Annotated in this window: 64 protein-coding genes and 1 tRNA gene; 40 read left to right on the top strand and 25 right to left on the bottom strand. The window is 69.2% G+C overall.

The features are described 5' to 3' along the window. The 3 genes from mrdA to ODR01_RS22785 all read left to right on the top strand — a co-directional run. Nucleotides 1–1,125 (top strand): penicillin-binding protein 2 (mrdA, locus tag ODR01_RS22795; protein ID WP_316980017.1); only part of this gene is annotated, 1,125 nt, incomplete at its 5' end. Nucleotides 1,126–1,132: 7 nt separating this feature from the next. Beyond that, nucleotides 1,133–2,281, top strand: a complete 1,149-nt coding sequence (gene rodA / locus ODR01_RS22790; protein WP_316980016.1) for a rod shape-determining protein RodA — start codon at nt 1,133–1,135, stop codon at nt 2,279–2,281. Nucleotides 2,282–2,349: 68 nt separating this feature from the next. Continuing rightward, nucleotides 2,350–2,425 (top strand) — tRNA-Lys (locus ODR01_RS22785). 100 nt (nt 2,426–2,525) lie between these two features. On the opposite strand, the gene ODR01_RS22780 is transcribed toward ODR01_RS22785, so the two are convergent. Genes ODR01_RS22780 through ODR01_RS22740 form a run of 9 tightly spaced genes read right to left on the bottom strand, consistent with a single transcriptional unit; the run spans nt 2,526 to nt 7,585 of the window. After that, on the bottom strand, nt 2,526–3,638 hold the full coding sequence (locus tag ODR01_RS22780) for a tyrosine-type recombinase/integrase (protein WP_316980015.1): 1,113 nt from the start codon (nt 3,636–3,638) through the stop codon (nt 2,526–2,528). Beyond that, nucleotides 3,619–3,915 carry a hypothetical protein gene (locus tag ODR01_RS22775; RefSeq protein WP_316980014.1) on the bottom strand — a complete coding sequence of 99 codons (297 nt, stop codon included), beginning with the start codon at nt 3,913–3,915 and terminating at the stop codon, nt 3,619–3,621. Before ODR01_RS22775 ends, ODR01_RS22780 begins: the two co-directional genes overlap by 20 nt. A 1-nt stretch (nt 3,916) precedes the next feature. Further along, nucleotides 3,917–4,216, bottom strand: coding sequence for a hypothetical protein (locus tag ODR01_RS22770; RefSeq protein WP_316980013.1), 300 nt, complete (start codon nt 4,214–4,216; stop codon nt 3,917–3,919). Between the two features lie 17 nt (nt 4,217–4,233). Continuing rightward, on the bottom strand, nt 4,234–5,331 hold the full coding sequence (locus ODR01_RS22765; RefSeq protein WP_316980012.1) for an RNA-directed DNA polymerase: 1,098 nt from the start codon (nt 5,329–5,331) through the stop codon (nt 4,234–4,236). 26 nt (nt 5,332–5,357) lie between these two features. Continuing rightward, nucleotides 5,358–5,642: a hypothetical protein gene (locus tag ODR01_RS22760; protein WP_316980011.1), complete on the bottom strand. Its 285-nt coding sequence runs from the start codon at nt 5,640–5,642 to the stop codon at nt 5,358–5,360. Further along, nucleotides 5,642–5,992, bottom strand: coding sequence for a four helix bundle protein (locus tag ODR01_RS22755; protein WP_316980010.1), 351 nt, complete (start codon nt 5,990–5,992; stop codon nt 5,642–5,644). Before ODR01_RS22755 ends, ODR01_RS22760 begins: the two co-directional genes overlap by 1 nt. A gap of 58 nt (nt 5,993–6,050) precedes the next feature. Beyond that, nucleotides 6,051–6,587: an Lcl domain-containing protein gene (locus ODR01_RS22750; protein ID WP_316980009.1), complete on the bottom strand. Its 537-nt coding sequence runs from the start codon at nt 6,585–6,587 to the stop codon at nt 6,051–6,053. Between the two features lie 59 nt (nt 6,588–6,646). Continuing rightward, the gene (locus tag ODR01_RS22745; protein WP_316980008.1) at nt 6,647–7,201 is read right to left on the bottom strand and encodes an Lcl domain-containing protein; all 555 of its coding nucleotides are present in this window, start codon (nt 7,199–7,201) and stop codon (nt 6,647–6,649) included. Between the two features lie 30 nt (nt 7,202–7,231). Continuing rightward, complete coding sequence (locus ODR01_RS22740) at nt 7,232–7,585, bottom strand: hypothetical protein (RefSeq protein WP_316980007.1); 354 nt, start codon at nt 7,583–7,585, stop codon at nt 7,232–7,234. A 155-nt stretch (nt 7,586–7,740) separates the two neighbouring features. Between ODR01_RS22740 and ODR01_RS22735 the strand changes: the two genes are divergently transcribed. Continuing rightward, nucleotides 7,741–7,938 carry a hypothetical protein gene (locus ODR01_RS22735; protein WP_316980006.1) on the top strand — a complete coding sequence of 66 codons (198 nt, stop codon included), beginning with the start codon at nt 7,741–7,743 and terminating at the stop codon, nt 7,936–7,938. An 11-nt stretch (nt 7,939–7,949) separates the two neighbouring features. On the opposite strand, the gene ODR01_RS22730 is transcribed toward ODR01_RS22735, so the two are convergent. From ODR01_RS22730 to ODR01_RS22665, 14 genes are all read right to left on the bottom strand, one after another. Further along, on the bottom strand, nt 7,950–8,483 hold the full coding sequence (locus ODR01_RS22730) for a hypothetical protein (protein ID WP_316980005.1): 534 nt from the start codon (nt 8,481–8,483) through the stop codon (nt 7,950–7,952). After that, nucleotides 8,480–8,896, bottom strand: a complete 417-nt coding sequence (locus ODR01_RS22725) for a DUF4031 domain-containing protein (RefSeq protein WP_316980004.1) — start codon at nt 8,894–8,896, stop codon at nt 8,480–8,482. Before ODR01_RS22725 ends, ODR01_RS22730 begins: the two co-directional genes overlap by 4 nt. Next, entirely contained in the window at nt 8,893–10,032 is a 1,140-nt protein-coding gene (locus tag ODR01_RS22720) for a DUF5131 family protein (protein ID WP_316980003.1), read from the bottom strand. The genes ODR01_RS22725 and ODR01_RS22720 overlap by 4 nt, the downstream gene beginning before the upstream one ends. Nucleotides 10,033–10,034: 2 nt before the next feature. After that, nucleotides 10,035–10,367 carry a hypothetical protein gene (locus ODR01_RS22715; RefSeq protein WP_316980002.1) on the bottom strand — a complete coding sequence of 111 codons (333 nt, stop codon included), beginning with the start codon at nt 10,365–10,367 and terminating at the stop codon, nt 10,035–10,037. Continuing rightward, nucleotides 10,354–11,121 (bottom strand): hypothetical protein, encoded by a 768-nt coding sequence (locus tag ODR01_RS22710; protein WP_316980001.1) that lies wholly within the window; start codon nt 11,119–11,121, stop codon nt 10,354–10,356. Before ODR01_RS22710 ends, ODR01_RS22715 begins: the two co-directional genes overlap by 14 nt. Next, nucleotides 11,118–11,492, bottom strand: coding sequence for a hypothetical protein (locus ODR01_RS22705; protein ID WP_316980000.1), 375 nt, complete (start codon nt 11,490–11,492; stop codon nt 11,118–11,120). Before ODR01_RS22705 ends, ODR01_RS22710 begins: the two co-directional genes overlap by 4 nt. Nucleotides 11,493–11,518: 26 nt before the next feature. Further along, nucleotides 11,519–12,151, bottom strand: a complete 633-nt coding sequence (locus tag ODR01_RS22700; RefSeq protein WP_316979999.1) for a hypothetical protein — start codon at nt 12,149–12,151, stop codon at nt 11,519–11,521. A gap of 112 nt (nt 12,152–12,263) precedes the next feature. Further along, on the bottom strand, nt 12,264–12,566 hold the full coding sequence (locus tag ODR01_RS22695; protein ID WP_316979998.1) for a hypothetical protein: 303 nt from the start codon (nt 12,564–12,566) through the stop codon (nt 12,264–12,266). Next, a complete protein-coding gene (locus tag ODR01_RS22690) occupies nt 12,563–13,456 on the bottom strand; it encodes an ATP-binding protein (protein ID WP_316979997.1) in 894 nt (297 codons plus the stop codon). The genes ODR01_RS22695 and ODR01_RS22690 overlap by 4 nt, the downstream gene beginning before the upstream one ends. After that, nucleotides 13,457–14,089 (bottom strand): DUF2312 domain-containing protein, encoded by a 633-nt coding sequence (locus ODR01_RS22685; RefSeq protein WP_316979996.1) that lies wholly within the window; start codon nt 14,087–14,089, stop codon nt 13,457–13,459. Then, nucleotides 14,086–14,334 carry a hypothetical protein gene (locus ODR01_RS22680; protein ID WP_316979995.1) on the bottom strand — a complete coding sequence of 83 codons (249 nt, stop codon included), beginning with the start codon at nt 14,332–14,334 and terminating at the stop codon, nt 14,086–14,088. Before ODR01_RS22680 ends, ODR01_RS22685 begins: the two co-directional genes overlap by 4 nt. Before the next feature lie 2 nt (nt 14,335–14,336). Continuing rightward, nucleotides 14,337–14,978, bottom strand: a complete 642-nt coding sequence (locus tag ODR01_RS22675; protein WP_316979994.1) for a hypothetical protein — start codon at nt 14,976–14,978, stop codon at nt 14,337–14,339. 9 nt (nt 14,979–14,987) lie between these two features. Then, entirely contained in the window at nt 14,988–15,236 is a 249-nt protein-coding gene (locus ODR01_RS22670) for a hypothetical protein (protein ID WP_316979993.1), read from the bottom strand. A 175-nt stretch (nt 15,237–15,411) separates the two neighbouring features. Further along, complete coding sequence (locus ODR01_RS22665; RefSeq protein ID WP_316979992.1) at nt 15,412–16,137, bottom strand: XRE family transcriptional regulator; 726 nt, start codon at nt 16,135–16,137, stop codon at nt 15,412–15,414. Nucleotides 16,138–16,208: 71 nt separating this feature from the next. Here ODR01_RS22665 and ODR01_RS22660 point away from each other — a divergent pair, with 71 nt between their 5' ends. From ODR01_RS22660 to ODR01_RS22530, 27 genes are all read left to right on the top strand, one after another. Further along, nucleotides 16,209–16,421: a helix-turn-helix transcriptional regulator gene (locus ODR01_RS22660; RefSeq protein WP_316979991.1), complete on the top strand. Its 213-nt coding sequence runs from the start codon at nt 16,209–16,211 to the stop codon at nt 16,419–16,421. 1 nt (nt 16,422) lies between these two features. Beyond that, nucleotides 16,423–16,659 carry a hypothetical protein gene (locus ODR01_RS22655; protein WP_316979990.1) on the top strand — a complete coding sequence of 79 codons (237 nt, stop codon included), beginning with the start codon at nt 16,423–16,425 and terminating at the stop codon, nt 16,657–16,659. Further along, nucleotides 16,656–17,144 carry a hypothetical protein gene (locus ODR01_RS22650; RefSeq protein ID WP_316979989.1) on the top strand — a complete coding sequence of 163 codons (489 nt, stop codon included), beginning with the start codon at nt 16,656–16,658 and terminating at the stop codon, nt 17,142–17,144. The genes ODR01_RS22655 and ODR01_RS22650 overlap by 4 nt, the downstream gene beginning before the upstream one ends. Then, entirely contained in the window at nt 17,141–17,422 is a 282-nt protein-coding gene (locus tag ODR01_RS22645; protein ID WP_316979988.1) for a hypothetical protein, read from the top strand. The genes ODR01_RS22650 and ODR01_RS22645 overlap by 4 nt, the downstream gene beginning before the upstream one ends. Next, entirely contained in the window at nt 17,419–17,721 is a 303-nt protein-coding gene (locus tag ODR01_RS22640) for a DUF6378 domain-containing protein (RefSeq protein ID WP_316979987.1), read from the top strand. Before ODR01_RS22645 ends, ODR01_RS22640 begins: the two co-directional genes overlap by 4 nt. Before the next feature lie 2 nt (nt 17,722–17,723). Beyond that, on the top strand, nt 17,724–17,978 hold the full coding sequence (locus ODR01_RS22635) for a hypothetical protein (RefSeq protein ID WP_316979986.1): 255 nt from the start codon (nt 17,724–17,726) through the stop codon (nt 17,976–17,978). Continuing rightward, complete coding sequence (locus ODR01_RS22630) at nt 17,975–18,424, top strand: hypothetical protein (protein ID WP_316979985.1); 450 nt, start codon at nt 17,975–17,977, stop codon at nt 18,422–18,424. Before ODR01_RS22635 ends, ODR01_RS22630 begins: the two co-directional genes overlap by 4 nt. Continuing rightward, the gene (locus tag ODR01_RS22625) at nt 18,421–18,609 is read left to right on the top strand and encodes a hypothetical protein (protein ID WP_316979984.1); all 189 of its coding nucleotides are present in this window, start codon (nt 18,421–18,423) and stop codon (nt 18,607–18,609) included. The genes ODR01_RS22630 and ODR01_RS22625 overlap by 4 nt, the downstream gene beginning before the upstream one ends. Beyond that, nucleotides 18,606–20,441: a DNA cytosine methyltransferase gene (locus tag ODR01_RS22620; protein ID WP_316979983.1), complete on the top strand. Its 1,836-nt coding sequence runs from the start codon at nt 18,606–18,608 to the stop codon at nt 20,439–20,441. The genes ODR01_RS22625 and ODR01_RS22620 overlap by 4 nt, the downstream gene beginning before the upstream one ends. A 112-nt stretch (nt 20,442–20,553) precedes the next feature. Continuing rightward, nucleotides 20,554–21,138, top strand: a complete 585-nt coding sequence (locus tag ODR01_RS22615; RefSeq protein ID WP_316979982.1) for an MT-A70 family methyltransferase — start codon at nt 20,554–20,556, stop codon at nt 21,136–21,138. Further along, complete coding sequence (locus ODR01_RS22610; protein WP_316979981.1) at nt 21,135–23,663, top strand: DNA methyltransferase; 2,529 nt, start codon at nt 21,135–21,137, stop codon at nt 23,661–23,663. The genes ODR01_RS22615 and ODR01_RS22610 overlap by 4 nt, the downstream gene beginning before the upstream one ends. Then, nucleotides 23,660–23,935 (top strand): hypothetical protein, encoded by a 276-nt coding sequence (locus ODR01_RS22605; protein ID WP_316979980.1) that lies wholly within the window; start codon nt 23,660–23,662, stop codon nt 23,933–23,935. The genes ODR01_RS22610 and ODR01_RS22605 overlap by 4 nt, the downstream gene beginning before the upstream one ends. Further along, nucleotides 23,932–25,248, top strand: coding sequence for a DNA primase (gene dnaG / locus ODR01_RS22600; protein WP_316979979.1), 1,317 nt, complete (start codon nt 23,932–23,934; stop codon nt 25,246–25,248). The genes ODR01_RS22605 and dnaG overlap by 4 nt, the downstream gene beginning before the upstream one ends. Next, a complete protein-coding gene (locus ODR01_RS22595; protein WP_316979978.1) occupies nt 25,242–25,958 on the top strand; it encodes a hypothetical protein in 717 nt (238 codons plus the stop codon). Before dnaG ends, ODR01_RS22595 begins: the two co-directional genes overlap by 7 nt. A gap of 73 nt (nt 25,959–26,031) precedes the next feature. Then, nucleotides 26,032–27,438, top strand: coding sequence for a primase-helicase family protein (locus ODR01_RS22590; RefSeq protein ID WP_316979977.1), 1,407 nt, complete (start codon nt 26,032–26,034; stop codon nt 27,436–27,438). A 237-nt stretch (nt 27,439–27,675) separates the two neighbouring features. Continuing rightward, nucleotides 27,676–28,293 carry a hypothetical protein gene (locus ODR01_RS22585; protein ID WP_316979976.1) on the top strand — a complete coding sequence of 206 codons (618 nt, stop codon included), beginning with the start codon at nt 27,676–27,678 and terminating at the stop codon, nt 28,291–28,293. Nucleotides 28,294–28,577: 284 nt separating this feature from the next. Further along, nucleotides 28,578–29,276 (top strand): hypothetical protein, encoded by a 699-nt coding sequence (locus ODR01_RS22580; protein ID WP_316979975.1) that lies wholly within the window; start codon nt 28,578–28,580, stop codon nt 29,274–29,276. After that, on the top strand, nt 29,224–31,149 hold the full coding sequence (locus ODR01_RS22575; RefSeq protein ID WP_316979974.1) for a phage terminase large subunit family protein: 1,926 nt from the start codon (nt 29,224–29,226) through the stop codon (nt 31,147–31,149). The genes ODR01_RS22580 and ODR01_RS22575 overlap by 53 nt, the downstream gene beginning before the upstream one ends. A gap of 9 nt (nt 31,150–31,158) precedes the next feature. Further along, on the top strand, nt 31,159–31,386 hold the full coding sequence (gene gpW, locus ODR01_RS22570) for a gpW family head-tail joining protein (RefSeq protein WP_316979973.1): 228 nt from the start codon (nt 31,159–31,161) through the stop codon (nt 31,384–31,386). Beyond that, complete coding sequence (locus ODR01_RS22565) at nt 31,386–32,987, top strand: phage portal protein (protein ID WP_316979972.1); 1,602 nt, start codon at nt 31,386–31,388, stop codon at nt 32,985–32,987. Before gpW ends, ODR01_RS22565 begins: the two co-directional genes overlap by 1 nt. Before the next feature lie 9 nt (nt 32,988–32,996). After that, nucleotides 32,997–34,382, top strand: coding sequence for a S49 family peptidase (locus tag ODR01_RS22560; RefSeq protein ID WP_316979971.1), 1,386 nt, complete (start codon nt 32,997–32,999; stop codon nt 34,380–34,382). A 65-nt stretch (nt 34,383–34,447) separates the two neighbouring features. Further along, nucleotides 34,448–35,389 carry a head decoration protein gene (locus tag ODR01_RS22555; protein ID WP_316979970.1) on the top strand — a complete coding sequence of 314 codons (942 nt, stop codon included), beginning with the start codon at nt 34,448–34,450 and terminating at the stop codon, nt 35,387–35,389. Nucleotides 35,390–35,481: 92 nt separating this feature from the next. Then, nucleotides 35,482–36,516 (top strand): major capsid protein, encoded by a 1,035-nt coding sequence (locus ODR01_RS22550; protein ID WP_316979969.1) that lies wholly within the window; start codon nt 35,482–35,484, stop codon nt 36,514–36,516. A gap of 71 nt (nt 36,517–36,587) precedes the next feature. Next, a complete protein-coding gene (locus ODR01_RS22545) occupies nt 36,588–36,905 on the top strand; it encodes a head-tail joining protein (RefSeq protein ID WP_316979968.1) in 318 nt (105 codons plus the stop codon). Next, on the top strand, nt 36,902–37,597 hold the full coding sequence (locus ODR01_RS22540) for a DUF6441 family protein (RefSeq protein WP_316979967.1): 696 nt from the start codon (nt 36,902–36,904) through the stop codon (nt 37,595–37,597). Before ODR01_RS22545 ends, ODR01_RS22540 begins: the two co-directional genes overlap by 4 nt. Beyond that, entirely contained in the window at nt 37,587–38,036 is a 450-nt protein-coding gene (locus ODR01_RS22535) for a hypothetical protein (RefSeq protein WP_316979966.1), read from the top strand. Before ODR01_RS22540 ends, ODR01_RS22535 begins: the two co-directional genes overlap by 11 nt. 42 nt (nt 38,037–38,078) lie before the next feature. Next, nucleotides 38,079–39,365 carry a phage tail tube protein gene (locus ODR01_RS22530; RefSeq protein WP_316979965.1) on the top strand — a complete coding sequence of 429 codons (1,287 nt, stop codon included), beginning with the start codon at nt 38,079–38,081 and terminating at the stop codon, nt 39,363–39,365. Between the two features lie 22 nt (nt 39,366–39,387). Here ODR01_RS22530 and ODR01_RS22525 read toward each other — a convergent pair whose 3' ends face one another. Further along, the gene (locus ODR01_RS22525; RefSeq protein ID WP_316979964.1) at nt 39,388–39,627 is read right to left on the bottom strand and encodes a helix-turn-helix domain-containing protein; all 240 of its coding nucleotides are present in this window, start codon (nt 39,625–39,627) and stop codon (nt 39,388–39,390) included. Nucleotides 39,628–39,953: 326 nt separating this feature from the next. On the opposite strand from ODR01_RS22525, the gene ODR01_RS22520 reads away from it, so the two are divergent. The 6 genes from ODR01_RS22520 to ODR01_RS22495 all read left to right on the top strand — a co-directional run bounded on the left by ODR01_RS22520 (nt 39,954) and on the right by ODR01_RS22495 (nt 44,925). Beyond that, entirely contained in the window at nt 39,954–40,541 is a 588-nt protein-coding gene (locus ODR01_RS22520; RefSeq protein WP_316979963.1) for a hypothetical protein, read from the top strand. After that, the gene (locus tag ODR01_RS22515) at nt 40,541–40,729 is read left to right on the top strand and encodes a DUF7697 family protein (RefSeq protein WP_316979962.1); all 189 of its coding nucleotides are present in this window, start codon (nt 40,541–40,543) and stop codon (nt 40,727–40,729) included. Before ODR01_RS22520 ends, ODR01_RS22515 begins: the two co-directional genes overlap by 1 nt. A gap of 63 nt (nt 40,730–40,792) precedes the next feature. After that, nucleotides 40,793–43,108 (top strand): phage tail tape measure protein, encoded by a 2,316-nt coding sequence (locus ODR01_RS22510; protein ID WP_316979961.1) that lies wholly within the window; start codon nt 40,793–40,795, stop codon nt 43,106–43,108. Nucleotides 43,109–43,124: 16 nt separating this feature from the next. Next, the gene (locus tag ODR01_RS22505) at nt 43,125–43,469 is read left to right on the top strand and encodes a phage tail protein (protein ID WP_316979960.1); all 345 of its coding nucleotides are present in this window, start codon (nt 43,125–43,127) and stop codon (nt 43,467–43,469) included. Next, nucleotides 43,466–44,188 carry a phage minor tail protein L gene (locus ODR01_RS22500; RefSeq protein ID WP_316979959.1) on the top strand — a complete coding sequence of 241 codons (723 nt, stop codon included), beginning with the start codon at nt 43,466–43,468 and terminating at the stop codon, nt 44,186–44,188. The genes ODR01_RS22505 and ODR01_RS22500 overlap by 4 nt, the downstream gene beginning before the upstream one ends. After that, entirely contained in the window at nt 44,188–44,925 is a 738-nt protein-coding gene (locus ODR01_RS22495) for a C40 family peptidase (protein ID WP_316979958.1), read from the top strand. The genes ODR01_RS22500 and ODR01_RS22495 overlap by 1 nt, the downstream gene beginning before the upstream one ends. Here the strand turns inward: ODR01_RS22495 and ODR01_RS22490 are convergent. After that, nucleotides 44,922–45,248, bottom strand: coding sequence for a hypothetical protein (locus ODR01_RS22490; RefSeq protein WP_316979957.1), 327 nt, complete (start codon nt 45,246–45,248; stop codon nt 44,922–44,924). The genes ODR01_RS22495 and ODR01_RS22490 overlap by 4 nt on opposite strands. A 75-nt stretch (nt 45,249–45,323) precedes the next feature. Here ODR01_RS22490 and ODR01_RS22485 point away from each other — a divergent pair, with 75 nt between their 5' ends. The 3 genes from ODR01_RS22485 to ODR01_RS22475 all read left to right on the top strand — a co-directional run. Beyond that, nucleotides 45,324–45,974 carry a tail assembly protein gene (locus tag ODR01_RS22485; RefSeq protein WP_316979956.1) on the top strand — a complete coding sequence of 217 codons (651 nt, stop codon included), beginning with the start codon at nt 45,324–45,326 and terminating at the stop codon, nt 45,972–45,974. A gap of 6 nt (nt 45,975–45,980) precedes the next feature. Beyond that, on the top strand, nt 45,981–49,007 hold the full coding sequence (locus ODR01_RS22480; protein WP_316979955.1) for a host specificity protein J: 3,027 nt from the start codon (nt 45,981–45,983) through the stop codon (nt 49,005–49,007). Further along, the coding region (locus ODR01_RS22475) for a hypothetical protein (protein WP_316979954.1) at nt 49,007–50,248 on the top strand (1,242 nt) is incomplete at its 3' end. The genes ODR01_RS22480 and ODR01_RS22475, both read left to right, overlap by 1 nt.

Below are 50,248 nucleotides of genomic sequence, written 5' to 3'. Positions count from 1 at the left end.
GGCCAGGTGAGCGCCTCCGTCGTCGTGCTGGACGTCAGGACCGGCGAGGTGCTGGCCATGGTCTCGGTGCCCGGCTTCGATCCCAACGCGTTCAATCGCGGGCTCACCTCCGAGGAATGGCAGGCGCTGGCGGGCAACCCGAAATCCCCGCTCACCAACAAGGCGATCGCCGGCCAGTACGCGCCGGGTTCCACCTTCAAGATGGTGGTGGCCCTGGCGGCGCTGGAAAAGGGCGTCATCACGCCGGCCACCAAGGTGTACTGCTCGGGCTCGGTCAGCCTGGGGGACGCCAAGTTCCACTGCTGGAAGAAGCACGGGCACGGCCTGCTCGATCTCAAGGCCGGCATCGCGCAATCCTGCGACTCCTACTTCTACGAGGTGGCGCGCCGCACCGGCATCGATGCCATCTCCGCCATGGCCAGGCGCCTGGGGATGGGGGTGCGGCTGGGCATCGACCTGCCCAACGAGAAGCCCGGCCTGATGCCGACCCGCGACTGGAAGCTGGCCACCTTCGGCACTCCCTGGCAGCAGGGCGAGACGCTGATTTCCGGCATCGGCCAGGCGTACATGCTGACCACGCCCCTGCAACTGGCGGTGATGACGGCCAGGATCGCCAACGGCGGCCTGGCGGTGAAGCCGCATCTCGCCCGCGACAGCGTAACGCCGAACGGCGCTACCATCCGCTCCACCGCCCCGGCCGAATCCCTCGGCATCGCGCCGGCCCATCTCGATGTCATCGTCAAGGCGATGGACGCCGTGGTCAACGTGCCGCGCGGCACCGCCTATGGCGCGCGCATTCGCGAACCCAGCCGCGCCATGGCCGGCAAGACGGGTACCGCCCAGGTGCGCCGCATCAGCAAGGCCGAGCGCGATACCGGGGTCCGCAAGAACGAGGACCTGCCGTGGCGAGAGCGCGACCACGCGCTGTTCGTCGGCTTCGCGCCGGTGGAGGCGCCGCGCTTCGCCGTTTCGGTGGTGGTCGAGCATGGCGGCGGCGGCTCCGCCGTGGCGGCGCCGATCGCCCGCGACGTGCTCGACGCGGTCCAGCGGCTCTATGGGGAGCCGGCGGCCGCGGTTTCCGCCGAGGCCGGGCCGCCCCCCCGCCGGTCCGGACCCGAAGGATAAGCCGCCCATGCGCGACAACGGATTCAATCGCCCGCACTTTTCCCTCGGCCAGAAGCTCTGGCAGATCCACTGGCTGTTCGTGCTGTTGCTCGCCGTCACCACCAGCATCGGCATCGCCATGCTGTATTCGGCGGCCGGCGGCAATCTCGATCCGTGGGCTTCCCGCCAGCTCGCCCGCTTCGGAATCGGGCTGGCCATCCTCATCGCCGTCGCCCTGATCGACGTCCGTCTGTGGTTCCGCTACGCCTATGTGGTCTACCTGCTGGCGCTGGCCCTGCTGACCGCGGTCGAGATTGCGGGCGATATCGGCATGGGAGCGCAGCGCTGGCTCGATCTCGGCGTCATCAACCTGCAGCCCTCCGAAGTGATGAAGATGGCGATCATCCTGGCGCTCGCCCGCTTTTTCCACGGCCTGACGGTGGAGGAGGTGGGCAACCCGTTCCGGCTCCTGCTGCCCTTGGCCATGGTGGCGGCGCCGGTGGGTCTTGTGCTGCGCCAGCCCGATCTCGGCACCGCGATGATCCTGCTCATGGCCAGCGGCGCCATGTTTTTCCTGGGCGGCGTCCGGCTGTGGAAGTTCGCGGTGGTGATCGTCGCCGGCCTGTCGGCGATCCCCGTCGCCTGGCAGTTTCTCTACGACTACCAGAAGATGCGGGTGCTTTCCTTCCTCAATCCCGAGAACGACGCGCTCGGCTCCGGCTACCACATCATCCAGTCGAAGATCGCGCTGGGCTCGGGGGGCCTCTTCGGCAAGGGCTTCCTGCAAGGGACCCAGGCCCACCTCAACTTCCTGCCGGAAAAGCAGACCGACTTCATCTTCACCATGCTGGCCGAGGAATTCGGCTTGGTCGGCGGCCTTGTCCTGATCGGGCTCTACGTCCTGCTGCTGGTCTACGGCTTTGCCATTTCGATCCGGGCGCGCAGCCAGTTCGGCCGCCTGGTCGGCATGGGCGTCACCGTCACCTTCTTCCTCTACATCTTCATCAACATCGCCATGGTGATGGGGCTGATCCCGGTGGTGGGGGCGCCGCTGCCGCTGATTTCCTATGGCGGCACGTCGATGCTGACGCTGCTGTTCGGCTTCGGCCTCCTGATGGGGGTCTACGTGCACCGCGACGTCACCATCGGCCGGCGCGGCGGCGGCGACGAGGTCTAGGCGATAAAACCCCAATCAACGTATCGACAAGCCCCGCCGGCTTTGCTATATGACCGGCCAGCCCTGTGGGGCGCATAGCTCAGATGGTAGAGCAGCTGACTCTTAATCAGCGGGTCCAAGGTTCGAGTCCTTGTGCGCCCACCAAATAAGCCCCGGAAATCATTCAGGTTTCCGGGGCTTCGCTTTTTCAGGCCGCTGCGGTTTGGCACTTTTATCAGCGGCGGTTTGGCACTTTCCCCTGATTCTATTCCCCATTCGTTCGCTTTCCGCGATTCTTGCGGGCGCGGTCGAGCCTGGCGATGGCGACCTTCGCCTTGCGTTTCTTCTCGGTGTACTTGCGCACCATCTGGACCGTCTCGTGGCCGGTGATGGCGGCAATGGTGTCCCAGTCGCAATCCAGTTCGTGCAGGATGGTGGCGGCCGTGTAGCGCAGCCCGTGGGTGGTGACGCCTCCCGCCTCCAGGCCCACCTTCAGACCTTTCACCGCCTGATAGGCGGCGATCATGACGTGGCGGAAGTTGTCGACCTTGAAAGCCCGGCCGGTCTCCGTCGTCAACAGCATGCTGCGCATCGCCAGGCGGATCGGCTTGCCGGCCTTCTCCAGCGCCGCCATGCGGCGGGCCTGGGCGGCGTTCCAGGCGTCCAGGGCCTTCTTCAGGTCCTTGGATTGTGGTACCCACACGCGGGCGTCGGTTTTTTCCTGGGCCACCGCGATGGTGCCCTTGGCATCCATGTGGGCGCGCTCCATGGCGGCGATGTCCTCGCCCCGCTGGCCGGTGTTCAACGCGACCTCGAAGGCCGTACGCTCGATGGTTCCCGGCTTCCAATGATCGCGGAACAGGGAGATCTCCATCTCCTCCCACGGCCGGTGGCCGTCGCCCGTCTTCAGGCGCTTGGGCCGGGTGGCGGGGTTCACCTTCAGCCAGCCGCGGTCGAGCCCCCACTCCATCACCAGGCGGATCACCTGCACCATGTAGTTGGCGGTGCGGGGCGTTGCCGAGAACTTGTCGCGATAGGCGATGACGTGGCGTCGCTCCATGCGGCCGACCGGCAGCTTCCCCTTGTCCGTGGCGAAACGCTCGAGGTAGCGCGCGTAGTCCTTGCGCGTTTTCTCCCCCAGCTGCGCGAACTCGGCGCTGGCCTTGTAGGCGGCGACCAGGGCGGCGATGCTGCCCGGCATGGCGCGCGCGGACCCTATCGTGGCCGGCCGCTCGAAGGAATCATGGGTGCGCTCGTAGGCGGCGGTGAACTCCGCGCTGCCGGGATTACCGGGCAGCCGGATCCGTTGGCCGTCGCGGCGGTAATACCAGTAGGCGCGCCCCTTGGCGCGGAAGCCTTCAACATACGGCAGGTTCACCTTGCCCATTCTCCGGCGCGCCGTCCTTGTCCCAAGGGTTGGGGTCGCAGTCGGACGGCGAGTGTCTCTCCAAACCGGCACGGCGATCAAGCCATACGTCGATGGCCGCGCTGTCCCAGCCTCCCAGCAGGGTGTCGAAATGCGGGAAGCCCGCCGCCTCGAGCTTCGGCCGCTTGAGGCGGAACCACTCCTCGCCCCGGCCTAGCAGCGCCGCCACCTGGTGCGGGCTGGTCAGGATGCGGGGCCGGGGAGTGAAGGTGGGCTTGGTGCGGGCCATGTCAGGGCAGCCGGCTCTGGATGCCAAACAGGGAGGCGATGGTGAAGCCGCCCTGCCGGCGCGCCATTCGAAGGTCGACCAGCAGGGAAAGCAGTTCGTGGCCAGGCAAGACCTGCCGGCCGTCAAGGTCGACTTCGGCAATCTGGTCGCCGGTCGACCCGTCCGGGCTGGCCAGTCTTTCGGCCCGCAGACGGACCCGTTCAGAGAGCCCCGCTCCGTCGCCCATCAGCGTCCGCAGTTCGGCCATGGCGTCGCACAGCGGCGTGATGTCCAGGCGGATGAATTCTTCGGTTTTGGCCATGTTGGTTCAACCTTCGGCTATGCGCGTCTTGGCGGCTTTGGCGGACGGTGATCGCGAACCTTGCTCAGGTCCGCCGCTACCGCGAGCCCGCGGCGCAGGGCGAGGCGGCAGATGGCGATGGACTGCGGCCGGCTCCCGGCGTGGCGATAGAGGCCCAGGTACGCGTTGAAGCTGGCGACCCTATCTCCGGCGGGCAGGTCGGCGAGCCGGTCGAGCGCCGCGCGGTGGGTCTTGGCGCGGCCGGACGATCGGTGGGGGCGGATGACGTGGCCGACGAAGTCGACGCCCTTCTCGGCCGGCGCGACGAAGGTCTTGTGCTCGGCCAGCGCGAGGCCAATGCCGGCCAGGTGTTCCCGGATGGCGTCGGCCGCCGCCAACAGCACTTCCGGCTCGGGGTGGACCAGGACCATGTCGTCGACGTAGCGGACATAGTGCCGCATGCCGAGGCGCCTCTTGACCATCTGGTCCAGGCCGTCGAGGTAGACGTTGGCGAAGAACTGGCTGGACAGGTTGCCGATGGGAAGCCCGGTTGCCGGCGGCGCGTTGAACAGGCTCTTGTGGCGCGGCACCCGGGCCAAGTGACGCGCCTCGCCGCGCACGATGGCGTCCCGGCGCACGTCCTGGAACACCAGCTTGCCGATGAGGTCGAGTATCGTCGGGTCCTTGACCCGGCGGCCCAGCATGGCGAACAGATCGCGGTGGCGGATCGAGCCGAAGAAGTTGGCGATGTCCGCCTTGAGCACGAAAGCCGGCTTGCTCCAGTTCTCGGTTGCGCTCAGCAGGTGGCGGCGCAGCCGGCGCGCGCCGTAGAGCGTGCCGCGGCCGGGGATGCAGGCGCAGGAATCGGCGATGAAGGCCGGCTCGAACAGGGGCGCGATGGCCCGGTAGACCAGGTGGTGGACGATGCGGTCGCGGAAGGCGGCGGCCCACACCTCGCGCGGCTTCGGCCGGGTGATGGCGAACACGGTGGCCGGCGCCGGCGTCCATGCGCCCGACCGCAGCTCGTCCAGCAGGGCCATCAGGTTGGCTTCCAGGTCGACCTCGAAGGCGAGGGCGGAGCGCGTGGTGCGCTTGTTCCGCCGGCAGTCGTAGTAGGCCTCGAAAAGCTGGTCCACGGTGATCTCCGACGGCATGGGAATGATCATTTGCGGACGGCCCGGACCCGGCACCGCCAGCCCTTGTTGTTGTTGTTCTGGTTGCCGTTGTTGAAGTTCTGGTACCAGGCGTAGCCGGACAGTCGGGGGTTTACAGGCCGGGCCGGCGATTGCCGAACGGCATCGACGCCGGCCGAGCTGCGCCGGGACGCGCGGGGGAGCAGGCCCGCCGTATCCCACTGGCGCGTGGAGCGGCCCCGCATGCATCGGGAAAGGGCCGCTACCCCGACCAAATGAAGCGCACGGGCGCGAAAGCCGTGACTTTCGGGCATCAGGCGCGATTCCTTGCGTAGTTGAGCCATCCCGACGCCTGCTTGCCGATGGCGTCGGTGAGTTCGACCGTGGACCCGAACTGGCCGGGGGAGATCAGGTGAAGGTCCTTGGAGAGCCGCAGCAGCAGCTTGAGCGTTTCCAGATGCTCGCGCAGCGTTTCCAGGAGCGGCGCCTTGTCGGTAGTGGCGTTGGCCCGGAAGACACCGACCACCACCGCCTGGGCTTCGCCGAAGACCTCGCGCGCCAGGCCCTGCCGATAGCCACGCGGGTACTGCTGCGTCAGCTTCGCCAGAAGCTTGAGCAGGTCGTAGGCCGCCCGGTAGATCGGAAGATCAGTGGCGCGCGCCATGCAAAATCTCCTTAAGGCCAGACCCGGCCGCCGGAGCGGCCGGGAAAGGGGTTAATGGTTAAAGGGGGCATTTGCGGACGGCCCGGACCCGGCACCGCCAGCCCTTGAGGCTGCCGTCCTGGGTGCCGTCGTCGAAGAACTGGGACCAGGCGAAGCCGGCCGACCATTCCGTGCTGGACCAGTAGGCGTCGTCGATCTCGAAGGCCTCCGGCCCGCCTTCCTGGAAGGTCTCGGCGGTGGTCTGGACCGGGACGTGGTCGTTCTCCGGGGTCAGGTTGGCCCGCAGGACCGACATCTGATCGAGCGCCGGCAGGTGCCAGTCGGTGAAGCCGCCGATGGCGAGCGAGCGGCAGAACCGGGCGGCCGGGTGTTTATCGTCGTTGATGGCGTCGCTGTTGGCCAGGCCATCGGTCAGCGATCGGGCGGCCGTCTCGCCGCCGGCTCCCCACTCCATCTCCTCTGCCTCGCCCTCGGCCTTGGGGGCAACGATCAGCGCGTGGAGAGCGCCGTTCTCCAGGTAGGTGCCGGCGAAAAAGCCACCGCCGAAGGCGTCGCCGATGGCGGGAAGAGAGGTCTTGGTGGAAACTTGGTTCATGGTGATCTCCTGGGCAGGATCCGCCCGGCCGCCGAAGCGGCCGGGAAAGGGATCAAGGGTTAAAGGGGACATTTGCGGACGGCCCGGACCCGGCACCGCCAGCCCTTGTAGTTGGTGCTCTGGAGGCCGTCGTAGAAGTCCTGGTACCAGGCGAAGCCGGACTCCAGTTCGGTGCTCGTCCAGTACGCGCGTCGTTCGAAGGCCTCCTGCCCGCCTTCCTTGAATGCCTCGGCCGTGGTCTGTTCGGGAACGAAGCCGTCGCCCGGCATCAGGGTTTCGGCCAGAAGCGCCGCCTCGTGCCGGCTGGGCAGGTACCAGTCGTCGTGGCCGCCGATGGCGAGCGCGCGGCAGAACTGGGCGGCCGGGTGGCTGTCGTCGTTGATGGCGTCCGAGTTGGCGAGGCCGTCGCGCAGGGACCGGGCCGGGGCCTCGTCCTCGCCCTTGGTCCGCCAGGCGGCTTCGGTCTCGCCTTCGGCCTTCGGCGCGAGAATCAGGGCGTGGAGCCGGCCTTCCAGCAGGAAGGCGCCGGCGAAGAAGCCGCCGGCCAGCGGCTCGCCGATAGCCGGCAACGACGGGGGCGCATCAATCCGGTCGACTTGGATATTGGTGGTCATTCACAGTCTCCTTTCGACTGCTGGGGTAAATCACGATTGGGGAGGCGTCACCGCCATCGCGTCGAGGCGCGCGGCGATCCTGTCGACGAGGCGGTCGATGTGGACGGTGGGCTCGCCGAGGCGCTTGAGACGCTCCGCCTCGGCGAGATAGAGGGCGCCGGCCCGGACGAGGTCGCGCTCCGGCGTCTTGGGCTTCCACCACTCGCGGCCCCAGGGCCAGCCGACCGGCACGCCGTCGACGGTGAGTGGCAGACCGAAGTCGGCGTTGCTCTGGTAGCAGAGCGCGGCGCTGAACATCTCGCCGCCGCGGTGTTCGTCGTCGTGCGCGACGTCGAATCCCTCGGCTTCGATCTGGCGCTTGCGCTCGGACAGTATCCTCAACATGCCGCTCATGGCTCGATCTCCTTCGAGGTGGTTGGGCATCAGTACAGGCCTCCCGTGCAGGCCCAGGCGATGGCGTGCGCCAGGCCGAAGGCGGCGAGCGCCGTGACCGGGAGAGAGAGCCTTGCCCAGGCGGCCTCGGCCGGCGATGATGAGGGATGGTCGAGGATCTCCTGCCATTCGCCGTCGAGCAGTGGGACGCTGGGGGCATCCGCATCGAGCGGATACTGGCCCGGGCGGCCAACGTGCTGCTGGCCAGCGCCGCCTTCGACCGGGCATCGGCGCTCTATCCCGACAAGGTGCTTACCCTGCGCCACGGGACGCGCGTGGTGGCGAGCCTCAACCTGCCCGACTGAGCGCGCCGGCGTCATCGCGCGCCTCCGCGTGCCTGGCCCGGCAAGGCGATCTCCACGACATGGGTGAGGTGCCAGCGGCCATCGGCCTTCGGCACGCACTCGTTGAGGATCCAGGGCACGATGATGTGCACCCAGTCGGACGCGTCACACCAGCCGGTGCCGTTGGCCATGGCGTTGACGTCGAAGACGCCGAACTCGTTGCGGCCCACGGACCATGCGGCGCCGATCCAGTGGGTGTGGCGGTAACGGGCGCGCATGGGGACGCCGGGTTTCGTCCACGGTCCTTCCCACTGCACCCTGGCCAAGCCATAGGTCGGAAGGCCGGCCGGCGGATTGACGCGACGCCAGTCCGCGCCCAGGCGGTCGAGGATCTCCCACATCAAGGTCGGATTGGTGTAGCGCTTGCGCTCGAAGTCGCCGAGGTGGGGGCGCAGTTCGTCGAGCGTCAGGCCCATGATGGCGGCGATCGCCGTCGGGCCGCAGTTGCAGCCCCATTCCTCATAGGCGCTATCGGCCTCGGCGACGGTGAAGCGGGGCGGGATCACGGCAGGTCTCCCTCCGGCATCGATGAGCAGTCAGGGTCGGGCGCGGCCGGCGGTACGCCGGCGGTGTCGGTGCTGCGGATGACATTCTCGACGACATGTCGCGGCGTCAGGTAGACGGCGCCAAGCCGGCTCTCCACCGCTGCCTGCGCTTCCCCGGGCGTCCCCAGCTTGCCGGTGCGTCGGCGGTGCAGGACCATGCAGCCGCACTGCCGCCAGGTGATCCCGACGGCGCCGGCCTTGACCGCGAGGGCGCGCTTCTCCAGGCACACGTCGTAGTGGTCGCCCTGGTACCACTTGCGGGCGACTCCGATGCGGTCGGCCATGGCGTGCAGCTCGGCCTCGTCATCGGCGATCATGTGGCACATGATCATCCGGCGATACGGGGCGCGCATGTCGTCGACATAGACGGTCATGGCGTCGGCCTCCTCGCCGCTGCCGGGAATTCATCCCAGGTACGGCCATCGAGAAGCCGGCCGGCGACCTTGCTGCCGACCCGGTACATCCATTGAAAACCGAGTGGGTTATCGGCGATCCGATTTGGATCGGCGCAAGCCGCGTGAAAGTCCTCCAGGGCCTGCTCGTCGACATCGATCGCACGCGTGTTGAATGCCTGCCTATTCCGGATACGTCGGGCATGCTCAGTGATGGAAAAATCGCGCAGGCAAACACGCCCGTCGCCCAGCCAAGCGATGCCTTGGACGTTAGGGAATTCCCTCGCGTTGTGGTCAGGGCCATGGCAGTAAACGTCCACACCGCTGGTCGGTTTCCACTCGCCCCATTGTTTGAGGTGGAACCACGGCGGGCCATCCCTTCCGCGGACTTCACAGACGTCGTTGCACACCTGGCGGAACCAGGCCGGATGGGCGGGATCGGCCCGTGGGCCGGTGGCGCCGCCGGCGACGATCCAGGAGAGGCGCGGACAACGCCTTTCCTCGTTCATGTCGTCGGCGATCCAGGCGCCCGTCAGGGCATCGAGGCGACCGTCGGCCTCGCCGATCTTGATCCTGCGGAAGTCGATCGGCCCCGCCGCCGGCTCGTAATAACAGCCGTACCAGCGGGCGGGCGCCTCGAACAGCCGGGGAATGCGCAGGTTCGCCCGCTTCTGATCCTCGCAGGTCACCATCAGCATGACGTTTGGATAGCCGTCGCCCCAGTCGGGCGGCAGCATGCCGGGGATGTTCTCCGGCCGCTTGGTCAGCGGCGTCCACAGCAGGTTGGGGGTGACCTTGACGAGGGCCCACCAGCGGGCGCGCCAAGCCGGGTCGGCCCGATCGTCGAAGATGTCGCAGAGCGTGTTGAGCACCACATGCATGCGGCCCTCGCGCGCGGCCAACCTGTCCCAGGCGAGGGGTTGCCGCCAGTGGGCCTCACTGGAGAGCCTTCGCGGCTGCTGGGCGCCCCACTTGACCAGGCCGGAGCGCTTGGCCCAGCCCTCGGCGAAGCACACCGCGCAGCCGGGGCTGACCTCGCCGTCGTCGACCACCGGATGACAGCCGTACCAGGGCTGGAAGGTGTGGTCGGCGGATTCGATCTTGGTCACCACGCCCATGGTCATTTCCCCCTGTCGTCCAGCACGGCGTCGATGAGGTTGTCGTCGATCGCCGTCTCGACCAGGCGGCGGGCCAGCTCGTTGGGCGAGATCCCGCGGGCGGCGGCATGCGGGCCGAGGGCGTCGAGAACGTCGATGGGAAACACCACGGTGCGGCCATTGGCCTCTGCCGGCCGCCGCCGCCGTCCGGCGGCCGAACAGGCCAGCGCCTCCACGGTTCCGCAGCGGATGCCGATGCGCCGGGCGATCTCGGCGTCGTTGATCCCCTGGCCGCGCAACGCGAGCACGGCGGCGGTGCGGCTGGGATAGCCCAGCGCCGGCTTAGGCGCGCCCATGGCCGGACCCCTTTTGCCTTGGCGTCGTGTCGATGCCCGTCACAGCCGCCTTGGCCCTCTGGTAGGCCGCCCACAGCGCCGGATCGTCCTCGCGGCACTCGTCCAGGTTCGACGGCGCGATGGCCAGCAACGCGAGGCAGGCCTGCCGCAGGGATGGGGCGGCCTTGATGAGGGCCATCAGCGGGCCGTGGGTATCGGTGCGAAACGCCTCGTGCGGGTCGCCGACCACACAGACCGTGGGCGTCGATCCACCAGCGGCTGGCGCGACCAGGACGCCTTCTTCGTCGACGCCGGTGGCAGGAACCCACGGGCCGTCGAGCAACGGCACCGAGGGTTGACCGACGAAGCCCGGCGGCAGGGCATACTTTCCCATCGGCGCCCATTCGACGATCCAACCCTGGAACGGCAGGCCATGCTCGACGTCGAAGAAGGCGAGCAAGCCGAAGCCGGTTTCGAGGCCGGTGAAGCCGTCGGCCATGGCCAGGGCTTCGGCCTCGGCGTTGTCAAGCGGCCTGTCGTCGATCCGGATCTGGGCGAGGGGGGCCTTGCCGATCTCGATCCGCCGCACGGCGGTGCAGGGTCCGGCGTTGATCTTGCGGCACGCTCGCGTGCGCAGGCCCTCCCAGCACGTGACCCACTGGCCGAACCGGCAGGGTGGGGCGCCGTCGACGCGCTCGGCGCGGATGGTCTGGCGCTTGGTGCCGGCCTCGACCAGGCGGGCGAAGCGGGACTTGAAGCCGAAGGCGGGCATCATTGGCCTCCCTTTATCTGGCGCTGGTGGGCCTCGCGGATTTTCGCGTGCCGCGCGCGGCGGTCGCGCTCGTCGCGCAGCCATTCGTCGACGATCCGGCAGAACTCGGTGAAGCCGCCCTTGCGGCGCTTGCCGCGCCAATCCATGGCGAAGTCGTACAGCTCGGCGCCGCGCTGATAGCGTCGCTTGTGGAAATTCTGCCGGCAGGCGGTGCCGCAGAAGTCCTGGTCCTGGCGGGTCGGCCAGTAGGGGTTCCCGCACTCGCCGCAGTAGCGCATCGGCAGCGGCGGCGCGCCGCGCACGACGATCGGCTTGGCGGCCTGGGCGGCGTGGCGCCGCCGGCTTTCGGTGGCGAGGCTTTCCATGGCGTCCATCGGGGTTCCTCCTAGCGCGGTCTCCATCACAGACGCCCCTCCCGGCGGGCGGCGCTGGCCAGGCTGATCGGCAGCCAGCGGTAGAGGCGCGCCAGCCACTCGTCGGCCGCCTTGTGCCAGGGCCAGGGAACGATGACGGTGGGCAGGGGCGCGCTGCGCGATCCGAGAAAGACGCCATCCATCGGCCCCTCGGCGGTCAGGTCGCGCTCGACGGTGGCGTCAAGCCGGCGCACGGCGGCGGCCACCTGGGCGGCGGCGTTCTCGGCCAGCGGCCAGGGTAGGCCGGCGGCGGCGTGGATGGCTTGGTCGTGGGCTGCCGCCAGGCGGTCGACGGCCCGCCCGGCGCCGGAACGGAGCTGGTCGAGGGCATGCTTCTGCGTGTCGGAAATGGTGACGAACGCCTTGCGGGCGTTGTGAAGAAGGCCGGCCAGGCGGACCAGGCGGTTGTCATCCGGCAGGATATCGGCGACGCGGCAGGCGTGCTCGGCCTCGGAATAGGGCGGCGCGTCCTCGGCCAGGTTGCCGGCGCGCAGGCAGCAGCGGGCGAGCGCGTTGCCGAGGTCGCGCCAGTTGACGTCGCCGGGGCGCGGTTCGTGGAGCGGCCAGTAGGCACCAGAAACCGTCTTGACGAACACGTGGAGATCGGCGGAAGCGGTCACGGCAGCATTCCCATGGTGATGGTGAGGCCGATGGCGGCGACGGCGAGAAGAACGGTGCGCCAGCCGAATGGGGTCAGCAGGCGGAATGGGCGGCGGATGGCGCGATGACGGGTCATGGGTGCGATGCCTCCTTGCCTGGGGTGAAAAGGTCGGCCTGGCCGGCGGCGCGGATCTCGCGGAGCGCCTTGAGCCCGATGCCGCGATGCAACAGCCACAGGCCGTGCAGGTCGGCCTCGGCCGACGGATGGAACGGGTTGGCCGTCTCGGGCAGTCCCTCGCGGCCCGCCGCGCCGCCGGCCGCGCGCGCCACCAGGGACGCCAGGGCGCGGTCGCCCCGGCCCAGGGCGTCCCTGGCTTCGGCCGCATAGCGGCCGGCGTCGCCGGGGAGGAAGACGGCGGGCGCGCGGGCGGTCATTTTTCCCCCTTGCCGTTCAGGGTGGGCGGCCAGGGCAGGGCGCGCAGGCGGTCGCGCACCTTGGCTTCGGCCCACAGGGGGGGGCAGGTCAGGTCCTTGTGCGGCCTGACGCTGGCCATGACCCGCGCGAAGACGGCGGTGACCTCGGCCGGCTGGTCGAGACGCGGGGCCAACACGAGGTCGCGCTTGATGCCCTCCATCAACTGCCGGAGGATGGCGGGCGTCGCGCCCGCCGTGGCGTCGGCCAGGAAGTCCATGGCATCCTGGGGCAGGCCGAAGGGCACGAGGTAGCGGGTGAGGATGGCGAAGCGCTCTTCGTCGCCCGGCAGCGGGATCTCCAGTTGCAGACCGAAGCGGCGCCACATGGCGGGATCGATGGCGTCGGCCCGGTTGGTGGCGGCGATGAGGGTTCCGGTGAAGTTCTCGACGCGGGCCAGCAGGGCGTCGACGATGGCATTGGCCTCGCGGGTCGCGGCGTGGCCGTCGGTGCCGCGCGTCATGGCGACGGCGTCGAATTCATCCATCAGGATGACGCAGCGGTCGGCCTGGGATTCCAGATCCTCGAAAACGTCGGCAATCTGTTCGCCGGTCTGGCCGATGTACTTGCTGCGCAGGCGGTCCATCTTGACGCAGGCCAGCGGCAGCCCGAGGCGGGCCGACAGGTGGTGGGCCAGCGTCGTCTTGCCACAGCCCGGCGGGCCCGACAGCATGGCGGTGCGGCGCGGCTTGACGTCGACGGCCTTGAGGTCGTCCTCGGCGAACAGCTCGGTCATCCAGGAGCGGACGGCGGCGCGCACCTCGGCCGGCAGGATCGGCTGCTCGGCATCCTTGGGCCGCAGCACCTCCACCATGCCCCGGATCCTGGGCGCCAACTGGAATCCCTGCGCCATCTATCGGGCCTCCCCGCCGGGTTCGCCATCGCCGCCGGGCTTGCCGTCGCCCCTCTTCGGCTTCTTGCGCCGCCACGCCTCGGGGATGTCCATGCCGTCGCTGCCGTCGGCCTCGCACCAGCCCTCGTCCCAGGCGGCGCGGCGCGGATCGGCGGGCGGGAAGGGGTTCTCGGTAACCGGCTTGCCGTTGAGCGCGGCCTCGCGGCCAAGTTCGCGCGCCTCCTCGACGGTGGCGGCCGGGGCCTCGGGCGTCCCGGCATCCTCGTCCGGCCCGTCCGGCGGTACGCCGGGTGCGTCGTCATGTTCGTCCGGGACATCGTCGCCGGGCGGACGGCGCGGCGGCCTGCCCGACAGGCGCTTGCGGGCCGCCTCGCCCAGCGGCGTGCCTTCCAGCATGCCGAGCGCGCCCTCGTAGATTTCCAGCAGCGCGTCCTCTTCGTCGCGCGCCTCGGCGGTCATGCGCCGGCGGGCGATCACCTTGTTGATGGTCTTGACGTCGAATCCGGCCTGTCTGGCCTCCGCCTTGACGTCCTTGACATCCTCGGCCAGGGCCTTCCTCTCCGCCTCCAGGCGCTCGATGCGCTCGACGAAGGATTTCAGGCGATCGGCCGCGAGGCCGCCGGGCTTGTTCATGGCTTCGGCTCCAGGGCTTGGGTTCGGTCGGGGTCGGAAACGGCGCGCCCGAGGTTGGCGGCGATGCCGGCCGCCGACGCGCGCAGGGATGGGGTGCCGGCCGCCGCCTCGATGGCGCGGATGGTGGCGAGGCAGCCATGCGCCGTCCGCCAGTCGCGGCGGCGGATGGCGGCGCGGCCGGCGTGGGCGTTGCGCCAAAGGGAGTGGGCGGCGAGCCCGAGGCCGAGGCGGCAGACGCGGCCCATGGTCAGGCGGCCTTGGCGCCGGCGTCGGCGGCCGGGGCGAGACGGATGGTGAACTCAGCCTCGGCGCCGCCGCCGATGCGGTATTCTCCGGTGGTTTCGAGGGCGGTCACCATGAAGCCCACCTCGTCGGCCGTCATGTCGGGATTGGCGGCCCGGAAGTCGTCGAGCGTGCTGGACCACTCCGGCTTGCGGCGCAGGTCGGCGGCACGGCTTTCGTGGCCGGCGAAGGCGGCGATGCGGGTGGACCCGTCGATACGGCCGGGCCTCGGCGCGCAGGCCGCGATCAGACGGGCGGCGTCGCCGTAGGTGCGGACCTGCCAGCCGGCGAAGCCGGCGGCGACGAGATCGCCGTTGGAGACGTTGTCGGGGTTCGGCGCCGCCTTGATGAAGCGGGCCATGCGGAAGGCCTCTGGCGTCGTCTCCCCCGCGCCGAAGGCCGGCCGGACCGACATGTAGCCGGCAACGTCATCCAGGGCTTCGCCGATGCTGTCGCGCAGGAGTGAGGCCTCCTCGGGCGACAGTTCGAATGCGAAATCGTCGCCCGCGATCTTAAGCGACAGCGTTCGCTCTTGCATGGAGTCGCGGTCGCGCCACGAAACCGCGACCTTCCCGTCGGTCTGTTTGAAGAAGTAGATGGCGGCCATGGAATTCTCCTATTTTGCATCCTGCACCAGCGACCGGACATGACGCTCGGCCGCCATCTCGATCTTGGTCAGGGTCGTTGTGCTGAGGACGTGGCTCACGTCCTGGTAAAGGAATTTGTTGATGGTCGAGGCGGCGAGGCCGGCCTCGCGGGCCAATCTGCTCGGCGTCCAGCCTGTGCTCCTTATTGCCCGCTTGACCCTTTTCAGGGCTATCCGGCGTGCCAGTATCGTCGGGGGATCGGTGTCGAGGGGTGGCATATGTGGTCGGGCTCCCTACGCATGACGGGCTGTCTGTTATGCATATCATGCAACCGTGCGCCGATGAGTGCAAGCGATAAAATGCACATCATGCAACTTTTTTGGCAACAATAACGGCGCCGCAGTGATTTCGCGGCGGGTCTGAGCGGCTACAGGCGGAGCGGGAGAAGGAGGATCAGCGGCGGTTGTAGCGGCCGACGACAACGTAGACGGCGAAGACATCCTTGCGTGGGATGGCGAACTCCTTGACGGGGTTCCATTGTCTGACGCGCAGGGCGTCGTCGTTGACCGAGACTAGTTGCTTGATGAGAGCGTCGTGCCGGCCATTGCCGTCCGCTTTGACAACCAGCACGTCGTCGCCCTGGTTCGCGGGGCGATGCGGATGGACCAGGATCATGTCGCCTTGGCGGTAGGCCGGCTCCATGCTGTCGCCGACAACGTACATAGCGAAGCCGGCCTTGACGTTGAACAACGGCTCCGGCCGCTTTACCCAGTCGATCGGATTGAAGTCGACGGTCATACCCGTGCTGCCGCCCTCGGCGCTGGCGTAGACCGGGAGATCCGGGCGATCTCCCACGAGAGCGCCCTGGCTCCATAGAGGACCCGCCGGCGCCGCGTCGCTGCGGCCCCCCGGAAGGGTTATCGAGCCGACCTGGCCGGTGCTGTCGGCGCCGACGGGGCCGGTGCCTTCCGGGGGCGGGACATAGAGAGCTCCCGGATGGATGCCAAGGGCGGCGGCGATGCTTCGCAAGACTGGGTCGGTCAACCCGCTCAAGCCCCGTTCGAGCTTGCTGATCACGGATTTGTCGCGGCCGACCGCGTCGGCAAGCTGCTGCTGGGTCAGATCCCGCGCCTCGCGCCAGGCCCGGATGTGCAACTGGATACTGTGGTCCTTCGCCATGGAGCGCATTCTATCCTCCGGCCGTTAAAATAGTGTTGCAATCATGGTGCATGTCGTGCAACGCTAGGTGCATGAGCAAGCTGGGCGCCCATCTCAAGTCGCTGGGGATCACCTTCGCCGAGTTCGGCGAAAGGATAGGCAAGGACAAGAGCACGGTCAGCCGGATCTGCGCCGGCAAGGTGAACGTCGACCGCGAGACGGCGGCGGCCATCTTCCGGGAAACCGGCGGTGCGATCACGCCGAACGATTTGTTCAACATCCCGGCCACCGAGGAGGCGGCCTGACATGGCCCGGTTTCCTTGGTCGTTCCGCTTTGATCCTCCGGCCTTCCGCCACGTCCTCGGCCAGGCCGTCGAGGGCCGCCCGCATCTCCCGCGCACGCGGGTGGTGAGGGTCGCGGGCCAGCTCATCCTGCAGGCGGGCGGCGAGTTCGTGCAGTCGGCGCGCGTGCTTTTCCATGCTCCGATGGTGGCATGGGCGAGCCGGCCGCGCACCGTACAACTTTGGGGAGTTTGTTCATGACCGGGCAACCCACGCGACAGCTTCCGCTGGGCGACTACCTCAAGATCAAGGCGGGAACCCGCGAGCTGACCAAGCTGGCCGGCGGCCAGGAGGCGGCGGCCGGGGTGACCCGGCGCTCGCACGTGTCGATCGGCCGCTACGGCCGGCCCCAGGACCCCGACTTCGCGCCGGTCGACGTGGTGGCCGACCTCGAGGCCGAGGTCGGCGCCGTGCCGGTGACCCGCGTGCTGGCCGACCTTGCCGGCTTCGTACTGGTCGCCAAGCCGAAGGTGGCGGGTGGGCCTGATTGGGCGCGCCAGGTCGGCGGCTTCGCCAAGGAAGCCGGCGAGGCCATCTCGCGCCTGGGCGCGGCGCTGGCCAAGGACGGCACCGTGACGGCCGAGGAAATCCGTGCGCTGAACCTGCGCCGCGAGGTGCGCGAAGCCATGGAGGCCCTGGCGGCGGTCGACGCCAGCCTGCGGGCCATCGAGGAGGCGGGACGATGATCCGTCTCCGCCAGGGCTTCGACGGACGTGTCCACCCCTCCACCGCGCCGCTGCCGTCGCGGGTCGACATGGACATGCTGCGCCGCAAGGCCGACCCCGCCTGCGCCCATTGCCCGAATGGGGGGGGGCGGGCCAGCCGCCCGGCCGTGAACGTCCATCCGCGCGGCCCCGCCAGGCCGGCGGTGCCGGCCGTCAACTGCCCGGTGCTGGAGTTTGCCGGCCGTTGGGGCTGGCCGTGCCACCGCACGCTGGCGGAAGCCGGGGAAGGTGAGGGATGAGCGCGGCGGGCGATATCTGCCGGCGCGGCGCCGCCCACGTTGAGGGCGCGCGGCAGGAAACGCACGGCGATGCGCTCGCCGTCTACGCCGACCTGGCCGCCATCTGGAACGCCTATCTGGGTGACCGGCTGGCCGCTGGTCATCGGCTGTCGGCCAAGGACGCCGCGCTGATGATGGTTCTTCTCAAGGTCTCGCGGACCAAGCACGGCCGCCACAATCCTGACAACTACGAGGACGCCGCCGGGTACGCCGGCCTCGCCGGCTTCATCGCCGGGCTCCAGGCCGGCGAGGGGGCCTAGCCGTGGACCCCGTGCGCGCCCGCCAGCAATTCCACCGCGCCGTCTCGATGCGCGATCCGGGCATGGCCACGCGCCTGGGTGGCGGCCGGCCGACCCGCGACGAGGGCTGGCGGCCGAGGACGTGCCAGTGGATCGAGGGCGAGCCCCGCGATCGCGACTTCTGCTGCGCGCCGGTGCAGCCGGGATCGTCCTACTGCCCGAAACACCACGCCATCTGCTGGCACCCGGTGCCGAAGAACGGAGGAGAAGACGCATGAGATGGCCGTTCCGCTGGCCCGCGCGCAAGGCCCTCAAGGTCGAGATCGTCTGTCCCTTCGACGTGGCGCCGGGCGATACGGTGCTGGCCCGCCTGCCTCCCGAGGCGCGGCCCGAGCATTTCACGTTGCTCCGCGACGGCCTGGCCGAGCGGCTGCCTGGAGTCCAGGTGCTGGTCATCGCGCAGGGCGTCGAACTCGCCGGCCTGCGCCGCGAGGCGATCACCCGCAAGGTGCCCCGCGAGGCGACGGGACTGAACGGCGCGCTGTTCGTCCACGTGACGCGCGACGCCGACTTCCGGGTCACCGGCATCCGCTTTTCCTACAAGTGGAAGGACGACAGCGCGCTCGATCAGGTGCTGTCCGAACTCGGCGAGGCGGCCAGCGCCGTCGTCCGCGAGCTTGTCGACGCCGCCCACGCGGCGCGGGACGGGAGCGGCTCGGCATGAAGTACGAGGTCACCGTCAGGGATATTCACGACGAGTGGTTCCACGGCGGCCTCTGCGGCCTGCCGGACGAGGGGCCGAACCCGGCGGCGGTCTTCGAGAAGGCCATCGAATGGTGCCGGCTCCACAACGTCATGCCGGAGACGATCTCCGTGACGCCAGCCTGGAAAGTGGAGCGCGAGGGATGATCCGCGAGATCCGCCACTTCCACCTGTTCTGCGGCATCGGCGGCGGCGCCGCCGGGTTCAACCTGGCGCACGCCCGGGTGGGGACGATGGAGGGCCGCTTCCGCTGCCTGGGCGGCGTGGATTCCGATCCATCGGCGGTGCGCGACTTCGATCGCCTGGCCGGGGTGCCCGGAACCCGCCTCGACCTGTTCGACCGCGACCAGTACGTCGCCTGGCATGGCCACAAGCCACCGGAGGGCTGGCGCGAGGCGACGCCCGAGGACATCCGGCGCGCCGCCGGCAACGAGCGGCCCCACATCGTCTTCACCTCGCCGCCCTGCAAGGGCTTTTCGGGGCTGCTGTCGGAAAGCCGCTCGGCCTCGGCGAAGTATCAGGCGCTCAACCGCCTGACGGTGCGCGGCCTCTTCCTGATGTTCGAGGCGTGGGCGGACGATCCGCCCGAGTTCGTGCTGATGGAGAACGTGCCGAGGATCGCAACGCGCGGCGCCCCGCTGCTCGATGTCATCGGCCGGATGTTCGACCACTATGGCTATGCCTGGGCCGACGGCACCCACGACTGCGGCGAACTGGGCGGCTTGGCGCAGAGCCGCAAGCGGTTTCTGCGGGTTGCCCGGCACCGGGTCAAGGTGCCGCCCTTCCTCTACCAGCCGGAGAAGAAGCGGCTGCGCTCCGTCGGCGAGGTGCTGGGCGCCCTGCCGCTGCCGGGCGACGCGGCGGCCGGGCCGATGCACAGCGTTCCGCGCCTGACCTGGAAGACATGGGTGCGGCTCGCCTTCGTGGAAGCCGGGTCGGACTGGCGCTCGCTCAACAGGCTGGCCGTCGAGGACGGCGTCCTGCGCGACTACCTGATCGTGCCGGACATCAACCGCGAGGGAAGCGGGAACTATGGGGTGTGCCGCTGGGACGAGAGTTGCGGCACCATCTCCGGCGACGCGCGGCCGTCGAAGGGGCGCTATTCCGTGGCGGACCCGCGACGGCCGGATGATCGGGCGGCCTTCGGCCAGTACGGCGTCCGGCCATGGGACGGCGTCGGGCCGGCGGTAACGGGGAAGGCGGCGCCGGGTTCGGGACCGTTCACGGTGGCCGACCCGCGCCACCACGGGCCGGAGAAGTTCAACAACATCTACCGCATCGTGCCGTGGAATCGGCAAGCCGCGACCGTGACGGGCGCGGGTGGCAAGGCACAGTGCGTCGCCGATCCCCGCTGCGATTGGCACCCGGCCGCGTCGCGCAACAAGTACCGGATCGTCGAGTGGAACAAGGCGACGGGATGCGTCATCGGTTCACGGGCGCCCTGCGAAGGGGCCGCCTGCGTCGCCGACCCCCGGCCCGGCATCGACCATTCCGACGGCCACTACGTGACGGGCGGGCACTACGGCGTGGTGCCCTGGGATGGACAGAGCGGCGCGGTCACCGCGCATGCCAAGCACGACCGGGGGCACTTTTCGGTGGCCGATCCCCGGGGAGCGTTCGGGGGGTATCCCCCCGCAATGGTTTTGCCCGAGGCCAACGAGCAGCTGACCTGCGTCATCCGGGCGCTCGACGGCACGTGGCATCGGCCGTTCACCACGCTGGAGCTGGCGGCGCTGCAGGACCTTGTCGATCCCGGCGACTTCCGGCCGTTGGATGGGGCCAGCCATACCGCGTGGCGCGAGCACGTCGGCAACGCCGTGCCGCGCGCGGCGGCCCAGGCGATCGGCGGCGTCATCGGCACCGCCCTGCTGCTGGCCTGGGCCGGCCAGACCTTCACCTTGGGCATGACACCCATTTGGGTCCGGCAGGTCGCCGTGGCGGCGGCCGTCGACGTGCCCCTGGCGGGAGGCGCCGCCTGATGCTCGCCGTCGCCATCCTCCTTGCCATCTTCGCCGCCACCATCGGGCTGGCCGGGGCGCTGATGGTCGCCGAGGGACATCGCGCCATCGACGGGCGGGAGGCCGACGGGGAATGACCGGCTATTCCATCCTTTACGCCGATTGCCCGTGGCGGTTCGAGGTGTTCGACCGCGAGACGGGGTTGGCGAAGTCGCCCGACCGCCACTACCGGACGATGGCGGTCGAGGAGATCGCCGCGCTGCCGGTGGCCGCGATGGCGGCCAAGGACGCCTTCCTCGTGATGTGGGTTTACGACCCGCTGCTGCCGGCGGCCTTCACGGTGGCGAAGGCCTGGGGATTCCGCAAGTTCATTACCCCGCTGTTCCGGTGGTTCAAGACGACCGACGGCCAGCTCCGGCTGTTCGACCCAACGCCGCGCCCCGGTTTCTCGACCGGATACCACACGCGTGGCGGGGCCTGCGAGGAGTGCTGGCTGTTCAGGCGCGGCCGGGGGCTGCCGGTCCTGCGCCACGACATTCGCAAGGAGTTCTTCGCGCCCATCCGCGAGCACTCGCGCAAGCCCGACGAGGTGGCCGGTTGGATCGTCGACCTCTACGGCGACGCGCCGCGCGTCGAGCTGTTCGCCCGCACGGCCCGGCCGGGATGGGACGCCTGGGGCAATGAGGTCGGGAAGTTCCCGGCCCGGAGGTGCGCGTGACCGACGCCTCCTACCGCGCCTTCCTGGAATCCAAGATCGTCACCGCGCCGTCCGGCGGGTTCGAGGTGGACCCGGCCGAGGTCAACCCGGCGCTTAAGGATTTCGTCCAGGCCATCGTGCTGTGGGCGGCCAAGGGCGGCCGGCGCGGAATATTCTCGGCTTTCGGGCTGCACAAGACGTCGGCGCAGATCGAGCTGGGCCGCCTGGCGATGGCCAAGCGCGGCGTCATGGCCCTGATCGTGGTGCCGCTGGGCGTGCGCCAGGAATTCTTTGACGAGGCGGAGAAGCGTTTCACGGGCGCGTTCGCGGTGCGCCTCAAGTTCATCCGGCGCACCGAAGAGGCCGATCCGGCGGCCATCAACCTGACCAATTACGAGAGCGTGCGCGAGGGCAAGGTCGATCCGCAGGCCTTCGGCTTCGCCTCGCTCGACGAGGCCGCCGTGCTGCGCGGCTACGGCACCAAGACCTTCCAGGAGTTCCTGCCGGCCTTCGCCGGGGTGCCGTTCAAGTTCGTGGCCACGGCCACGCCCAGCCCGAACCGCACCAAGGAACTGATCCACTACGCCGGGTTTCTGGAGATCATGGACACCGGCCAGGCGCTGACCCGCTTCTTCCAGCGCAATTCCGAGAAGGCCGGGGACCTCACCCTCTATCCCCACAAGGAAGAGGAGTTCTGGCTGTGGGTGCACAGCTGGGCCGTCTTCCTGCAACGGCCGTCCGACCTCGGGTTTTCAGACGACGGCTACGTGCTGCCGGCGGTCGATATCCGCTGGCACGAGGTGCCGACCGATCACACGACGGCCGGGGCGGACCGCGACGGGCAAGGCCTGATGTTCCGCAACGCGGCCCTGGGGGTGACCCAGGCGGCGGCGGAGAAGCGCGACAGCCTGCCAGCGCGGATCGCGAAGATGGCCGACCTGATCGCCGAGGACCCGGAGGCGCACCGCATCCTGTGGCACGACCTGGAGGCGGAGCGCCGCGCCATCGAGGCCGCCGTGCCGGGCGTGCGCTCGATCTTCGGCGCGCAGGACCTGGAGACGAACGAGCGGCACGCCATCGACTTCAAGTACGGCCGCTTCCGCGACCTCGCCACCAAGCCGGAGATGTCGGGCGCGGGATGCAACTTTCAGCATCATTGCGCCTGGGCGATCTTCCTCGGCATCGGCTTCAAGTTCCACGACTTCATCCAGGCCATCCACCGGATCGTGCGCTTCGGCCAGGGCCGGCCGTGCCGGATCGACATCATCCATTCCGAGGCCGAGCGCGAGGTGAAGCGCAACCTGGAGCGCAAGTGGGCGGAGCACGAGGCGACGACGGCCCGCATGAGCGAGATCATCCGCCGCTTCGGGCTCAACCACAACGAGGCAATGGATGATCTGAGGCGGACCATCGGTGTTGAGCGCATCGAGGCCAAGGGCGAGCGGTTCATTATCGCGCGCAACGACGCCGTCGCCGAGGCGGCTCTCCAGCCGGCCGACAGCGTCGACCTGATCGTCACCTCGATCCCGTTCGCCAACCACTACGAGTACACGCCCAGCTACAACGATTTCGGGCATACCGAGGACAATGCGCAGTTCTGGGCCCAGATGGACTTCCTGACGCCCGAGTTGCTGCGCATCCTGCGGCCCGGCCGGCTGGCCTGCATCCACACCAAGGACCGCATCCTGTTCGGCAACGTCACCGGATCCGGGGTGCCGACGGTCAGCCCGTTCCACGCCGAGGCCATCTTCCACTACCGCCGCCACGGCTTCGACTACTGCGGCATGATCGCCGTCAACACCGACGTCGTGCGCGAGAACAACCAGACCTACCGCCTCGGCTACACCGAGATGAGCAAGGACGGCACCAAGATGGGCGTCGGCTCGCCCGAATACGTCCTGCTCTTCCACAAGCCGCAATCCGACCGCAGCCGGGGTTACGCCGACCTGCCGGTGGTGAAGGACAAGGCCGTCTACAGCCTGGCCCGCTGGCAGATCGACGCGCATGCCTTCTGGCGCTCCAGCGGCGACCGGCTGATGACGGCAGAGGAGTTCGGCGCGGCGCTTCGCGCGCTGGGCATGAGCGAGATCACCGAGATCGTGCGGCGGTTCAGCCTGGCCGAGATCTATGACCACGAATACCTGGTCCGGCTGGGCGAGGCCCTGGGCGATCGCCTGCCGAAGACCTTCGGCGCGCTGCTGCCGGCGGCCCACGGCCCGTTCACCTGGCACGACGTCAACCGCATGCGCACGCTGAACACGGACAACGCGGCGCGCGGCTGGGAGAAGCACGTCTGCCCCTTGCAGTTCGACATCGTCGACCGGCTGATCGAGCGCTACAGCAACCCCGGAGAGACGGTCTACGACCCGTTCGGCGGCCTGATGACCGTGCCCTACCGCGCCATTCTCAAGGGCCGCCGGGGGCGGGCCTCGGAGCTTTCGGACAAGTATTTCCGCGACGGCCGGCGCTACTGCGAGGCGGCCGAGAAGCAGGTTTCGGTGCCGACGCTGTTCGACCTGATGGCGGCGGACGAGGAGGCGGCATGAGCGCGGGAAGGCCCATCGCCGCCACCCCACTCCGGCTTACCCCGGCGGTGCCGGGCGTCGACCCGTTTGACGCGTCCAGTTTGAACGCTTCGCGGGCGGGCGGCGCGCCGCTGTGGATCGACTGGTACGGGCCGGCGCTCCGCGCGCTGGAAGCCGACGGACGCTTCGACGAACGGACCTGCCGGGAGGCGGCCGGCGCATACGCCGACCGCATGGTGGCGATCTTCGGGGCGTCGGCACAGGGAGGGGACGATGGGGGACCAGCGAAATGACCGCGTTCTCCCCTCACTTTCTAGACGAACTTCGCGCCCGCGTGCCGATCGAGGATGTGATCGGCAAGCGCGTCAAGCTCATCCGCCGGGGCCGCGAGTACGTCGGCCTGAGTCCGTTCCAGAAGGAGAAGTCCCCGTCCTTCACCGTGGTGCCGGACAAGGGCTTCTACCACGACTTCAGTTCCGGCGAGCACGGCGACGTCATCACCTTCGTGATGAAGATCGAGGGCCTGACCTTCCCCGAGGCGGTCGAGCGGCTGGCCGCCATGGCGGGGATGGAGATCCCGACCGACACACCGGAGGAGCGCGAGCGGGAGCTCCGGCGGCGCACGCTTCATGAGGTGCTGGAGGCGGCCTGCGTGCACTTCCAGAAGATGCTGCGCATGCCGGAGGGCAAGCCTGGGCTCGACTATCTGAGAGGACGTGGCCTGACCGATGAGATCATCGAACGCTTCCGGCTGGGCTTTGCACCAGAGGGTGGGGGCGGCCTTGGGTCGGCGCTGGCCAGGGCGGGCATCTCCCCCGACCTGATGCGCGAGGCGGGCCTGATCCTCCGGCCTTCCGACGGTAGGCCCGGCTATCATTACTTCCGTGACCGCGTCATGTTCCCGATCGCCGACGCTAGGGGTCGCGTCATCGCCTTCGGCGGGCGCACGCTCGGGCCGGGGGAGCCGAAGTACCTGAACTCCCCGGAGTCCGCTGTGTTCGAAAAGCGCAGCGTGCTTTACGGCGTCGACCTGGCCCTTGGACCGGCGCGCGCGTCCGGCCGGATCGTGGTGGCCGAGGGCTACATGGACGTGATCACGCTCCACCAGGCGGACTTCGACGTCGCCGTCGCGCCGCTCGGCACCGCGCTGACCGAGGAGCATCTGCGGGCGCTGTGGAAGATCGTTCCCGACCCGGTGCTGTGCCTGGACGGCGACGCGGCCGGCCAGAAGGCGGCGATGCGGGCGGCGGAGCGCGCCCTGCCGATGCTGCGGCCGGGCATCGGCCTGTTGTTTGCAACGATGCCCGCCGGCGAGGACCCCGACAGCCTGATCCGGACGAAAGGGTCGGCGGCGATGGACGATGTGCTGCATGCCGCCCTGCCGATCTCGGAGATCGTCTGGCGGATGGAAACCGATGGGCGGCCTGCGGAGACGCCGGAAGAGCGGGCTGCCCTGGAGGGGCGCCTGCGGCGACAGGCCGGGCGGATCTCCGACCCGATGCTGCGCGGGCACTTCGTGCGCGCCTTCGTCGAGCGGTTGTGGCCGCGCGGGGAAACGGTGGCGATCGACCATCTGGCGACGGTAGCGAGAGGGCACCCATGCTGAAGGCGCGCGCGATGATGGCCGAGCTGTCTTCGGCGTTCGAGGCGCTGAGCGAGGAGCAACGGGCCTGGCTGGAAGAGCAGGGGATCGTCAAGGTCGCCTTCCTGGCGGCTGGCGGCATCGGGGTGTTGCCCATCGTCGCCTGGGAGGATGGGCATTTCGAGCCGGCCGGCGAGGCGAGCGGGAATGAGGGCGATCCGATGCGGTTCAACGCGGTCGTGGTGGGTGCTTTCGCCGACCCTCCAGCCGCCGCCGCTGACGCTGGGCCCGGCGAGGTTGCGCCGGCCTGTGTTGATCAGGTGGCCTTCGACCCGAGGTCGCCGGACCGCTGGTGGCGTCGCCGCCGCACGGCCTTGGCCCTGGGAGAGTGGGCTCTGGCCCCATGGGGCGGGCTGGCCATCGAGGCACCGCGGCGGGTGCGTCTGTGTGCTACGCCACTGGCTTGGCTCAAGGCCCTGGACGGATGGCCGGCGGAGGACGTGGCCGGCCCGCTCTGCCTGCTGGGGCCGGTGGTCGGCCTGACGCCGGGCGGCGAGGGTGAGGAGGCGCGCTACCTGCGCGATGTGATCGAGGGGGCGGGGGCGATCGTCTGCGATGATGAGGATCACGCGGCAGTCGTCTACGCGGCGCTGCGCAAGCGGCCGAAGCCGCCAGCACTGCCGGAGGTGTTCATCCGGGAGGCTGGTGAGGATAACAAACAGGAGGCGGTATGAACTCCGAGAATAGGACACCGCGCCTATTTTGCGGCGCCCGCCCCCCTCTCCCTGCTGGAAGGAAGGCGGCGCGATGAGCGATGGCCCGGCGAAGTACACCCCGCCCGGGAAGGGTGGAAAGCCATCGAAGGTCGAGCGGGTCGGCGGCGAGGTGGCGGCGATCGTTGACCGGCTGAACGAGGATCATGCTTTCGTTCTGGCCGGCGCGGACGCCGTCATTTTGCGCGAGGGAACGGATGCCTGGGGCCGGCCAGAGGTGCGCTTCGTCAAGGTGGGCGCGTTCAAGCTGCTCCATGGGACGCACTTCGTCGACACCGGCAAGCGCGACCTTCAGACGTGGGCCGAGGTGTGGCTGGAGAGCCCCTTGCGCCGCGAGTACCTCGGCGTCTGCCTCGCTCCCGACGGTGCCCCGGAAAGCTATTACAACCTGTGGCGCGGCTTCGATGTCGAGCCGAAGGCGGGTGACGTCGCGCTGTGGGAGAAGCACGTCTACGGCGTGCTGGCCGACGGCAATAAGGCGGCCGGCGACTATATCATGGCGTGGTATGCCGACATCGCGCAGCATCCCGGCCAGAAGTGCGAGACGGCGCTGGTGTTTCGAGGTGACGAGGGAAGCGGCAAGACGCTGCCCGGTAAGATCGTCGGTTCGTTATTCCCCGCCCACTACAGCCTGATCGACGATCCGCGCTATGTGACGGGGAACTTCAACCAGCACATGGAAAACTGCATCTTGTTGCAGGTCGACGAGGGCTTCTGGGCGGGCGACAAGCAGGCTGAGGGACGCCTCAAGGGGCTGGTGACCAGCGACGTCCATTATATCGAGCGCAAGAACGTCGATGCCTACAAGGTGCGCAACCTGATACGCCTTCAGGTGACATCCAACAACGACTGGGTGATTCCGGCCGGCTACGGGTCGCGCCGCTGGGCGGTGTTCGACGTCGCGTCGACCCACGTCCGGGAGAGAGAGTACTTCGGGCCGCTGGTGGCCTGGGGTGAGAGCGTGGAAGGCCGTGCCGCGCTGCTGCACTACCTGCTCAACTTCGACCTCGGCATGGTCGACCTGAAGGCCATCCCTGATACCGAGGCGCTCTATGAGCAGCGCATTTCGACCATGCCGGATGAGGACGCCTGGTGGCTGAGCCGCCTGAAGGCCGGAGCCATTCTTCCGTCGCAGGATGATTGGGTATGTGAGGTGCCGACTGAGGCTCTGTGGGAGAGCTACGTCAAGTTCGCCGAAAAGATCGGGGTCAAGCGCAAGCGCGTCGAGACGCAGTTGGCCATTGCCCTGCGGCGGCGCCTGCTGCCTAAGGGGTGGCCGAAGTCGTCCCGCATATCGGTCGACCACACTGACGAGCGCGGCGTGACGACATGGCGGCGCCTGCCGCATTACGTGTTCCCGCCGCTTGAGGAATGCCGGCGACACTTCCAGGAGAAGCTGTCGGGCCATGCCATCGATTGGGGCGACGATGGCCCGTCGTGAGGTCTGACAGGTTCGCCAGGTCAGCCAGCGAAACCGCGTTTAGTTTCAACGCGTTGGCTGACCTGCCAGACCTGGCGGACCTATTTCGGGGCTCTATCGCGCGCGTGCGGGCGGGCGCGGGCGTGAGGGTATATAGGTCTGACAGGTCTGGCAGGTTCGCCACAGGATTAAATTTCAAGGGGTTACGGATGGCCGACCTGACTGGCCTGTCCGGCCTCACGAAGAAGGAGATCGAGGATGGGGGTATCGCAGGCGGAACGGGACCGCGTGGAGCCGGTGCTGGCCATGGACATCGAGAGGCTGTTGATATGGACCTACCAGGACCAGGCGGCGGACGCGATCATCGGGCGGGCGGCGGGTACTGCGGCGCCAATGACGCGCGGGATTAGCAACGCGTCGATGATCGCCAACCACATCGCCCTGGGATGCCGGGTCGACGTGTCGCGGGGTGGAGCGGTGTGGGCGGCCGGGGTGGCGTGCGACCTCCATCCCGATGCTGAGGCGACGCACGAGGCGGTGACGGCTCTGCCGTCGATACTGGTCGGCATGGTCATACGCCACGCCAAGGGCGGCACGCGGCCGGACTGGTGTGAGGGGGTTATGCGCCGGCCGGTCGCCATCAAGGGAGGAAACGGCAAACCAGTGGTGATTTACAAAGACCGTGCTCGCAACTATCCAGACTATTGCCCGCTGACCTACCTTCCCCATGCCGATTGGATCAGGGACGTGCGGAAAATCTGGCTAGCGTGGTGGGATGCGCTGGACGATATAGCCGGGCGTCTCGACGGGACGTTGGAGCGCAAGGTCTTGCGTCTTCCGTTCCAAAGGGAACCATGGCTTGTTGAAGGGTATTGACTACGATGAGAGGCATTGGTATACGAGTAACATTCAGAAAGGTCCGCGCTCCGGGAACTGGTGGCGGGCCTTTCTCGTTTCCCCGGACGTGAAGCCTCCCTGTTCGCCTGCGAAGCCCCGGCGGTGTCCCCGCCGGGGCTTCGCCCTTTCCGGCGGATGGGTCCTTCCCAAGGGTGGAACGTACGCGAGTGGCGGCCCTGCGGGGGTTCGGCAGTCACAGCGGGTTTTGGAAGCCTAAAAAGCTAAAGAGTTTCCTAAACTTGGCTCAAGTCGGAGTTTAGCCGATGGCGGAGGCGGCGGAGGTCCTGCCGAAGGGACGGTTCGCGGTCCTCTGCGGCGTCACGCCTGGCCGGGTCAGCCAGTGGATATCGGAAGGCAAGATCCACGGCCCGGCCCTGGAGGGCGAGGGGCGTTCGGCCAAGATCGTTGTGGCGATCGCCCGCGAGCAGCTGCGCGGCGCCCTCGACGTCACCCAGCGGCTGGGGCTCAACGGCATGGGCACACGGCTCGACGAGCCGGCGCCGGGGCCGGCGCTGCCGTCGGGAGCGCCCACGGTCCCGCAATCGCTGTCGGGCCTACAGCCGAAGGATCCGACCGTCGAGGACCGGATCAAGGACGAGCGGCTGCGCCAGCTGCAGGCGCAGAACCGCCGCCTGGCGGAGGAGGAGCGGGCGCGCGCCGGGCTTTACATGCGCACCGAAGACGCGAAGCAGGACATGGCGCGTGTCGCCGCCCAGATGATGAAGGTTTTCGAGGGCGGCCTGGCCGACATGGCGGGCGCCGTCGCGGCGAAGTTCGGCCTGACCCAGCGCGACGTCGTGCACGTGCTGCGCTCCGAGTTCCGCGGCGTGCGGGCATCGGCGGCCCGGGCACTGCGCCAGACCGTGGAGGGCATGGACCGCTACCTCGAGGACGATGACGGGATCGGCGATGGCAATCCTTCTGGCGAACCCGGAGAGGGTGGCGACGCAGGTCCTGGTTGACGCCATCGAGCCGCCGCCGCCCGTCGATTTCGTGACCTGGGCGGCGGAGAACATCGTATTCTCGGAGCGCGAGAGCCCGTTCCCTGGGCCCTACAACCACGACCTGTTCCCGTTCTTCACAGAGATCCTGCGGGCGCTGGGCCCGGACGATCCGTGCCGGACGGTGACGCTCAAGGGCTCGGCCCAGATCGGCAAGACGGTGGTCGCCAACGTCTTCGTCCTGGGCAGCCAGGACATGGACCCGTGCGACTTCCTGTACGTCCATCCGACGGAGGAGAACGGCCGGCGCTGGTCGCGGCTCAAGCTGAAGCCGATGCTGCTGGGCACGGCCAGCCTGCGGCGGCTGTTTCCCGAGAAGTCGCGGGACGGCGGCGACGCCATCATGTTCAAGGAGCGGAGCGACGGTCGCGGCTCCATCCTGATCAGCGGCGCGAACAGCCCGGCTTCGCTGTCGCAGGTGTCGATGCCGCGCCAGGTTCAGGACGACCTGTCGAAGTGGGAGATGAACTCGGCCGGCGACCCCGAGGCCCAGTCCGACAACCGGTCGCGGGCCTACGCCTTCGGCAAGGTGTTGAAGATCTCGACGCCGCTAGTGTCGCCCGGCTGCCGGATCACGACGAACTTCGAGGCCGGCACCCAGGAGAGCTACCACGTGCCGTGCCCGCACTGCGGCCACGAGCATCCGCTCGAGTGGGAGAACATGCAGGTCAACCTGGACCGGGAGCATCCCGACCAGGCGTTCTTCACCTGTCCGAGTTGCGGCGGCGTGATCGAGGAGCACCACCGCGCCGGCATGGTGCGCAGTGGCCGGTGGGTGGCCAGAAACCCCAAGGCCCGCCACCACCGCAGCTTCTATCTGTGGTCGGCCTACGCGCCGCTGCAAAGCTGGGAGTTGATCGCCAGCGAGTGGTTCAAGGCCGAGGGCAAGCCCGAGGCCGAGCGCGTCTTCCTCAACGACACGGTGGGGATGGCCTATCACTTCAAGGGTGAGGCGCCGCCTTGGGAGGGCCTGCGCGACCGCGCCGCCGAGAGCGGCTACGCGCGCGGCACGGTCCCCTTCGGGGCGATTCTGCTGACCCTCGGCATCGACTGCCAGAAGGACCGCGTCGAGGCGCACCTGGTCGGCTGGGGCCGCGAGGGGCGACGCTGGGTTGTGGACTACTTCGTCATCCCCGGCCACATCTCGGAGCCGGCCACGCAGACGGCGCTCGACACGCTGCTGGAGCAGAGGTGGCGCAACGAGGCGGGGCGGATGGTCGGCATCGACCGCGCCGCCATCGACGGCAACGCCTGGACCGAGGACGTCTGGGGCTGGGCCAAGAAGAAGCCGGTGTCGCGCGTCATCATGGTGCGCGGCGACAAGGGCGACAGCGGCCCCCTGCTGGCCCGCGTGAAGCGCGAGCGCGACCGCAAGGGCAAGGTCATTCCGTGGTCGCGGCGGTTCTACAACGTCGGCGTCAGCACCCTGAAGATGGGGCTCTACCGCCGCCTGGCGAAGACCGATCCGCTGGCCTTCGGCCACGTTGGGCTGCCGAAGGGGCTGGAGGAGGAGTACTTCATCCAGCTGACCTCGGAGCGGCGGGTCGAGCGCAAGAACCGCGACGGCTACACGGTCGCTCGCTGGGAGAAGGACCCGAACCTGTCGAACGAGGTGCTGGACACCATGAACCAGGCCGAGGCGGCGGCCCTTCATCTCGGCGTCCGCTCGATGCCCGAAAGCGCCTGGGACAAGCTGGAAGCCGAGCGCGAGGCGGCGCTCGTCTCGGGCCAACTGGATTTCGAGGACCTGCCCCTGGGCGGCCTCGCCAAGGACGCGCCGGCCAGGCCGGCGACGGCCGCAAAGCCGGATTCGATCGCCAGCCGTCTGGCGTAGGAGCAACCGATGACCGATGTCGCGACCCTCACCACCCGCCTCGCCGAGGCGGAGGCGGCGCTGCACGACCTGCTGACCAGCCGCAAGGCGGTCACGCTGCGCGCGGCCGACGGCAAGACGGTCACCTGGCAGGCCGGCGACGCCGCCTCGCTGCGCGGCTACGTCGCCGATCTCAAGGCGCAGATCGCCACGGCCTCGGGCACGCGCGGCCGGCGGGCGATCGGGGTGGGTTTCTGATGCCCGCGCCAACGATTCTCGACGCCACCGGGCTTCCGATGCCGCGGGCCTCCGCCTTCGGGCCGACGACGTCGCACTCGGCGGCCGACCGCGTCAGCCAGGACCTGGCCAACTGGCAGCCGGCGCTGCGATCGGCCGACGCGGACTGGCTGCCCGAACGCGACACGGTGGTGTCGCGGGTCCGCGACCTCGCCCGCAACAACGGCTGGGCGTCGGGCGCGATGCAGCGCTTCGTCGACCAGGCGATCGGCGCCAATTTTCGGCTCTCGTACCGCCCCTCTTACGCGGCCCTGGGTCAGACGGCGGACTGGGCGCGGGCCTTCCGCCGCGAGGTCGAGGAGAAGTTCATGGCGTGGGCCAACGACCCGCGCTGCTATGTCGACGCCGCCGAGCGGATGACGATCTCCGGGTTGGTCGGCCTCTGCTTCCGCCATCGGTTGGTGGAGGGCGAGTCCCTGGCCGTCGCGCAGTGGCTGCGCCGCGCCGGCACGTCGTTCGCGACCGCCATCCAGGTCGTCGACCCCGACCGCCTGTCGAACCCGAACAACGTGCCGGACACCGTGTCGCTGAAGGGCGGGGTGGAGATCAACGCCTACGGCGCGCCGCAGGCCTACCACATCCGCGCCCACCATCCCGCTGATTCCGGCCTGGCGTCGATGGATTCCATGCGCTGGGAACGGATCCCTCGCCGCACGCCGTGGGGGCGCACCCGCGTCATCCACTTCTTCGAGGCGGAACGCGCCGACCAGACACGCGGCAAGTCGATCCTGACGCCGGTGGTCGAGAAGTTCCGGATGGAGGACCGTTACGGCCGCACCGAGCTCCAGGCCGCCCTGGTCAACGCCATCTTCGCCGCCTTCATCGAAAGCCCGTTCGACCACTCGCTGCTGGAGGAGGCGCTGGACACCGGCGTCTCGGCCTACCAGACGGCGCGGGCCGACTTCCACAACGATCGCCGCCTGACGCTCGACGGCGTGCGCATCCCCACGCTGTTCCCTGGTGAGTCGTTCAAATTCTCGGCGGCCGAGCGGCCCAACGCCAGTTTTGCGGAATTTGAGCGCGCCGTGCTTCGCCACATCGCGGCGGGGATCGGCCAAAGCTACGAGCAGGTGGCCGGCGACTGGTCGCAGACGAACTATTCCTCGGCCCGCGCCGCCCTGCTGGAAGCCTGGAAGTTCCTGATCGCCCGCCGGGATTCCTACGCTGCCGGCGTCGCCACCCCGATCTTCGTGCTGTGGCTTGAAGAAGCGATCGACAACGGGACCGTCGAGGTCCCGGCCGGCGCCCCGGCGTTCTGGGACAACGTGGCGGCGTGGACGCGCTGCCGCTGGATCGGCCCCGGGCGCGGCTGGGTCGACCCCACCAAGGAGGCGCAGGCGGCGCTCATGCGCATCGACGCCGGCCTGTCGACCCTGCAGGACGAGGCTGCCGAGCAGGGGAAGGACTACGAGGAGATCCTCGAACAGCAGGCCTACGAGCGGGCCCGCCGCCGCGAGCTGGGGCTGCCGGATCCGGACGTGGCGGGCATCCAGCAGACGCCGGTGGCGGCCGAACCGGAGGAAGAGAAGCGTCCCGCCGGCGGCAACAACGGCGGTAGATAGGGGGAACCCATGCCTAGCATCGACTATCACCGGCTTCTGGAACGTCTGGTCGGCCCGCCGCTGCTGATCACGCCTGACAAGGCCCAGCAGCTGCTGGGCGTGCTGGCCAACCGGACCGGCTTGACCGGACAACTGATCCGCGCCGACGCCGACGAAGACGGCGGCCCGGTGCGCCTCGATACGCTGGCCGCCGACGCCATGCGCGGCGACCGGCCGGAGCGCAAGACCTTCGCCCTGGTCGACGGCATCGCCATCATTCCCGTCGAGGGCGTGCTGGTGAACAAGCTGGGCACCCTCGATCCCTGGTGCGGCATGACCGGCTACGACGGCCTGGCCGTCAAGCTGGCCGACGCCGTCGCCGATCCCGAGGTGCGCGGCATCCTGTTCGACGTCGAAAGCCCGGGCGGCGAGGTGGCCGGCTGCTTCGACCTGGCCGACGCCATCTTCGCGGCGCGCGCCGCGAAGCCGGTGTGGGCGGTGTGCACGGAGTACGCCTACTCGGCCGCCTTCGCCCTGGCCAGCCAGTGCGACCGCGTGCTCGTGCCGCGCACCGGCGGCGTCGGTTCGGTCGGCGTCGTCTGCCTGCACGCCGATTTTTCGAAAATGCTCGACGAGGTCGGCGTCAAGGTGACGCTGATCCACGCCGGGGCGCACAAGGTCGACGGCAATCCCTACCAGCCGCTGCCAGACGACGTGCGCGACACCATCCAGGCCGAGATCGAGGGCATCCGCACGCTGTTCGCCGACACCGTGGCGCGCGGCCGTGGGCTGGACGCCGCCGCTGTGGTGGCCACCGAGGCGCGCTGCCTGACGGCTGGCGACGCGGTGACGACAGGTTTCGCCGACGAGGTGGCGTCCCCCGACGCCGCCTTCGCGGCGTTCCAGGAGTTTCTTGCCGGCGGCGCTGCCGGCACCGGCGCGATGGGCGCCACAACCCGAGAGGAGAGGAGCAAACCCATGTCTCTCAAAGACCGGGCGGCGCTGAAGGCCGCCGAAGAAGAGAAGAAGACGCCGAAGGCCGCCGAGGACGAGCCGAAGGACGATCCGGAAACGGACCCCGAGGACGATCCCAAGGCGGAAGACGGCGAAAGCGACGACGAAGACGAGGACGAGAAGGACGCCGGCAAGAAGGCGGCGGCCGTCAAGCGGCGAATCGCTGCGATCCTCAACGCCACCGAGGCGAAGGGCCGCGACGGCCTGGCCCGCCACCTGGCGCTGGAGACGGACCTTTCCGTCGAGGACGCCATCAAGGCGCTGGCGGCGTCGCCCAAGGGCGCCGGGCTGGACGCGGCGATGGCCGCCGTGGGCAGCACCCCGCTCGGCAGCGGGGCGCCGTCGGCCGAAACCGGCGAAAGCTGGAAGGCCTCCGTCGATCGCGTCTGCGGCAAGAAGTAGCGCGCCGCTCGATCCGCCCCATTCGGCCGGATCGTTTCATCTTTTTCGAGGAAAGGACCTATCCCATGCCCGTTCTCACCGAAACCACCCACGCGGGTGAATGCATCGTCTCCGAGGCGAGCAAGACCCGTTCGCGCGACCCCATCACCCTGGCGGCCGGCGCGGCCTATGCCGCCTGCGCCGTCCTCGGCAAGGCCACGCTCGGCGCCGCCACCTCGGCGGAAAAGACCGGCGGCAACACCGGCGACGGCGCGATGGGCGCCATCACGCTGGGAGCGGCGGCGGTGGCCGGCGCCTACCTGCTGGCCTGCGTCGGCGGCGGCTTTTCCGCCGCGGCGGCGTTCGACGGCACCATCGGCACCCGGGGCGCGCTGACGCTCGCCGATCCCGCCGTCGGCGCCGCCGTCAAGCCCGGCGTCTACCGGGTCACCTGCATCGAACCGGCCACCGATGCCGGCACCTTCTCGGTCGAAGACCCGGACGGCGTCGAGATCGGCGTCGCCACCGTCGGGGTCGCCTTCGACAGCACCCACATCAAGTTCACCATCGCCGACGGCGCCACCAACTTCGGGGCGGGCGACGCCTTCAACGTGACGGTGACGGCGGCGGTGCCGACCGGGCTCGGCGATTTCACGGTGACCGCCCCGGACGGGACGGTGCTCGGCACGGCGACGGTCGGCACCCCCTTCGTCTCCACCCACATCAACTTCACCGTCGGCGCGCCCGACGCGGCGGAATACGTCGTCGGCGACGGTTTCACCGTCACCGTGGCGGCCGGCTCGGGGCACTACAAGACGTGGAACCCGGCCAACGTCGACGGCTCCCAGGTCGCTTCGGCCATCCTCTTCGAGGCGGTCGACGCGACGGACGGCGCCCTGCCGGGGGTCGGCCTCGTGCGCGACCTGGAGGTCAACGCGGCCGAGCTGGTGTGGTTCACCGGCGCGACCACGGACAACAAGGCGGCCGGCCTCGCCCAGTTGGCGGCCGCCGGCATCATCGGCCGCTAGCGGCCTTCCGGCAACGATCATTCACCGCCGGCCGGATATGCCCTGCCGGCGGTGACGGGCTGACGTCATTTTCCCCAAAGGAGGGAACTCAAATGCCGACCATCGACATCTTCCGAAACAACGCGTTCTCCTGCGTCAGCCTCGTCGACGCCGTGGAGCGCGTTCCCTACGCCCCCAACTTCCTGGGGTCGATCCCCAACCTGTTCGTCGACCGCCCGGTCCGCACCTTGACCGTCGCCGTCGAGGAGCGCAACGGCGTGCTGGGCGTCATCCAGACGACGCCGCGCGGCGCGCCGCTGCCGCAGCGCACCAACGAGAAGCGCGAGATCCGCGACTTCCGCACCGTGCGGATCGCCGAGGGCGACCGCATCATGGCGAGCGAGATCCAGGATATCCGCGCCTTCGGCTCGGAGACCGAGCTGATGCAGGTGATGGACGAGGTGACCAGGCGCTACGCCGGCCCGACGGGCATCAAGGCCCGGATCGAGCTGACCTGGGAATACCACCGCCTCGGCGCCGTCCAGGGCATCGTCTACGACGCCGACAATTCCGAGATCATCGATTGGTTCGATGCCTTCGGGATCACCCAGGACAACGAGATCGACTTCGACCTCGACAACAACAACCCGGCCAGCGGTGCCGTCCGCAAGGTCTGCACGCAGGTGGTGCGCCAGACCCTGGCCGGGCTCAAGATGGGCAGCGTCATGCCCCAGGCCATTCCCGTCATGGGCTTGGCCGGCAACGCCTTCTGGGACGACCTGACCGCCCACAAGGAGGTGCGCGAGACCTACCTGAACCAGCAGGAGGCCTCGGAGATGCGCAAGGGTGCCGCCTACGAGACGGTCAGCTACGGCGGCATCACCTTCGTCAACTACCACAGCTCGGACGACGGCAAGGTCGGCATCCACACCGACAAGTGCAAGTTCTTCCCGGTGGTGCCTGGCCTCTTCCAGCGGGCGCTGTCGCCGGGCGAGAGCTTCGAGTTTGTCAACACGCTGGGCCGCGAGATTTACCCGTACCTCGTCCCCGACAAGGACCGCAACATGTGGGTCGATGTCGAGGGGTACAGCTACCCGCTGTTCATCTGCACGCGGCCCAAGGCCCTGCAGCGGGCCAAGCGGACCTGATCCAAGGCGACGGCAGGACTGGCGGGGCGGCTTCCGGGCCGCCCCGTCCCTTTTCGACGGGGTGACAACCGATGACGTTTTCCGCGATGGTCGACGCGCTGTTCGCAGACCCGATCCTGGCGAAAGACGCCATCTACACGCCGGCCGGCGGCGCGGCGTGGGCCGGCCCGGTGCGGGTGATGCTGAGCCAGCCCGACGAACTGGCCTCGCCGTTCGCCCGCCCGGTGGTATCGGAAACGACGACGATCGAGGTCCGGGTTTCGGAGATCGCCGCGCCGGCCAAGGGCGACGTCTTCACCGTCGGCGGAACGGCTTACACGGTCAACGAAAAGCCGGTCCGCGACGCGGAACGGCTGACCTGGACGATGGCGGCGGTGCCCCAACCATGAGGCTCGAGGCGGCCATTGCCGGCGACCTGCGCAAGATCATGCGAGAGGAGATCGAGGGCGCCCGCAAGGCGGTGGTGGCCGGCCTGCGCCAGGCCGGCACCGAGCTGCGCGACAACCTGAAATCCCATACCCAGGAGGCGGGCCTGGGCGCTCTGGGCCGGGCCTGGGCGGTGAAGGTGTACCGGGGCCGTTCGGCCTTTTCGTCGGCCGCCCTGGTGTATCCAAAGGGGCGCGGGGCGCGGGCGGCGCTGTGGGCGCTGGAGCACGGCGAGACCATCCGGCCGGTGAACGGCCGCTATCTCGCCATCCCCACCCAGTTCAACCGGCGGCTCGGCCGCCGCGGCGGCCGGGTCATCTACCGTCCGGCGGAGCTCAAGGACAGCTTCGTGGCGCGCGGCCCGGGCGGTGACCTGCTGCTGTTCGCCAGGCTCCAGCACGCCCAGCGCAAGACGCAGGGCGGCACGATCCGCGAGCTGGCGGCGGTGAACACGCACATCCTCGGCAGCGGCCGGGCCCGGCGCACGCGCGAGCTGCTGCGCCACGGCGTGGTGCCGATGTTCATCTTGAAGCCGCAGGTAAGGATCGAAAAGCGCCTAGACATCGCCGGCGTCGCGGCCCGGGCGGCGGACCGCGCCGCCGAGCTGATCCTCCTGCGGTGGAACGAGGCGACGGGAGGCGGCAATGGCCGATAGCCGACGGGAATCCGCGCTCAAGGCGCTGTTGGATTTGCTGCAGGGCATCGCGTGGACGAACGCGCCGGCGCCCCAGGTCGAGCGCAACGAGGCCGAGGCGCGGGAGATCCCGGCCGGCGGCCTGGTATCCCTGCGCGACGGCGATCCGGGGGAACCCGAGGTCTACCTGTCGCCGCCGGCCTACGCCTTCGCGCACGAGGCCGAGGTGATCGTGCAATACCAGGCGTCGACCGCGGCGACGCGGGACGCCTGGATCGACGCGCTGCTTCGCGACGTCGGCGACGCGCTCGCCGCCGATCCGACGCTCGGCGGCGCCGTCGAGATGGCGTCCCCGGGCGCGCCGGACACGATGGACGAGCCGGTCGAGGGCGCCGCCGCCATCAAGGCGGTGCGGGTGCCGGTGGTCCTGGACTATGTGACGGATTCGCCGCTCGGCTGACGCGGCGGCGTTGAGGAAATCGAGGAAGAAAGGAGACCGACGATGGCGAAGACCCGGGCTTATGGAGCCGACGCCCAACTGCTGGGCGCCTTCGAATCCGTTTACGGCACGCCGCCGGACGGCTCCGGCGGAGGCGTCTACACCCAGCTTTCATTCAAGAGCTCGACCATCGGCGCCGAGCGTCCGCTCGGCTACGATCCCCTGCTCGGCCAGGGCCGCGACGCTCAGGACCCGTTCTACGAGGCGATCAGCGACGAGGGCGCCATCGAGGTGCCGATCGACCTGCGCGCCTTTGGGTGGTGGCTGAAGGCGCTGCTCGGCGCGCCGGTCAGCACGCCCGTCAAGGCCAAGGGGACCATCGCGTTTTCCGCGCTGCCGGACCCGGACGACACCATCACGCTCAACGGCACCGTCTGGACCTTCGTCGCCGCCGCTCCGGCCGGCAGCGAAACCTTGATCCAGGCCACCGTCATCCAGACCATCGACCAGCTGGTGATCGACCTCAACGCCTCGGCCGACGCCGAGGTCGCCAAGTGCACGTACTCGCGCGTCACCGGCACCGAGGAACTGACCGTCGAGCGCGACACCGCCGGCGTCGCCGGCAACACCTTCACTCTCGCGGCCAGCGCGGCCACGGTTTCGGCGGCGACGCTGGCCGGTGGCGGCGTCGATCACGTCTTCACGTCGGGCGGCGACCTGCCGTCGGCGGCCCTGGAGGTCGGCCACACGGCGCTCACCACGCCCTACTTCAGCCGCAACTTCGGTGGCAAGGCCGAGACGCTGTCCTTCGACATGGCCCGCACCGGGCCGGCCAACGCGACCGTCGGCCTCGTCTTCCAGGGCGAGAGCAATCCGGCAGCCGCCGCTGACGCCGCGCCGGCCACGCACGCGTTGCGCCGCTTCAATCAGGGCAGCGGGACGATCAAGCTGAACGGCGCGCAGCTCGCCAACGTGACCGGCGGCAAGATCGCCTTCTCGAACAACCTGGAGCGGGTCGAGAGCATCCGCGACGACGGCCTGATCGACGGAGCCGACGAAACCGAGGCGACGGCGACCGGCAGCGTCGACGTGCGCTTCGGCACCGATGCCACCATCCGCACGGCGGTGGGGGCCGAAACGCCGGTCGCCATGGAGTACCGCTTCACCATTCCCGGCGCCGACGCCTTCCGCGTCGTCTTCGACCTGCCGCGCGTCTTCCTGCCGCGCAAGAAGCACGAGGTCAGCGGTCCGGGCGGCGTCTCCGCCACCTACGACTGGCGGGCCGCCAAGGACGCCTCGGCCGGCTACATGCTGCGCGCCACGCTTCACAACGACGTAGCGGGGTATTAGGCGGGCCAGGTTGGGCCGGAGATTATTCCTCCCGGTCGCGGAGGCGGACACCCGGCCCGTACACGTCCGAGTCGTGCAGAAACACCACGCCACCCTCCTCAAGGGCGAGCCCGATCGCCTTGTGGTTGTTGTGGGTCGGGACGTGACGGCCGCTCTCGAAATGGCGGACCGTGCTCTCGCTGACATGGGCGCGAGAGGCCAGTTGGGCTTGGGTCCAGTTCAGCAGGCCGCGGCCGGCGCGGCATTGTGCGGGTGTGATCATGGGTTGAATCTGCCGGAAAGAGGGAATTCCGGCATTGGCAAACGCAGGTTTTCAACCGTCTATGATTACGGTTTTCGTGCAAGTTCGCGAAAACGGTTAGCATGGGGCCGGTTCGCGCCATCGAACCCGGAGGAGTTTGTCGGTAAAAACCAAACGGTGTTTCCGTAAAAGAAATGGCGTCTCGAAAGAAACCACGAGATATGCGGAGGAATAGGGGAATTGATCGCGATGAATACGGATGAACATCCGAAGTAATACGCCAGAAGAAAACGCTTGATTTTCAGAGGCTTGTCGCGTTCTATTCTCCCCATGAAAGGTGGGCATAAATGATCCGTCTGGACATACCAAAGAAACCGTACTGGCTGGAAGGAATGCCGCACGGCTTGCGCCTTTTCGTTCGGCCGCTGACGACGGCGATCTACGAGGCCGCGCGCGGCCGGGGCATGCGGCTGGCCCGGCAGCTGTGCGAGGAGCACGCCGAGGTGTCGGCGGCGGGAGGCATCATCGAGGGCCTTCCCGATCTCACCGACGGCGACGCGGTGGCCGGCCTGTCGCAGTTCCTTTACGCGCAGGCGCTGGCCCGCTTCGCCATTCTCGCGTGGGAGGGCGTGCTCGACGCCAGCGGCGAGGCGGCCGAGGTGACGGAGAATGCGGTCAACGAGCTGATGATGATCGCCGACGTCGCCGAGGCGTTTCTCGTCGCCTACACGCGGCCGGTGGCCGCCGTGGTATCGGAGGGAAACGGATCGCGGCCCTCGCCGAATGGCACTTCGGCGGCGGGCCGCGCTACTGCCAAGGGTGCCGCGACAACGGGAGTCCGTGCGCCGACGGCGGCCTCGGCGAGGGGGGGCGGCCGTGCGCCTACCATCTCCACCGGCCGCAAACCGAAGAGGGAAACCAGGCCTGGAGCCTGATGCTGTCCAGTCACGGACAGTTGCGGGTAACCGCCGGCGGCGCCGTCATTGGCCTCGATATGGCAGCGGCGCTGGCGATGGCCGGGGCGCTGGGATTGGACGGGGTGGCGATGGCGGAATTGCTGCCGTACGGCGAGGCAGGCATGGTCCGCGCGATGAACCGCCGGGACGGCGACACGTCCGATTGAAATCCGGGCATGACAAGTCGGGGGCCGCCCTTCGCCGGACGGCCCTTTTTCATGGAGTGAGCGATGGCCGAGCGTAGCGTCTCCATCCGGCTGAGCCTGAAGGATGGCGAGGTCGTCCGCCGCGCCCTCATGGCGTTGGGCGAGGACGGCCAGAAGGCGCTGGCGAGGATCGAGAAGCAGAGCCAGCCGGCCTCGCGCGGCCTGTTGGCGTTGAACGCGGTGAGCAAGGAAGTGCGCGCCGGTATGACGGCGCAGGCCGGGGCGCTCGGCGCCGTTGGTGCCGGCCTCATCGCGCTCGGCCCGGCCGGCCTCATCGCCGGCGCGGCCATCGCCGTCATCGCCGCCACCATCGTCAAGACGACGCGGGCGGCGGCGGAGGCGACCAGGGAAGTCGGCGCCCTGGCCGAGCGCGCCGGGCAATTGGGCGTCGGCGTCGAGGCTTTGCAGGAATACCGCTATGCCTTCGGGCAGACCGGCGTTGGCGCGGACACCCTGGAGAAGTCGCTGGCCAGCCTGGGCCGGCGGGTCGGCGAGATCGCCAACTTCGGCCGCGGCGAGGCCAAGGAGGCATTCAAGCAGCTGGGGATTTCCATCTTCGACGCCACCGGCCACGCGAAGACGCTGGAGGATATCTTGCCGGAGGTCGCCGACGGCCTCGCCGCGATCGCCGATGAGAGCCAGCGCAACGCCCTGGCCGCCAAGCTGTTCGAGGCGGAAGGCTCCGTCATGGTGCGCATGCTGGGCCAGGGCTCGGCGGCGCTGGCCCGCATGCGGGCCGAGGCGCGCGACATGGGCGCGGTGCTGGACGCCAGCATGGTCCGGCAGGCCTCCGAGGCCAACAAGAAGCTGCAAACGATGCAGACGATCATCGACACGCAGATGAACGGCGCCCTGATTTCCCTCTCCCCCCTGCTGATCGACTTGGCGGAGGCCTGGGCGGGGGTCGCCAAATGGATCGGCGAGGTGGCCGACAACTGGCGCGACGTCGAGAACGCCACCTCGGGTGGCTTGCGGAAGCGCCTGGGTGAGCTGGCGGCGGAATACGATAAATACCGGAAGCTGCTGGACGGGCAGGAAGGGAAGTTGAGCGCCTTCACGGCGGCCGGCGCGCCGAGGCAGACCCTCGACCGGCAGGGGCAGGCCGTGAATGCGGCCCGCGCGAAGGCGCAGGAAATCCTGGATGAGTACAACCGCGTCGCCGACGAGGTTAAAAGGCGCGATGCCGAGCGGGCCGCCGCCGGTGCAGGGGCGGGCGGCGGGGCGGGAGAGCGGATCTCCGAGCAGGCGGACAAGGTTCTCCAAGACCTCCGCTTCCAGGAGGATCAGCTCGGCCGCACGGCGCGCGAGCAGGCCGTCTATAACGACCTGAAGAAGGCCGGCGTCGGCATCGACAGCGATGCCGGCGAGATGATCGCCTACCTTTCCGGGCGGTACTGGGACGCCACCGAGGGGCTGCGCGCGGTCAACGACATCGAGCGCGCCTATCTCGATACCCAATACGAGAAGCTGCTCAAGCAGGGCGAGATCGCCGACGGCATCGAGCAGGAGATCTCGGACAACGAGCGGCTGATCGCCGCGCTGCGCCAGTCCGAGGAGGAATACGCGCGCGTCAAGGCGCAGATCGACCTCGTCAACCAGTACCGCCGCGCCGGCGCCGAGTTGTCGCCCGCCGAGATCACGGCCATCGACGACGCGGCGCGCAAGCTGGGCGAACAGCGCGCCGAGCTCGACCGCCTGAAGGACAGCACGGAGTCCGTCAAGCGGATGGGCGCCGACATGGGGATGTCATTCTCCTCGGCGTTCGAGGACGCCATCCTCCAGGCGGAGGATCTCGGCGATGTGCTGCGCGGCCTCGCCATGGACATGGCCCGCATCCTGCTGCGCCAGAGCGTCACGGCGCCGCTGGCCGCCGGGTTCTCCTCGTGGATCGGCGGCCTTTGGGGCGGCGGCGGATCGGCGGGCATCGCCGATGCCGGGATCACTCCGGTGGCGGTGGGGCACGCCGGCTGGAAGGTGGGGACGCCTCCCCCGGCCCGGCGCGCGGTACCCTCCGCGCTGTACGGCGCCGCGCCGCGCCTCCACGACGGCTGGCTCAAGCGCGACGAGTTCGCCGCCATCCTCAGGCGCGACGAGGGCGTGTTCACGCCCAGGCAGATGGACAATGCCGACCGCCTGCTGTCGGCGGCGTCCGCCGGCGACGTGATCATCAACTCGCCGGTCACGGTGAACCTGGAGAGTAAAGGTTCGGGCGCGATGGACCCGGCCGCGCTCAACGCGCTCGGTAAGCTGGTCGAGGAGAAGGCCAACGCCGCCCTGATCGCCGCCGCCGAAAAGCAGATGCGGCCGGGCGGGCTGCTCAACCGCCAACGGATGGTGTAAGGGGAGGCGTAGGAGGATGGCCGTTCCGTTCACCCCGCCGCGCGCGCCGTCGGTTGGCCTCACCGAGGATGTGACGCCGCGCGTGCAGTCGGTCTCCCTCGGCGACGGCTACAGCCAGGACAGCCCGGACGGCATCAACACCATGCTGGCTGCCATCCAGGTCGCCTGGATGCAACTCACGGAGGCGGACGCCGACGCCATCGTCACCTTCTTCGCCGGCCTGGCCGGCGTCGGCCGCTTCACCTATCAGCTTCCGGGCAACGCGGTGGCGCGGCAGTGGAAGTGCACGGCGTGGCGCAAGACCTGGTTGAAGGCGGGCACCTATGCGGTGACCGCCCAGTGGCAGGAGGTGGTACTGTGACCATCCCGCACGCCGAGGCCCAGAAGCTTGCCCAGGACGCCACGGTCGAACTGTGGCGGCTCGACCTTTCGGCCTTCGGCGAGGCCGAGAAGGTGTGCTTCTCCCGCCACGTGCTGCCGGACGGCCAACCGGTATCCTTCGACGGCGTGACATACGCGCCGGTCGACGTCAAGGCCGAGGGGTTTTCGTGGACGGGCGAGGGTTCGCCGGTCGAGCCGACACTCACCCTGCCGCGTACGTCGCTCTCCATCGTCTCGCTGCTCAAGCAGTATGACAACCTGCGCGGCGCCATGGTCGAGCGCATCCGCACCAAGCGCATGCACCTCGATGACGGCGATGATCCGGACGGCTCGGTTCACTGGCCCATCGAGATCTGGGCGGTCGACCAGGTGCGCCGGCCGATCGACGGCGCCACCATCACGGTCGTGCTGGCCTCGCCGGTCGACCAGGCGGGCGTGCAGCTTCCGGGCCGGGTGATCATCCGCGACTACTGCCCCTTCACCTACCGGCTGTGGGACGCGGCCACCGGCGCCTTCGACTATGCCCACGTGTTCTGCCCGTACACGGGGGCGGCGTATTTCAACGAGCGCGGCCAGACGGTCGCCGATCCGGCGGCCGACCGCTGCGGCAAGCAGCTGCGCGACTGCGAGCTGCGTTTCGCCGCCACGGGGGCCATCCCGTTCGGCGGCTTCCCCGGCGTGGCGAAGGTGAGGTCGTGATGGGCGGTTTCTTGCTGTCGACCGAGGCGCATGCGGCGATTTGCGCCCACGCGCTGTCCGCCTTCCCGGCCGAGGCCTGCGGGGTGATCAAGGGCGGCGCATACGTGCGCTGCCGCAACGTGGCGGCCGACCGGACGCAGGCCTTCCGCATCGCCACCCGCCGGCTGGCCTCCCTCTCGCCGGTCGAGGCCATCGTGCATTCCCACCCCGGCGGGCCGGATTGCCCGTCGGGTGACGACATGCGCCAGCAGGTGGCGACGGCCGTGCCGTGGGTCCTGGTCAGCACCGATGGCCGCGGTTGCCTGCCGCCGGTCGTCTTCGGCGACGGCGCGCCGATCGCTCCGCTGGTCGGACGCGGCTTCCGCCACGGCGTGACCGACTGCTACAGCGTGATCCGCGACGCCTACCGGCTGGAGCGCGGCATCGTGCTGCCCGAGTTTCCGCGCGACTGGGAGTGGTGGCGGAACGGCGCCGACCTCTACCGCGAGGGGTTTTCCAGGGCCGGCTTCCGCCGTTTGGCCGAAGGGGAACGCCAGGCTCCTTGGGACGTTTTCCTGGCGCAGACGCCGAAGTCGCCGGTGCCCAACCACGGCGGCCTCTACCTGGGTAACGGCGAGATCCTCCACCACCTGACGGCCAAGCTGCCCGTCGACCCGACACGGCTGTCTTGCCGCGAGCCGGGCAGCCGCTGGCAGACCTACGTGACGCACTGGCTGAGGTACGAGGCTGGTCGCTAGGAGGCTTTGCTGGTCTGTGGCAGGCAGCGCGCCACCGCCTCGTAGAGGAAGTGCGGGACGCCGCCGATGGAATCGGCGCGGCTGAGGTCCAGGAGTTTCATCTCGACCGGGCCGCCGCAGGCGGTTGTCATCCGGCCGGTGACCTCATCGACGGCGGTTTCACGGGAGCTGGTGTACGAGACGTAACCACGCATGCTGTAGCCGCGCGCGCCGTCCGACAGGACCAGCGGGACGGGAAAGTTGTTGCCGGACGGGCCGCCGCAGGCCGCCAGGGCGAGCGCGCCGGCGACGATCAAGAGCCATGCCTTCCGCTTGTTGGCCATCGACGTTCCTCCGATGCGTGATCAGGGGAGCGATCTTACGCCATCGGGCGCCCTTCGACCAGAGCGAGAGCCGACATGCCGCTGACCGAGGTACACCTGCACGGTTCCCTGGCCCGCTTCGGCGGGCCCTTCAGTCTGGACATCGTCACGCCGGCCGAGGCCGTGCGGGCGCTGTTTCAGGTCGATGGCTTCCGCGAGGCGATTGCCGAGGGCGAATTCCGCGTGCTGGCGGGATCGCGCGAGGTCGACGAAGACGGCCTGAGGATGACCATCGGCTCCGCCGGGCGGGTCGATATCCACCCGGTCGCCGCCGGCGGCAAGAGCAACGGAGTGGGCAAGGTCATCATCGGCGCCGCGCTGATGGTCGTGGCGATCTATGCGGCGCCGGTTGCCGTGGCGGCGGCGGGCGGCGGCACCGTTGCCGGCACGGGGATGGGGGCCACGGCCTTTACCGTCGCCGGCATCGGCCTCGAGGTGACCTATGCCAACATCGCGATGTTCGGCGCCTCGATGATCCTGGGCGGCATCGCGCAAGCGCTGACGCCGGTTCCAGGCGTGCAGGACTTCGGGCAGTTCGAGAGCGCCGACCAGCGGGCCTCGTTCCTTTTCAATGGGCCCGTCAATACCACCGAGCAGGGCGGCCCGGTGCCGCTGATCATCGGCCGGGCCATCGTCGGCTCGCGCGTCATTTCGGCCGGTATGACGGCCGAGCGCATAGAGGCCTGATCGATCATGGCGGACCCCATCAGCCGGCGCGGGCCGCGCCCGCAGGCGTTCGGCCGCAAGGGCGGCAAGGGCGGCGGCGGCGAGGGCCGTGTCGCCCAGGAAGCCCCCAACACGCTGCGCACCAAGAACGTCGCGCGCATCCTCGACCTGCTGGGCGAGGGCGCGATCGGCGGCCTGGTCGACGGCTTGAAGTCGGTCATCATCGACGGCACGCCCGTCGAGGCGGCGGACGGCAGCGCCAACTTCAGCGGGATCACCATCCGCGAGCGTCTGGGCTCGCCCGACCAGGATCCCATCCCCGGCTTCGACGAGGTCGAGGAGGAAGTGGCGATCGGCGTGCGGGTGAAGGCCGACGCGCCGGTCATCCGCGGTGTGACGGACGCCGACGTCGACGCCGTGCGCATCAAGATCCAGTTCCCGGCGCTGGTCTCGCAGAACAGGACGAACGGCGACCTGCTAGGCACATCGGTGGCGTTCACCGTGCGCCGCCGCCCGGCCGGCGGCGAGTGGGAGACTGCGCACGACGTCGCCATCACGGACAAGAACACGGCCCCGGCCGAACTGGGCTATCGGGTCGCCAAGCCGGCTGCCGCCGGCTCGTGGGAGTGGGGCGTCTTCCGCTCGACGCCGGATTCCGAGGACTCCGCGCTCAAGAACGAAACGTGGGTGTCGTCGGTCACCCTGCTCACCGAATCCAAGCTGTCGTACCCCTATTCGGCGGTCATCGGCATCGAGGCCGACGCCGAGCAGTTCGGCAACACCATCCCCGGCCGCTCCTACGACGTCTGGGGGCTCGCCGATTTCCAGATCCCGTCGAACTACGATCCGCGCACCCGCGCCTACGACGGCCTGTGGGACGGCACCTTCAAGGTCGACTGGACGGACAATCCGGCCTGGGGGTTCTACAACATCTGCCAGCGTGAGCTGTGGGGCCTCGGCCGCTTCGTGTCGGCGGCCCAGCTCTCGCAGTTAAAGTGGGACCTCTACGAGATCGGCCGCTATTGCGACGGCCTGGTGCCGGATGGCTTCGGCGGCCAGGAGCCTCGCTTCACCATGAACGGCGTCATCGAGGCGCGTCGCGACGCCATCGCGGTGCTCGCCACGCTGACGTCGGTCTTCCGGGGCATGGCCTTCTGGGGCGCCGGCGGCATGATGGCCTCGTGCGACCGGCCGCTCGATCCCGTTCGCCTGGTCACCAACGCCAACGTTGTCGGCGGCCGGTTCGAGCGGCCGGGCAGCAAGCTGCGCGCCAGGCCGACGGCGGCCATCGTCGCCTGGAACGACCCGGCCGACGTCGGCCGCGTCGCCTTCGAGGTGGTGGAGGACGGCCCGGCGATCCGCCGCTTCGGCTACAAGCCGGCCCAGGTGGCGGCCTTCCTCTGTAACAGCCGGGGCCAGGCGCGGCGCGTCGGCGCTTGGCTGCTGGCTTCGCAGGATCTCGATCCGATTATCTTCGCCGGCGGCGAGGACCTGACCGACCTGCGGCCCGGCAACGTGATCCGGATCCGCGACGCCGAGGAGGTGGGCGCCCGCTGGGGTGGCCGGCTGGCGGCGGCGACCGTGTCGTCGCTGACGCTGGACGCCGCTGTGGACCTGGAAGCCGGCGTCTCGTACGGCGTGTCGGTCCGGCTGCCGGATGGCGGCCTCGCCGATCGCGTGGTGGCGAACGGGCCCGGCGCGGCGACCGTGCTGACGCTGTCCGAGGACCTGCCTGCTGTGCCGGTCGAGGGCGCCGTCTGGATGATGTGGTCGGGCGAGATCGAGCCCGAATACGCCCGCGTCATCACGGTGGCCGAGAAGGGCAACGGCGTCACCCAGTTCGACTGCCTGACCTACCGTCCGGGCCTGCACGAGGCGGTGGACGACGCGGCCGATTTCCAGCCGGCCCGCACGAGCTTGGTGCCGACCGGCCCGCTGCCGACGCCGCAGGACCTGGACGTCACCGAGTATCTCTACCAGGCAGGCCCCGGCGTCGCCGGCGGCGCCTCGGTGTCGTGGCGCCCGCCGACCGACGTACGCGTGCGCTGGATCGAGATCCAGGTGAAGCGGCCGACCGAAACCTTTGCGCCGCTCGGCTTCGTGACGGCGCCGCCGGTCGAACTGCGCGACGTCGGCAAGGGCGCCTACACGGTGCGCGCGCGCTGCGTCGACGGCTTCGGGCGGCGGGGGCCATGGGCCACGCTGTCCAAGACCCTGTGGGGCTTGGCCGCGTTGCCGGTACCTCCGACCGGCCTGTCGCTGGCGCGGGCCGGCGGCCTGGCCATCCTGACGTGGAGCCCGCACCCGGGCCTCGACGTGCGGATCGGCGGGGACATCCTCATCCGCCACTCGGCGACGGGCGGCGGCATCGCCAAGTCGACCAGCATTATGGACCCGCTGCCGGGCGCGGCGGTGCAGGCGGTGGCGCCGCTCAGGGCCGGAACCTACTACGTGCTGGCCCGGGATTCCGGCAAGCGGGTTTCGGAGACGGCCGCCGAGGTCTCGACCGACCAGGCCGCCGTGCTGCTTTATTCGCCGGTCGGCGTCATGCAGATCGATCCCGACTGGATCGGCGCCCACGACGGCACGGTGGCGGGCGGCGGCAGCCTGCGGCTGGCCGGCGCCGGGGCGGTGGCCGACATGCCGGTGGTCGCCGACGTCGGCAACTTCGGGGCGTTCGGCGGGATTGTGGCGGCCGGAACTTTCACGCCGGCCGGCGGCCTCGACCTCGGCTCGGTGCGGCGCGTCCGGCTGACCGCGCTCCTCGACGTGCTGTCGGTCAACCTGCTCGATACCATCCGCGACCGAGTGGGCGCGGTGCGCGACTGGCCGACGTTTCTGGGCGCGCCGGCCGGAGAGGCCGATGCCCGGGTCGAGATCCGCACCACGCCGGACGATCCGGCGGGCGATCCGGCGTGGTCGGCCTGGGAGGCTTTGCAGGCCGGCGAGTACGAGACGCGCGGCGTCGAGCCCCGCATCCGGCTGACCACCACGAACCCAAACCAGCAGATCACCATCGACCAGTTCAGGGTCGAGGCGGCGGAGGTAACCTGATGTCCCAGGCGACATTGACGATCGACGACAGCAAGGGCGGTGCCGAATACACCCTCATGCTGAATGCGGCGCTGGCGGCTCTGGCCAGCAGCTTTTCCGGCACGACGGCGCCGGCCGACCCGGTGGCTGGAAAGTGGTGGGCCGATACCTCGGTGGCCGGCACGATCACGCTCAAGATGTATGACGGCGCCGAGTGGCGGGCCATTTTCGCGATCAACACCGCGACCGGCGTGGTCACGCCGGCCGGCCTCGGCACCGCGGCCTTCAAGAACACGGGAACGACGGCAGGCAATGTCGTGATGCTGGATGAAGCCGGCAAGCTTCCCGCCATCGACGGGTCGCAGTTGACCGGCCTGCCGAACCTTGCCGCCGACCAGACGGCCCGCGACATGGCCATCCTGAATGCCTTCGACATCTCCGAGTTGATGGGCCGCTCGGCGCTGTCGCTGGGCGCGGCGGTGGTCGACGCTTTCGAGGACCAGGCGGGGATCGACGCCGCCGCTTCGACGGGCGAACTCTTCGACGCCGCCGCCGGCACCTACGGCACCGTCGCCGACGTCACGCAAACCGACAATCGGGCACGCACCAGCACCCTCTATGGGGCGGGCCGCGAGTTCGTCGATCTGTTCCAGGCGGCGACGAACGACGCCGTGATCCAGTCGATCTCGGTCTACACGACCGTCGCCTTCACCGGGCAGGTCGCCGTCTACCGGGACAACGGCGCCGGCAACTACACCGTCATGGCCGAACAGGCGGCCGTCCACGCCGGGGCGGGCTGGCAGACCTTCACCCTGTCGTCGCCCTACACGGTGCCGGCATCGGGCACCTATTACGTCGGCTGCTACCGCCCGGCCGGCACCTTCGAAGTGGTGACTGGCGGCGGCGCGGCTTACGTGGGTGCCGTCGGCGTCGGCGCTTCCTTCACCAAGGACATCAACGACGGCGTGCCGTGCGCTTTCGTCGAGACGGTGACATCGGCGGCGATGGTGCTGGTGTCCAACACCATCACGGCCGCCGCCGCGCCGTCCACGGTGCGCGTCACCCTGGACCACGAGGACGTAGCCGGGACGGCGGTGCTCAACACCGACGTCATCGTCTCGGCCAGCCGCGACGACGGGACGACATACACCGCCGCCGTGCTGACCGTGCTGCGCGACGCCGGGGCCGGCCGCAAGGTCTACGTCGCCGATATCGACCTCTCGGGCCAGCCGAGCGGCACGGCGCTGCGCCTCAAGGGCGAG

Origin of the sequence: Shumkonia mesophila, from assembly GCF_026163695.1 — a bacterium.
Classification (GTDB): Bacteria; Pseudomonadota; Alphaproteobacteria; order Rhodospirillales; family Shumkoniaceae; genus Shumkonia; species Shumkonia mesophila.
Note: the sequence above shows the minus strand (reverse complement) of the source record. Positions and strands in the feature narration are given on the sequence as shown.

Bases quoted from the DNA above. Each gene is read 5' to 3' on its own strand.
- rodA (WP_316980016.1), top strand. From the start codon at position 1,133: ATGCGCGACAACGGATTCAATCGCCCGCACTTTTCCCTCGGCCAGAAG.
- ODR01_RS22775 (WP_316980014.1), bottom strand. From the start codon at position 3,915: ATGGCCCGCACCAAGCCCACCTTCACTCCCCGGCCCCGCATCCTGACC.
- ODR01_RS22770 (WP_316980013.1), bottom strand. From the start codon at position 4,216: ATGGCCAAAACCGAAGAATTCATCCGCCTGGACATCACGCCGCTGTGC.
- ODR01_RS22760 (WP_316980011.1), bottom strand. From the start codon at position 5,642: ATGCCCGAAAGTCACGGCTTTCGCGCCCGTGCGCTTCATTTGGTCGGG.
- ODR01_RS22755 (WP_316980010.1), bottom strand. From the start codon at position 5,992: ATGGCGCGCGCCACTGATCTTCCGATCTACCGGGCGGCCTACGACCTG.
- ODR01_RS22750 (WP_316980009.1), bottom strand. From the start codon at position 6,587: ATGAACCAAGTTTCCACCAAGACCTCTCTTCCCGCCATCGGCGACGCC.
- ODR01_RS22745 (WP_316980008.1), bottom strand. From the start codon at position 7,201: ATGACCACCAATATCCAAGTCGACCGGATTGATGCGCCCCCGTCGTTG.
- ODR01_RS22740 (WP_316980007.1), bottom strand. From the start codon at position 7,585: ATGTTGAGGATACTGTCCGAGCGCAAGCGCCAGATCGAAGCCGAGGGA.
- ODR01_RS22735 (WP_316980006.1), top strand. From the start codon at position 7,741: ATGGTCGAGGATCTCCTGCCATTCGCCGTCGAGCAGTGGGACGCTGGG.
- ODR01_RS22725 (WP_316980004.1), bottom strand. From the start codon at position 8,896: ATGACCGTCTATGTCGACGACATGCGCGCCCCGTATCGCCGGATGATC.
- ODR01_RS22720 (WP_316980003.1), bottom strand. From the start codon at position 10,032: ATGGGCGTGGTGACCAAGATCGAATCCGCCGACCACACCTTCCAGCCC.
- ODR01_RS22715 (WP_316980002.1), bottom strand. From the start codon at position 10,367: ATGGGCGCGCCTAAGCCGGCGCTGGGCTATCCCAGCCGCACCGCCGCC.
- ODR01_RS22710 (WP_316980001.1), bottom strand. From the start codon at position 11,121: ATGATGCCCGCCTTCGGCTTCAAGTCCCGCTTCGCCCGCCTGGTCGAG.
- ODR01_RS22705 (WP_316980000.1), bottom strand. From the start codon at position 11,492: ATGGACGCCATGGAAAGCCTCGCCACCGAAAGCCGGCGGCGCCACGCC.
- ODR01_RS22695 (WP_316979998.1), bottom strand. From the start codon at position 12,566: ATGACCGCCCGCGCGCCCGCCGTCTTCCTCCCCGGCGACGCCGGCCGC.
- ODR01_RS22690 (WP_316979997.1), bottom strand. From the start codon at position 13,456: ATGGCGCAGGGATTCCAGTTGGCGCCCAGGATCCGGGGCATGGTGGAG.
- ODR01_RS22685 (WP_316979996.1), bottom strand. From the start codon at position 14,089: ATGAACAAGCCCGGCGGCCTCGCGGCCGATCGCCTGAAATCCTTCGTC.
- ODR01_RS22680 (WP_316979995.1), bottom strand. From the start codon at position 14,334: ATGGGCCGCGTCTGCCGCCTCGGCCTCGGGCTCGCCGCCCACTCCCTT.
- ODR01_RS22675 (WP_316979994.1), bottom strand. From the start codon at position 14,978: ATGGCCGCCATCTACTTCTTCAAACAGACCGACGGGAAGGTCGCGGTT.
- ODR01_RS22670 (WP_316979993.1), bottom strand. From the start codon at position 15,236: ATGCCACCCCTCGACACCGATCCCCCGACGATACTGGCACGCCGGATA.
- ODR01_RS22665 (WP_316979992.1), bottom strand. From the start codon at position 16,137: ATGGCGAAGGACCACAGTATCCAGTTGCACATCCGGGCCTGGCGCGAG.
- ODR01_RS22660 (WP_316979991.1), top strand. From the start codon at position 16,209: ATGAGCAAGCTGGGCGCCCATCTCAAGTCGCTGGGGATCACCTTCGCC.
- ODR01_RS22655 (WP_316979990.1), top strand. From the start codon at position 16,423: ATGGCCCGGTTTCCTTGGTCGTTCCGCTTTGATCCTCCGGCCTTCCGC.
- ODR01_RS22650 (WP_316979989.1), top strand. From the start codon at position 16,656: ATGACCGGGCAACCCACGCGACAGCTTCCGCTGGGCGACTACCTCAAG.
- ODR01_RS22645 (WP_316979988.1), top strand. From the start codon at position 17,141: ATGATCCGTCTCCGCCAGGGCTTCGACGGACGTGTCCACCCCTCCACC.
- ODR01_RS22640 (WP_316979987.1), top strand. From the start codon at position 17,419: ATGAGCGCGGCGGGCGATATCTGCCGGCGCGGCGCCGCCCACGTTGAG.
- ODR01_RS22630 (WP_316979985.1), top strand. From the start codon at position 17,975: ATGAGATGGCCGTTCCGCTGGCCCGCGCGCAAGGCCCTCAAGGTCGAG.
- ODR01_RS22625 (WP_316979984.1), top strand. From the start codon at position 18,421: ATGAAGTACGAGGTCACCGTCAGGGATATTCACGACGAGTGGTTCCAC.
- ODR01_RS22620 (WP_316979983.1), top strand. From the start codon at position 18,606: ATGATCCGCGAGATCCGCCACTTCCACCTGTTCTGCGGCATCGGCGGC.
- ODR01_RS22615 (WP_316979982.1), top strand. From the start codon at position 20,554: ATGACCGGCTATTCCATCCTTTACGCCGATTGCCCGTGGCGGTTCGAG.
- ODR01_RS22605 (WP_316979980.1), top strand. From the start codon at position 23,660: ATGAGCGCGGGAAGGCCCATCGCCGCCACCCCACTCCGGCTTACCCCG.
- dnaG (WP_316979979.1), top strand. From the start codon at position 23,932: ATGACCGCGTTCTCCCCTCACTTTCTAGACGAACTTCGCGCCCGCGTG.
- ODR01_RS22595 (WP_316979978.1), top strand. From the start codon at position 25,242: ATGCTGAAGGCGCGCGCGATGATGGCCGAGCTGTCTTCGGCGTTCGAG.
- ODR01_RS22590 (WP_316979977.1), top strand. From the start codon at position 26,032: ATGAGCGATGGCCCGGCGAAGTACACCCCGCCCGGGAAGGGTGGAAAG.
- ODR01_RS22585 (WP_316979976.1), top strand. From the start codon at position 27,676: ATGGGGGTATCGCAGGCGGAACGGGACCGCGTGGAGCCGGTGCTGGCC.
- ODR01_RS22580 (WP_316979975.1), top strand. From the start codon at position 28,578: ATGGCGGAGGCGGCGGAGGTCCTGCCGAAGGGACGGTTCGCGGTCCTC.
- ODR01_RS22575 (WP_316979974.1), top strand. From the start codon at position 29,224: ATGGCAATCCTTCTGGCGAACCCGGAGAGGGTGGCGACGCAGGTCCTG.
- gpW (WP_316979973.1), top strand. From the start codon at position 31,159: ATGACCGATGTCGCGACCCTCACCACCCGCCTCGCCGAGGCGGAGGCG.
- ODR01_RS22565 (WP_316979972.1), top strand. From the start codon at position 31,386: ATGCCCGCGCCAACGATTCTCGACGCCACCGGGCTTCCGATGCCGCGG.
- ODR01_RS22560 (WP_316979971.1), top strand. From the start codon at position 32,997: ATGCCTAGCATCGACTATCACCGGCTTCTGGAACGTCTGGTCGGCCCG.
- ODR01_RS22555 (WP_316979970.1), top strand. From the start codon at position 34,448: ATGCCCGTTCTCACCGAAACCACCCACGCGGGTGAATGCATCGTCTCC.
- ODR01_RS22550 (WP_316979969.1), top strand. From the start codon at position 35,482: ATGCCGACCATCGACATCTTCCGAAACAACGCGTTCTCCTGCGTCAGC.
- ODR01_RS22545 (WP_316979968.1), top strand. From the start codon at position 36,588: ATGACGTTTTCCGCGATGGTCGACGCGCTGTTCGCAGACCCGATCCTG.
- ODR01_RS22540 (WP_316979967.1), top strand. From the start codon at position 36,902: ATGAGGCTCGAGGCGGCCATTGCCGGCGACCTGCGCAAGATCATGCGA.
- ODR01_RS22535 (WP_316979966.1), top strand. From the start codon at position 37,587: ATGGCCGATAGCCGACGGGAATCCGCGCTCAAGGCGCTGTTGGATTTG.
- ODR01_RS22530 (WP_316979965.1), top strand. From the start codon at position 38,079: ATGGCGAAGACCCGGGCTTATGGAGCCGACGCCCAACTGCTGGGCGCC.
- ODR01_RS22525 (WP_316979964.1), bottom strand. From the start codon at position 39,627: ATGATCACACCCGCACAATGCCGCGCCGGCCGCGGCCTGCTGAACTGG.
- ODR01_RS22520 (WP_316979963.1), top strand. From the start codon at position 39,954: ATGATCCGTCTGGACATACCAAAGAAACCGTACTGGCTGGAAGGAATG.
- ODR01_RS22515 (WP_316979962.1), top strand. From the start codon at position 40,541: ATGCTGTCCAGTCACGGACAGTTGCGGGTAACCGCCGGCGGCGCCGTC.
- ODR01_RS22510 (WP_316979961.1), top strand. From the start codon at position 40,793: ATGGCCGAGCGTAGCGTCTCCATCCGGCTGAGCCTGAAGGATGGCGAG.
- ODR01_RS22505 (WP_316979960.1), top strand. From the start codon at position 43,125: ATGGCCGTTCCGTTCACCCCGCCGCGCGCGCCGTCGGTTGGCCTCACC.
- ODR01_RS22495 (WP_316979958.1), top strand. From the start codon at position 44,188: ATGGGCGGTTTCTTGCTGTCGACCGAGGCGCATGCGGCGATTTGCGCC.
- ODR01_RS22490 (WP_316979957.1), bottom strand. From the start codon at position 45,248: ATGGCCAACAAGCGGAAGGCATGGCTCTTGATCGTCGCCGGCGCGCTC.
- ODR01_RS22485 (WP_316979956.1), top strand. From the start codon at position 45,324: ATGCCGCTGACCGAGGTACACCTGCACGGTTCCCTGGCCCGCTTCGGC.
- ODR01_RS22480 (WP_316979955.1), top strand. From the start codon at position 45,981: ATGGCGGACCCCATCAGCCGGCGCGGGCCGCGCCCGCAGGCGTTCGGC.